The sequence below is a fragment of the Syntrophales bacterium genome (genome assembly GCA_030655775.1).
In the GTDB taxonomy this organism is placed as follows: domain Bacteria; phylum Desulfobacterota; class Syntrophia; order Syntrophales; family JADFWA01; genus JAUSPI01.
The window spans coordinates 1-41,685 of the sequence record JAUSPI010000101.1; the positions used below are offsets into that span (position 1 = coordinate 1).

Below are 41,685 nucleotides of genomic sequence, written 5' to 3' on the forward strand. Positions count from 1 at the left end.
CCCTTGACCCAATGCAAAAAGGAAAATTTCGGGGCTCAATACCTTCACTTGCGTTGTGGCTGACAAACTGCCTTTCCCATGGCTTCGCATGATTCGTTACCTCCTCATACGCATGGTTCAGTCCCGTGCCGGTGGTTAGCCATTACACGTGCTGGATTGTCCAGCTTGCCTATATTAGCTTTGCTTGGCGCACCCATATTATCCCCCTTTTCATTAAAATACCCCTTGTTTAAAGCCTTTATAGCCTCATTGGCCCAACCTATAACCTTGTTAGTTTCAAGATTGATATAGTTCTAAGTCAACACCGCAATATTGGTTGTCATCCGTAAAAACGAATCCTATGCCATCGAGATTTTCTTTTCCCTTTCATTAATTTTTCCGATTCTAAAGCTTTCACTCTCAATCGATACCTCTTTATATTTCGTTTCTATCCTCCTTTCATTTCCAATTACTCAGAGCGATCATAAAATCACTATCGCGTACATTACATATAACGGTTTTATCAGTTGGATAATTGATGAATCACTTCGCAACTAATGTTTCGATCGGACATCAACACGACATATTTTGAATATTGAATATTATAGTTGCCTATTTGCGAACTATTTTTTATATTAATGAAAAACGTGAATTCGGGTTCAATTACCGCACCGTTGTTATTTATAAACTGTCATAATGTAGCCCGATCCCTGTAACTTTTTTCAGGGCAGTAGATTAATGCTAATATTAATCTATAGATGTAAAAAACTATTACAGAGGTTAAAAAATGGACACTCGTAATGTTGGAAAAGCAATAGAAGGAATATTTAATGAAAAGTTTGGAGGAAAAGAAAAAGGACGTTACAGAATTTCAAGAGCTGATTTGTTGAAAATAGCAAATGAAAAAACTTTCAATGATGACAATATTAAAAAAATTCAAACAAATATACAAAAAAAAGGATTTGTTTTGGTTGATTTAGGCAGTGAATTTGCAATTATAGATGATAAATCAATGTATAATTATCGAAAAGTGACAAAAAAAATAGTAGCAGAATATGCAGAAAAAATGGGGGAAAAGGAACCCGAGACAGGCAAAAAACAGGCAAACAAGAAAAAAGGTAAGTTTAAAAGGGGGGAAAGTAAAAAGCAGGCGTGAAAAAGAATAGAATATTCACTTACGGTATTGTATTTCACCGATAACCATTAGAATAACGACTTATGGAAATGTGGATAACCTTAACTTTAGTCTCCATACTTCTTGCGATAATTATTGTCACTAAATGAACGCGCTAAAGAACTGACCCACGTTTCATATCGAATTAAATGTAGATCCCTGCCTAAACCTGCCACTTTGATATTGCTGTCAACAAGGGAATTGGATGAGGGTATGAGTGGTAAAGTTATTTCAGGATTAGGTGGCAGTTTTCGCAGGAATACACATTAAAGAACTGATCCACGTTTTGTAGCATTCATCTCGCTTTTCTTCAAATGTAAGTGGTACGTAATTAATGAATACATTCCATCTTGATTTCTTGTTTTTATCGTCGTTTTATAAAATAATCACTCATTAAATTTGTCAAAAAATTTTTTAATCTTGTCAGAAGTCATTTTTGTTGGTGTTATTCCTCTTTTTTCCCAATTTATAATTGAGCTCTCAGTCACGTTTAATAAAACTGCAAGCTCTTTGATTTTCAATCCTACATCTAGTCGATGCTTTTTAAGCTTTTCTCCAAAACTTTTCGGCATTGCTGGATAATCTTTGTTGAAAATATTCTTTCCCATTGGTAAGGTAAAAGTATACTTCTGATCAAGTAGGAGCGACAGAAATTGGTTGTTATTCTGTAACGCGTGCATGCCCGTGCGGCTACTATACCGATCCCCGCAAAGAGTGCAGGTGCACCCCCCAGCAGATACGTCAATATCAGGCCAGGATCTCCGGACCCCTCCTTGACAGAATTGATATACATATAGATGTCCCATCCATAACATACAGGGATTTAGCCGCAGAGTCCGGCGGAGAGGCGTCCACGTCAGTCCGTGAACGGGTTAACAGGGTAAGAGACTTGCAGAAAAAGAGATTTAATAATCAAACTACCATGTGTAATGCCCGGATGTCGAACAGGCAAATCAAGGAATTTTGCCAGATTGACGAGGATTCAGAACGTTTAATTGAAATGGCGGTGGACAGACTGGGACTCAGCGCCAGGGCTTACACGAGGATTCTGAAAGTCGCACGAACCATAGCAGACCTCGAAGAAGAAAAAAATGTCCATTCTTACCATATCTCAGAAGCCATCCAGTACAGAAGCCTTGATAGGAGAATGATTTAGCTCGGCACCAGGTCTGCCACAAACCCCGTTACATACAACCTCACCTAAATAGCACCTTGATTACAAAGTACCAGAACAACACACCCTGCAATCGCGACCAGCATGATACACATTGCCAAGACGAAGCGATACCGAGAGAGCTCTCTTTGCAGAACTGTAATTTTGGTCATTGCGAGGTACGAGGTGCCGCGGCAATCTCACAAATTATTAATACGGAGATTGCTTCGCTCGTAATGACATTATGGGTGTTATGCAAAGCTCTCACCGATATAAGGTGAGCTTTATCCGATTCTGTGCTCGTACCATTTAAATTTCCTCGCCAATTCGGGTGCAACTTTTCCTTAAATTTAATCCAAACATAAAAGATATGTTAGAAACAATTCTTTATAAAATACAATATGATAAAGGCCCAAGAATGTGAATCTCCCTGCCCACAGGGCGGGCTTCCCGGTAAGGAATCGAAGATAGTGAGCTGTTGCGAACAATATGTTTGTTTTATGTTGCGCCCCTTGCCCCGCCTACAAGGCGGGTCTTGCGGGTGCGCTCCCGGTCAAATAATCTGCCTCCCGCTCGCATGGGTTCAAAACGATGCCCTGCTCGAAATATGTATCAGAGTGAGCATCGACTGACATTCAACACTTTACATAAGTCTCCTGTTGTGTATATAGTTGCTCTCGCTCCGGCACATCAAAGAACTTTGCAGAACTCACCCAATGCACTTGGTGTGTCTTATTGGCCCGCACTACAATGAATAAAAAAGGACCACCGAGCAGTTACATTTTATCTTTATATTGCAAGGAGGAAAACAGGTGTGGAGATTAGTATTACACAAATTGCCACTGAAAAAATGAAGGCAAAGCCTGTCGATGAATCCAAATTGGGGTTTGGCAACATATTCGCCGATCATTTTTTCACCATGAAATTTAACCACGAAAAGGGATGGCATGATCCTGCCATAGAGCCCTACAGAATGCTCAGTCTCGATCCCTCGGCAATGTGTCTCCATTACGGACAGGAAATCTTTGAAGGCATGAAGGCGTACCGCGGAAAAGACGATTCAATCTACCTCTTCAGGCCGGAAGAGAATTTTAAACGTCTCAACACCTCTGCCGAGAGGCTATGCATGCCCGAAGTGGAAATTGACGTTGTCATGGAAGCACTGAAGAAACTGATTCTCTTAGATAAAGACTGGATACCTCATGGCAGCGGCACATCTTTATACATACGGCCGACGATGATCGCTACTGAGGCGGCTGTCGGTCTTCATACTTCCAGTGAATATCTCTTTTTTATTATTGTCGGACCCGTGGGGACATATTACCCGGAGGGCTTCAGTCCGACCAAGATATATGTCAGTGAGGAATATGTCCGATCGGTTCGCGGGGGAATAGGATACTGCAAAGCGGCCGGCAATTACGCCGCCAGTCTGTATGCAAGTAAGCTGGCAAGTAAAATGGGATACACACAGGTGTTGTGGCTCGATGCCGTTGAAAGAAAATATATTGAAGAGGTCGGGACAAGTAACATCTTCTTTATGATAGGCGAAGAGCTTATAACTCCTCCCCTTTCAGGGTCTATCCTTCCCGGTATTACAAGGGATTCCGTTATTCAGATAGCAAGGAGCTGGGAATTCAATGTATCTGAAAGACAATTGTCTATTGATGAAATCATAGCGGCATCTGCCAACGGAAGTCTGAAGGAGGCCTTCGCCTCAGGAACCGCTGCGATTATCTCCCCTGTGGGACAGATATATTACAAAGGAAAAGAACATATCATCAATGACGGAAAAACCGGTCACCTGACCGAAAGGCTGTACAATGAGATACTTCAGATTCAATACGGGGAAAAGGAGGACCCATTTGGCTGGAGGATAAAGATATCATAGCTACATCCACAGGCATGTGGATATGCTTGTTGATAACACTGTCAATAAGGGGCGTAAGTGCTACATTCTTGCCATCTTATACCAGATTGCATGTGGTTTAAGCACAGTATAAGTTCAATTATTACAACAAGATACGTTATTTTGCCCCTAACCACTACGTATTGTTCCGGTTTTTAACCATACTTATTAACTGCTTGAAAAAAGTGTACCATTTTCAGGGTTTTTACGATGATTTTTCCAAAAAAATTTGTGACAGCGGGGTGGTTGCTCCTATTTTTCCTTGTTTTACCGGCACATGCAGAATCCGTATCACTGAATGATCTGATAGCAAAACTACAGGAGAGTTATGAAAGGGCAGAGAGTATCGAGGCAAGGTTCATTCAGAAAGCAACCATTAAATCTATCAACAAGACTGAAACGGAAGAAGGAACAGTATATTTAAAAAAACCGAAAAGAATGCGCTGGGTTTACACTAAGCCAGACTTAAAAGAACTGGTAATAAATCCCCAAATAGCATGGTTCTATATTCCAGAGGACAATCTTGTTTATATCCAGGACGCCAAAAAAATTTTCAATTCAAAGCTGACAATAAGATTCCTTTCCGGCATAGGAAAACTCAAGGACGACTTTCAAATCAACTTTTCCCAACCCACCGCAACTGATGAAGAAGGAAATTATCTTCTTGACTTAATACCCAGAGGTTTTGAGGCCGGTATTGAAAAGATACTGCTTGTCGTAAACAAAAACAATTTTCATATAATGGAGTTTTCTCTTACAGACATTTATGGGAATGTTACGCAAATCATATTCAAGAACATGAACACAAACACTAAGCTCCTGGATACTCTCTTTATATTCACGCCGCCGCCGGGAGTTGAAATCTATGACATGCGGAATGAATAAGCATTCAGTTGTCAGCAGTCAGCAAAAGATCAGATTGGACACCCCTCGAAACTGATGCTGGATGCTTGAAAACTGAACTCTTGCTCTTTGTTCTGCTGATGGCTGTTTGCTGATAGCTGGCTGCTTATAAGTATGGATCATCTCCAAAAGAGTTGGTAGGATCATAAGGATTCAAGGGGTCAAGGGTTCGAGTGAAATGCTTAAGAATTATAAAGAGTTAAAAGTTTGGCAAAGGTCATATCATCTATGTTTAGAAATTTACAAAGCACTCGACCCCTTGAATCCTTGAATCCTCGAACCCTTTGCATCAACTAATCGGGAGATGAACCATAAGTATACAGCCTGTCCATGTTATCCTATCGGGGTAGAATTTATTGTCTAAACCAAACTTATCCAGCAAGTCAAGGACATCAATCGCAATCGATTCCAATGACATCCTTGCCTTGTCGGGATACAAACACGGTCTGCCAAATCTGACCTGACATTCATCACAGAGATAACAACTTCCCCCAATCATCCCCCAGACATCTTTTATCCCTTTATCCCTTAAAAAGTCCTCCAGTTGAAGGATCTTACGGTGAAAGTCCACTTTAGCTTTTTCCGCACCTTCACGATCTTTATTTACATTCAGAAGCTTAGAATACTGGAGCAATATGCCATGCGTATATTTTTTCAGTCGCTCTTTATGCTCTTTCAATGAACCGACAAACGGCGGACACATATAATGTTTGCCGAAGTTTTCGCACTTATCTTCAGAACAAAGCTCTCGTATCCTCTGTTCCGGAATGAGGATATCCGGGTTGAATTCCAAACAGGTCCCGAGTTCCAGTTGTTCTGCAAATTTCACTATGCTTTTCAAAAGTGAACTGTCTTCCCTGTTTTTCATAAAGTGTCACTTCTTACTGTCTGAACTCTCATAAGATCATCTTACATTTTCTCCACAATATGCCTGATTTTTTTACTTTCCACCAGTTCCAAGAAATGTTCGCCCAGCGGGGCAGAAAGATCAACTACACGCCACCAGTTCTTTATTCTGGTTTCCGGATCGTCGACAAATATTTCAAAGTCATCACGGTCGGGTATTTTCCCCCCCGGTAATTTCCCGACGAAACCCTCGGAGGGATAAACCATCACAACATTTTCCAGCATGCTCTCCGATGGCCTGCGATATTTCAGCTTTTTGTCAAGCCATCCGGGTATGATACGTTCCTGATGATGAAAAAAAAGCGTAATGTCCTCTTCTTTCGCCGCATACTTCTGGTTAAGATGATAATCGACCAACCCCCCATCCCGGTAAACACCGGTCGGTGCACCGTAAATATTTTTAATCCCGGCCATCACCATGGGAATAGCCCCCGATGCGAGAACGACATACTTGAAATTAGCCTCATTGAGTAAAATGGCCTGTCCCTCAAAGTGATCCTGGAGACAAAAATGTGGGGGTCGCGGACCGTTATAAAAGATCACTCGCTGGACAAGACCGCGCAACCAGGAACGATTCATGGCATTGAGCAAAAAAGCAGCTCCAAAACCTGCTCTTTGCAGCCATCCTTCGCAGGCAAAGAGGTACTTAGCTCGTGCCGTCGCAATCGCCAGACGATATCTTTTATCGGCCAGTGCAAACGGGATTGCATCGTCTTCAAGATACGTATTTACAACATTGCGTATCGTCTTTTGAATAGTTACCGGGGTATCTGTCCTGTCATATTTAATGGAAATGTATGCATCGATGAGTCTGCGGTAACTTTCAACAGGTTCCGGTTGCACCCAGGCGGAAAAACGCCATGCACCAGCAGACGAACCGGCCAAAAGCACCGGCTTCAATCCCCCGAGCACCTCATTTTCCAGAAGGGCTAAGTCAAAACCGCTGACAACAAGCCACCTCGGACCTACGGCAGGTCCAACACAGGTGGTAACATGGCTAAAATCAAAACCGCCATCCTTAATTATCTGATACGCAGATTTTCCTGCTTTGATATAAATAGCATTCATAATAGTTCAAAAGTTTCTGGAAGGTAGCAAAAAAAAGGTATATTATCAAGAAATAAGAAACCATTGAATCGTCTTGACATAATCCCTCACCTTCGGTACATTGAATCTCCCCGCAACAAATTGCGGGGAACGAAGTAATTCGAAGAATAATCTCCGACTGTTAAGGAAAATGTTTATTTTTTATTCGCTCGCTAACCCGGCCGCAAGCAGCGGGGAATGCGCTCGCTGTCCAGTTCAACCTCCTAATCTCACTTGAAGAAAGGAAGGTCTATGAGCGTCAAGGAAAAGATTACCGAAATAGCAAGAAATGCCAGACGTGCCGGTAATACACTGGCCAACATGTCATCCGATGTGAAAAACAGAGCACTTTTACAAATGGCGGAAGAACTTGTCAGGCAGACCGATTATCTCGTTTCCGAAAATGCAAAGGATCTTGACTATGCTAATAAAAAGGGTCTTTCAGCAGCAATGATAGACAGGCTCACCCTTAACGAAATGACGATAAAGGGGATTGCAGATGGTCTTATGGAAGTTGCGGCTCTGCCTGATCCCGTGGGAAAAATAACTTCGATGTGGCGCAGGCCCAATAATTTACTCGTGGGAAAGAAGAGAATTCCCCTTGGCGTTATAGGGATTATCTATGAATCTCGCCCGAACATTACAGCGGACGCTGCCGCGCTGTGCCTCAAGTCGGGAAACGCCGTCATCCTGAGAGGGGGCTCCGAAGCGATAAATTCCAATGTCGCCATTACCGGATTACTGCAGAAGGTCTTGCGCAACGTCGGAATTCCGGAGGCAGCCATACAGGTCATATCGATTACCGACAGGGAGGCGGTAAATGTAATGCTCCAACTTGAGGAATATATAGATCTCATTATACCGAGAGGCGGGGAAGAGCTGATCAGGGCCGTCGTGGATCAATCAAAAATACCGGTCATTAAGCATTACAAAGGCGTCTGCCACATTTTTGTTGACGCCAGTGCGGATTTCGATATGGCCGAAAAGATATGCATGAACGCCAAGACCCAGAGACCCGGCGTCTGCAATGCCATGGAGACCCTTCTTATCCACAAGGATATCGCGGAGACTTTCCTGCCGGGGATGGCGGAAAAATTCCGTGAGGCGGGAGTCGTCCTGAGGGGCTGCGATAAGACCAGGTCAATTCTGCCTGACATTGAAAAGGCTTCCGAGGATGACTGGTATGAGGAATATTTAGACCTTATTCTGGCGGTACGTGTTGTTGAAGACATTGATGAAGCAACAGCACATATAGAAAAATACGGCTCTCTCCACACCGAATCAATCATAACCGGAGACTACAATAATTCTCAGCGCTTTTTGAACGAGGTCAATTCCTCGACCGTTCTGGTCAATGCCTCTACAAGATTCAGCGACGGTTTCGAACTCGGTCTCGGGGCAGAAATAGGAATAAGCACGACAAAGCTTCACGCCTTCGGACCGATGGGTCTTGAAGAGCTGACAACAACCAAGTTTATCATCTATGGTGACGGACAGGTAAGGACATGAAGTGGGGATTACTGGGAGGAACGTTCGATCCGATTCATCTCGGCCACCTGAGATGTGCCGAGGAGATCCTCGAAATCTTCGAGCTTGAGAAGATAATATTTATCCCGGCCTCCAAACCACCCCTTAAAACACGCAGCAATATCGCCCCCTTTCATCACCGCATGGAGATGATCAGGCTGGCTACCTCTGAAAACCGATCATTTTCAGTCTCCGACATAGAAGACAGGAAAAAAGGCACCTCTTATTCTATCGAGACGGTAAAATACTTTCTTGAAGAACACGGCAAAGATCTGACACTCTTTTTCATCCTGGGGCAGGACGCCTTTCAGGGTATAAAGCTTTGGAAAGACTGGGAAGAGTTATTGCTGTTGTGTAATTTTATAGTCATGACAAGACCGGGCTACACGATCAAAAGGCTCGAAGGGCTTTTCCCTCACGATTTTGCTTCTCGATTTAAATACAACAAGGTCACAGATGGATTCGAAGGTCCCACTGGTTCTTCTATCTTTTTCAGAGAGGTCTCCTTCCTGGATATATCATCCACTGACATAAGAAACAGGATTACAAAGGGAACGTCGATACGGTATATTGTACCGGAGCCGGCATGTGGCTACATTTCAGACCATTCACTTTACAGGGGGCCATAATGACTGGACTTTTTATCAGGTGGTTGATTTTGACGGCAGCAATAATCTTCGCTTCCTATATTATGGATGGAATTCATGTGAGCGACTTCCTTTCCGCTTTCTTCGCGGCAGCCATACTGGGTATACTGAATGCTTTTTTCCGTCCGATACTTATTATTCTCACGCTTCCCATCAATATATTAAGCCTCGGCCTTTTCACATTCGTGATAAATGCACTCCTTCTGAAAATGGCCTCCGGTGTGATCTCCGGCTTTGATGTTCACGGATTCTGGTCGGCAGTATTTGGTTCTCTCATAATAAGTCTGGTAAGCTGGCTTCTCAGTTCATTCATCAATGAGCAGGGTCGTGTGGAATACATCGACTTGAAGAAAAGAGATGAAGACAGGTGGGAGCTATGAATCTTACCCCGGCCATGAAACAGTATGTGGAAATCAAGGAAAAACATAATGATTGTATCCTCTTTTTCAGGATGGGTGACTTTTATGAAATGTTTTTTGATGATGCCGTTACCGCTTCCAGAGTCCTGGAGATTACCCTGACTTCGAGAAACAAGGGGAAGAAGGACAGTATCCCCCTGTGCGGTATTCCCTATCATGCGGCCTCATCTTACATATCAAAGCTTATTGAAAAGGGATTTAAAGTAGCAATCTGTGAACAGGTTGAAGACCCTAAAAAAGCAAAAGGAATAGTCAAAAGAGAGGTGGTACGCGTAGTAACGCCTGGTCTGGTCGTTGATCCTGAAAACCTCCAGGCCAAGGAAAATAATTTCCTGGCCGGGTTTTCAATAAGAGACGGCACCCTTGGACTCGCCTTTATTGATATATCTACCGGCGAGTTCCGTGTCACTGAATCAAGTGACAGGGAGTTCTTTCTGAACGAGATCGCCGGCCTGGATTTCAGGGAGATCGTTGCGGAAGAGAATTTAAAAGGAAGCAGTCTTCTCAAGGCATTTTCGGGGTCCGTGGTAAATTATCTTCCTTCCGATTATTTTGTTTATGATGCGGCAGTTGCCGTTCTCAGAGAATATTTTCCTGAGGATGTTCTATCTGAAATTGATGTCGAAGCACATCCGACAATGGCAGAAGCGGCCGGTGCAGTTCTTCGATATGTAACGGAAACACAAAGAGACCGCCTCGTCCATATTAATGACATTACGTGGTATGACACGGCCAGCTACCTGGTGCTGGATGATATTGTTAGAAAAAACCTGGAACTGTTCACCACAATTTCCGATAACAGAAAAACTGGCTCCCTCTTCAATGTCCTTGATGAGACGGTTACCGCTATGGGCGGCAGGAGGCTACGCTGGTGGTTCAGCTATCCACTCGTTGATCCGGAGAAAATTAAAGAAAGGCTGGTTGCTGTATCTGAGATAAAGGACCGTCACCTGTTGCGGGACGATCTGCGGAAAGCTTTTTCAGATGTTTACGATCTGGAGAGGCTGGGAAGCAGGATATCGATGAAGGTTGCCAATGGCCGGGATCTGGTTGCGCTTATGACCTCCCTTAAGGCACTGCCCGGTATCAGAAAATTAATTTCTGATGCGGATTCTCCTCTGGTCTCTTCGATTTGCGAGGGTCTTGATGAGATGCAAGACATCGCTTCCCTGATAGAAAACTCGATCGTTTCTGCTCCCCCTCCCGCCATTCGTGATGGCGGCATCATAAAAGAGGGTTACGACAGTGAACTGGATGAGCTGATTTCGCTTACGAGGGACGGAAAAAGATGGATAGCCGCCCTTGAGGAAAAGGAGCGTAAACGTACGGGGATCAATTCTCTCAAGGTGGGGTACAATAGTGTATTTGGGTATTATATAGAGGTGACAAAGACCAAGACCAGTCTCGTTCCCGATGATTACATCAGAAAACAGACGCTGGTGAATGCCGAGAGATATATAAATCAGGAACTCAAAGGGTATGAATACACAGTTCTGAATGCCGAGGATAAGAAGAAGGAGAGAGAATACGATCTCTTTGTGAAGATAAGAGATCAGGCGGCTCAAGAGATCAAGAGGATTCAGAAGACCGCCTCATTGCTTGCCGATCTTGATGCCATTGTATCTCTCGCCGAGGTGGCTGAAAAGTACAATTACTGCTGTCCCCGTGTGGATGATGAAGACGCCATCGAAATACATGATGGCAGGCATCCGGTGGTGGAACGGATGATTGTGTCTGAGGGATTTGTGCCGAATGACACCTGCCTTGATTGCGATAAGAACCGGTTTCTCATTATCACCGGTCCTAATATGGCAGGAAAATCGACCTATATCAGGCAGGTAGCGCTTATAACGCTGATGGCACAGATGGGCAGCTTCGTGCCGGCATCCGAGGCAAGGATCGGCGTTGTCGACAGAATATTTACCCGTGTTGGAGCAACGGATAGTCTGGCCAGGGGACAGAGTACTTTTATGGTGGAGATGAACGAAGTGGCTCATATCCTGAAGAATGCCACAAAGAAAAGTTTAATTCTTCTCGATGAAGTAGGAAGGGGAACAAGTACCTTTGACGGCCTCAGCATAGCATGGGCGGTGGCGGAACACATCCACGATTCCGATCACATTGGTGCTCGTACCCTCTTTGCCACCCACTATCACCAGCTGACGGATATAGCCCTAACCGGGGAAGGGGTGAAGAATTTTCATGTTGCCGTGAAGGAGTGGGGTGAAAGGATAATATTCTTAAGGAAGATTGTAGCGGGGGGTACAAGCAGGAGTTATGGCATCCAGGTTGCCCGCCTTGCGGGGGTCCCTGAAGAGGTTATCTTGAGGGCAAGGGAAGTCCTGGAAAATCTGGAAAAGGGGGAGCTGGATGAGGTAGGAATGCCTAAAATAGCCCCCGGGAAAGACAAAGAAAAAAAAGGGCAGTTAAGCCTCTTTATGGATGATGAGGATCATGTCTTAAATGAACTCAAGGGGCTTGATATTGTCAATATGACTCCAATGGAAGCATTGCATATGATAAATGAATGGCAAACCAAAATGAAAGGTAATAAGTGAATAAATACTCAGGTATCAGCATTTACGAGTCACAAAGCGCCATTCGTTACCCAAATTAAATGTGATGTATTCGTAAAAAGTCTTTTCATAGCGAATCTAAGCATTTTGGGAAAAAGATGCTGGCAGTGACTGGCGTTAAGAAAATCTAACTGTTTGAGTGCGTTAGCACGAGTTTTAGATTTTTAGCCGGGCAATAACAGCATCCCCAAAATGGTTCTGAGCGAAGAAAACGGACTTTTTACGAGAACATCAAATGTGGAGGCAGTATTATGAAAAAGCACCTTATGATGATATCATATTTTGTTATCCTGGCAATTGTTTGCGGATGCACTACTGTTTATAAGGCAGCCGTGGATGAACGCAACGTGAGTACTATTGCCAGCGATAATAAAATTGCAGTAACTGTTTCAAAAAGGTTTTTTGATGATGCAACTATTAAAATTCTTGACATCTCCGCAGACTGCTATAACGGTCATGTGTATCTAATTGGCGAGTACGAAAACGAAAAGCAGAAGAGTAGAGCCGTAAAAATTGCCAGGGGCGTAAAGGGCGTCAAATCTGTAACCACTTATCTGCTTCCGAAGAAAAAGGGAGATCGCTGCGGAACATCTGACAATGTTGCAATAATCGCAAAAGTTAAGGCAAGGCTGATCAAAGACAAGGAAATCTGGTCGACAAACATCAAAGTAAAATCGGTTCAATGTAACGTAGTGCTTCTGGGTATCATCGGTTCCAAGGCGGAAATCCATAAAATTATCGACTACACTAAAAGTGTAGAAGGTGTCCGGAGTGTCAAGTCTTTCCTGAAATCCATTAAGTAATCACTTCATACACACTCTGTATACCTGTTTAAAGTCTGTAAACCCATTAATGGCTTTAAGTATTCCATCCTGCAGGAGGGTAGTCATATCTTCGGAGAGGGCTGTGTCACGTATTTCTTCAACCATTGCGTGTTTCTGAATCAATCTTTTGATGCTGTCTGTTGCAACAAGAACTTCATGAATGGCTATTCTGCCTTTGTATCCTGAATTATTGCATTGGCTGCAACCCTTTGCACGGTATAATTTAAAATCATCATTGTAAGGAATGTTGAGCTTTAAAAATGCTTCTTCTCCATAACTGCGCGCCATTCCATCATAGTCTTCCTTTGAGGGATGATATTCCTCCTTACATTTATCACAAAGCGTTCTTACCAGTCTCTGCGCAAGTATGCAAAGGAGAGAATCGGCAAAATTGAGAGGGTCTATCCCCATATCAAGAAGCCGGACAATCGTCTCCGGGGCACTGTTGGTATGAAGGGTGGAAAAAACAAGATGTCCTGTGAGTGAGGCCTCAACACCAATCTTGGCAGTTTCAAAATCCCTCATCTCTCCAACCATGATGACATCCGGATCAGCCCTCAGAAAAGCGCGCATGGCATTGCTGAAGTTAAGCCCGATCTTGGGGTTGACCTGTACCTGACGGAGACCGTATTGTGTAATTTCGACGGGATCTTCTGCCGTCCAGATCTTCTTTTCCGGAGTGTTGATATGATGTAGTGCGGCATGAAGGGTTGTGGTCTTCCCTGACCCGGTAGGACCGACAACAAGAATCATCCCGTATGGGCTTTTAATTGTTTCCAGAAAGTTTTTATAATTGCGCGGTGACATCCCCATTTTTTCAAGCGGCATGGTTTCGCCTTTTGGGAGAATTCGCATTACCATATCCTCTTGACTGCCCTGTGTAGGCACGGTTGCAACACGCAACTCGATTTCTTTACCCCTTCTCTGCTTGAATTTTATCTTGCCATCCTGGGGGAGTCTACGCTCTGTTATATCAAGATTAGACATTATCTTGAGCCTCGAAACAACTGCTGCCCTGTAACTGTATGGAAGGGTTTGATAAACCGCACAATCACCATCAATCCTGAATCTTACTTCAACATTCTTTTTTTCTACATTGGCTTCAATATGAATATCGGATGTATTACGCACGTACGCGTCGTTTATAATCTTGTTGACGAGCTGCATGATTACGCTATCCGATTCTGTAACTACATCCCCTTCCTCCTCCAGGAATTCATCTTCCTCGTCGAGCATTCCGAGAATATCGCTTATAGATGTAACATCCTCGTGTGCCTGGAAGAAGTGGTTGATAAATCTCAATATGTCTTCCCTTGTGGCCACATTGTATTCAACCGATTTTGTCTTCAGAAGGTTTTCGATTGTGTCCCTCTTCAGGATATTGTCAGGGTCGTCCACAATTACCATGACCTTTCCGTCTACCCTTTCTAAAGGAACCCATAACTCGCGACTGAGATATTCTCTCCTTAAATTTTTCAGCAGGTCTCCGGGTATCGGGTATTTGTCGTTGAATTGTATGAACTTGCAGAAATAAAAATCTTCCAGGGATTTGCCGATGTCCTCTCTTGATATCTTGTATTTTGACATCAGCAGATCTTCAATGTTTACCCTGTTTTTCCTGGCTTCAATCCAGGCACTTTCCAGATCCCTCTCCTGTATTAACTCACAGTTTATAAGATAATTAAATTTGTTTCTTCTTCTTATTTCTATTTTTTTCTGATTGAAGAAGGCAATCCCCAGAACATCTGCCATCTTTTCCAGAAAGACCTGTTCCTCAGTAGAAAATCTTCCACCCCCTTTTTTATTGAGTATCTGAATAACACCCATCATGGTATTGGCGTAAAAAATAGGGGCTGCCATTATCTGCACGGTTCTGTAATTTGTTTTTTTGTCCCAGCTGTCATCAAATGTCAGTTGTTCATCAATCTTTTTTAATTCTTCTGTGTCGTACGCATCGGCGATATTAACAACGTTCCCCGTGTTTGCCACATAGCCGGCAATGCTTTTATTATTGACGGACAGCCTAATTTCTTTTAACTTGGTTCCTGTCAGGAACATCGAATAGATTTCATTTTTCACCTGATCCATTACATATATGGTGATTGAATATGCATTGAGAATATTTAAAATGCCGTCTTTAAGGTCTACCAGTATCTGTTTTATATTTTCAGCAGCATGGATACGATTGGCAATATCCTGTAATCCCTTATGAAGAGAAAGCTTCTCCCGCAGTTCTTTTATTTCCTGATACTTCATATTTTTATCTTCTTTGACTTCCATAATGCCTGCTATATTAAAGCAGATTTCAGATATTATCAATAGAAATTTGTACAAATTGAAGCTCCCCCGCAACAATTTGCGGGGAATCTCCGACTGTTAAGGAAAATTGTTGATTTTATTCGCTCGCTAACCCCGCCGCAAGCAGCGGGGAACGAAGTAATTCGAAGAATAATGCGCTCGCTGTTCAGTTCAAAACTCTTATTATGCTATTGTAATAATATTACTCCTATCTTTGCAGTTCTTGTGGGTCAGGAAAAGCTATCCCCATTTTCAAAACTCTCAGAACATCTATCTTCCAGGGTGAAGAAATATAAAAACTTGAATATAATTATCAATTTGCTAAAATCAATCGTTACGGAAGCGTTAGAATATAAAGGAAAGCATCTCAAGCCATGTGAGGTAAATCCAAACACGTCTAAAATGATCAAGTGATTGATAGCAATGAAAATACTATTTGTCTGTACCGGTAATATCTGTCGAAGCTTCATGGCAGAGCGAATTTTGAAGAAAAAACTTACAGAAAATAATTGCAGCAATATAGAGGTTTCCTCAGCGGGCGTCTATAGTATTGAGGGAGTACCTGGCGATCCAAGAGCAGTAAAAATATTAACTGAAAATGGATTCAATGGCTATGGACATAAATCAAAGCTGTTAACGGATGAAATGGTTGCAGATGCAGACAAGATAATTGTAATGGAAAATACCCATAAAAAGATGATCATTGACAAATATCCCGATGCAGAAGGTAAAATCTTTCTTCTTAAATCATTTTCAGAAGATGACCACGAATTATATAAAGACATCAAGGATCCTTATGGACTTTCGGATTACTTCTACAGGCTCTGCTTCGCGGAAATTTATATGACCATAGAAGGTCTGGTGAAAAAATGTATTAAGAATATCGGTGTAACATAAGTTTTTTGATGGGATTCAGCGGGAAGGGAAAATTTACAAAATCCAGGATTTTTAAAAACTATAGAGAATTTGTCTTAGATGTAATTTCCTCTTTGGGAACACTATCAACAATATAAATGAGTTGGTTTTCATCCAACTTCACTATATTGTTTTCGGTCACCGCATTTCCGTTAACGTCAAAGAGAAGTTCGACGACCGGTCTCATAGGATTCTTTTCATTGGTGTCAATGACGACGCCTGTGGCTTTAGTGTTGAGTCTTACATAACTTCCTACCGGGTAGATGGATATCTCCTTAATAAAAACTTTTATTATCTTTGAAGAAAAGAAAAGGTTTTTTGACCCTATCAATTCCCTGACCGACATATGCTGCATCATTGCTTTTCTATGAGGGCGGTTGTGGATCATAGCATCGTAGACATCAATTATACCTACTATCTTTGCATATTCGCAGATTTCATCTCCTTTAAGCCCGCGTGGATAACCCTGGCCGTTTTCCCTTTCATGGTGTTCGTACGCCACGCGATGGAGCCAGGGATGGTCATTTCTAAGCGGGAACAAGATGTCTCTCCCCATCTCTACGTGTTTTCTTACAAGAGATACCTCGTAATCGTTTAATTTCCCCTCCTTTTTAATTATATTCTCCGGAACCACAAACATCCCCACATCATAAAGTAATGCAGAAAGCCCAAGTTCCAGAAGCTCTGTCTTGGAATATCCCATACTTTGACCAATCTTGAGGACACATACAAGTATGTTAGGCAGGCGAGAAATGAGGTATTCTTCCTCATAATCTAAATGAACAGAGGATTGGTAAATTTCCTTAATCAGATCGGGTATATTAATGATTTCGTTAATGATGTTGAGGGCCGGTTCAATCTCGAAAGATTTATTGTCCACAACCCTTATCTTGACCTCTTTAATATAATTAAGGACGGCCAAAGAAAATTTTTTTATTTGTTCAATGTCGCGCTTGGTTTTAGGAGCAACAATCCCTTCATCAATCGATAATCTGCGATCTTCTAAGTCGCTGAAGCGAACGGCCCTGGATCGCCTTTCGGGTCTTTCTGGCTTTTCAGACTTTTTCGACCCGTCAGGTTCTTCTTCTTTAGCTCCACCGCTCTTTATGACGTCAAAATATCTAACCATGACAAGACAGACCTTTAAGTACTACTGCTTAGAATTTGCTGCAAAATCTACTTATTTTAATATGTTGAATATCAAAAATCAAGGATAATATTAATCCCAAAAATAGACATTGACTCTTCCAACACAGTAGGACAGGCGTCCCGCCTGTCCATAATGGTGAATCGCTTAGACAGCCGAGACGGCTGTCCTACGGGATGGGGAAGACAGACTTTATTTTCAATGTCTATTTTGGGGTTAATCCCAAATGAAGTTTCCCGCAGTAAACTAAGAGGGTTGCGATCGCTATATATTTTCAGGCTTAACCCGTAATTGAAGCTCCCCGTAACAAGTTGCGGGGAATCTCCGACTTCCAAGTAACTTAAAGTTGCAGATGTGTTGTAAGTAGTTAACATTTCTCAATATCTGCCAGAAATAACGCATTTGTTAAAAACATAAGTTGCTTCCAATTATAATGCCGCAAAGTGGCATAGTGGTGCTGTTAAGGAAAATATTTTGTGTGTTCGCTCGCTGTTCAGTTCACAGCAGTCACCTGCCGAAACTCAAAAATCCTTGCTGCACCGCTTGTTTAGTCCTCAACTGATTTTAATGTCTCGAGAGATTCTGAAAGCTCTGCTGAAACTGAAAGGCAGGACTGACATGCGAAGGGGTTTCGATTTTTACGTAATATTATGCACTATGCAAATGCAAAGGAATGTCACTGAAGCATTCAAAAAACGGTTTATTATTCAGGACATACAGATGATGGAAAGTATGGACATGGATTGTAAGTTGAGAAGTGAAAGGGAACTTTAAAAGAAAAGTATCTCTACCGGACAGAAAATGCGAACAAATATACCTTTGACTCTAAATACAAACCTGCAAAGATCTTTCCTATGATGATAGAAATTAGTTCAGAGATTACAGATTTTTTATCCTCAATGTCTTTACTTCCCCTTTTTCAACCATGCTTCTTGATAAAACCTTCCTACGCAAAGAAAAATAGCAAGCATGAACAATCCTAACATGAAGGAAGGTGCCGTATTTAGCTTACCATCCAACCAATACCCTACGTAGAGAAAGAGAAATGAGGAAATAACAATGACAAACCCCCATGCACTTAAAACCAGTATCTGGGAATATGCCGATGTCTTATTTTTTGTGCTTTTTATTATCAACATTTCTTAACTCCTCTCCCCAAAAATAAGGTTGAAAGCAAGTCCCACATCTTGCAGGATAAAGAATCTTCCTTTTAGCCTACAACAGTTCTGAGGACATTTATTACTGGTGAGGTAAAGAGAACAACAAGAACAGTATAGAGCGCAAAGGAACCGATAGCCTCACTGAGATACATCTTCTCATATTTGTGTTTAAGCGAGATGATTATCAGACCGCCAATAACCAAACATCCCAGATGGAAGTAGGGAAAATTGCTAGCCCCCGTTGCCGCATATTCGGCATATCCGAATGTAGCTGTAGTCAACACCACAAAACCCGTAATTAACATCGTAGAAAGTGTCTTTTTCATGATTTATATCCTCCTTTTTATTTTCTAATCTTTGTCTTTGCCCATCTATAATGAAATTATCGTGCCAGTTTGAACATTTTTTGTTAAATGGTCTATAACTCTATAATGTTTAAGTAATTTCTCCTAATCGCAACAACCTGTTTATAGGAAAATTTATAGTAAAAAGTCAGGGAATTTAAAGAAATGTTAAACGGATTTTAAAGGTATGTTAAACTTATGTTTTGCAATATAGGCCATAAGAAAACTAAAAAACCGCTGCCAACTGCGCAGTTTGAGCAATACTGAAACAAGTTCAGCAGAACTTTCAGAATCTCTCGAGACATTAAAATCAGTTGAGGACTAAACAAGCGGTGCAGCAAGGATTTTTGAGTTTCAGCAGGCAGGTAGCTGCTGTAAATCCTGGGTTAAAGACAAGCAATTATAACAAATCATTAATTTGAGCATACTTCATTGACAAGATACTATTATCCCGTTATTCTGATTTTATTAAGGAATCTCTTGGAGATAATATTGACAAGTTCGTAAAAAGGCGAATTTCCCCTCTCCCGGCGGGAGGGGATAAAGGGGAGGGGGACGTAAGTACTTAAAATGGCGTTGTATCCACCCTCACCCCAGCCCTCTCCCATCAAGGGAGAGGGAGCGTTTTTGACTTTTTACGAGTGCATCAATGTGAACACGACATCATAATGCGTAAAATACGAAAAAGAATGCCAGTTGGAATATCTATACGATGCGTAAAACCGGAATTTCCACGAAAAAAAAGGTAAAAAAAAAGACTGACGTAAAGCGCGGCCTTTGTCTATTCTTGTTGGTTTTCTGGATACTTATCCTGTCAATACCTTTCATGTCGTCTTCAGCGAGCGGGGAACTTGCAGAACCTTCAAATAAAAGTCTCGACACGCAAATAGGCCAGATGTTAATGGTAGGATTCCGGGGACTTGCAGCAGACAATCAAAGTCCAATAATTCAGGACATCAGAAAGAGAAATATCGGCGGTGTCATCCTCTTTGATTACGACGTCCCATCAAAATCACCTATCAGAAATATAAAGTCCCCAGAACAGGTCAAAGCCTTAACTGCTGCCCTGCAAAAAGCTTCTTCAATTCCCCTTTTTATCGCGATTGATCAAGAAGGCGGAAAGGTTAACAGGTTAAAAGAAAAGTCCGGATTCCCTCCCTCCGTATCGGAACAATGTCTTGGATCAATTGATAACTCCAGCACAACAGAAAGGTTCGCAAAAATAACAGCAAAAACTCTTGCCAATCTTGGGATTAACCTGAATTTCGCACCAGTAGTTGATCTCAACATAAATTCAGATAACCCCGTAATCGGAAAGTTAGAACGGAGTTTTTCTGCTGATCCGGACATTGTGGTTAAGCATTCGCTTATAGTCATTAATACCTTACACGATTTTGGAGTGCTCTCAGCAATAAAACATTTCCCTGGACATGGCAGTTCATTGAACGATTCCCATAAAGGCTTAGTAGATGTAACGAACAGCTGGTCTCCAAATGAACTTAAACCTTTTGAGGCTATTATAAAATCCGGGAAATGCAATATGATAATGACAGCCCACATTTTTAATGGAAAAATCGATCCAGAGTGGCCGGCTACCCTTTCATCCAGAACTGTCAAGGGGATACTCCGTAAGGATCTTAAATATAGAGGTGTTGTCATCTCTGACGATATGCAGATGAAGGCAATCAGATCATTTTACGGTCTTGAAACTGCTATAAAAATGGCAATCTCTTCCGGTGTCGACATCCTGCTTTTTGCTAATAATTCGGTCTTTGAAGAGGATATCGCAACACGCGCCCTTGCAATAATAAAAAAATTGTTAACTCGTGGTGAAATCAGTCCAAGACGGATCAATGAATCATACATGAGAATCATGAAGCTGAAGGAGAAAATCAACTACCCCGCGGCAAGCCACGGGGTATCAAAATAAGTGTTTTATCTTTTCTGTCGCAGCAAGCTGCGGGGAATTAAACCCTGCAGATTCCACATCGCCCTTCAAATCATTAGAGTAATCCGTGCCTGCCCTGTAGCTCCGGCAGATGGTACTGGGGTAATCTGCGAAATCTGTGGATTAAAGGAAGCTTCAATTACAGATCAACCTTGATAAAGTTCCGTCTCCGACGTATCTGAGTCCGACCCATAACCAGACCTAAAATCCACCCCAGAAGCAAAACGCCGGCTCCACTAACAAACCAGAGCTTATTTGTCTGTTTCTTGAGCTGCCTGTTTTCTTTCAGAAGGTTGTCCGCCTGACTTTCGAGGTTTTTATTTCTGCTCTCCAAATTGTCTTTCAGCTCCTTTACCTCAATATACCCGGCTGCCCCCGATTTCAATTCCTCATAATCCCTCTTTACCTTTGTCAACTCCTTTTCTCTGGAAAACAGACTTGATTCCAGTTCTAAATTTGATTTTTCCAGCCGTTCCTTACTTTTTCCAAGACTGCTAACTTCATTTTTTAATTTTTCAACCTTCTCCTGAAGTCCAATAATTACAGAAAATTTAGGTATCTCTGAGGTCAAAAAACGTCTCAAGACATAACCCTCTTTCCCATTTTTTAGCCGGACATTAACCCAATCCTCCCCTTTCTCGAGTACTTCAAGTTCCTCATTCGACTTTAGCATGGCAATAACTTTATTTTCGTTAGACGGACCTGTACGTAAGGTAATCTTAAATGAGTCGGTAACAAACATGGTTTCAGCAAAAGCAGAAGCAGTAACCAGTATACTAAAAAATACGATTGAAAATAAGGATTTGGAAAACATTTTCTGCACCTCCTTACATATTTTGACAAGTTCGCAAAAAGTCTTTTCGGAGCGAATCTAAGCATTTTGGGGAAAAGATGATGGTAGTGACCGGCGTTAAGAAAATCTAACTGTTTGAGTGCGTTAGCACGAGTTTTAGATTGTAGGGTCGGGTTTTATACCCGACCGCAAGCGGTGGCATATAAAATACCACCCTACAAAGTTGTCGAAACCTGTACTGACTTTCCCCAAAATGGTCCTGAGCAAAGAAAACTGACTTTTTACGAGTGCGTCGAATTTAGTAACATAAAAACTGGTACTTGTCAAAAGTTCTACTAAAAGCTCATCCTCCAACACAGCCATGAGTATAAGGAAAAACTTCATATTTCGCAAATTATATGCATTTTGACTTGACAAGACACAGATATTATTGTCCTATTTGAAAAATATCAAAATATAATTAATTTTTCGTTTAGTAAGGCCGAATTAATAGAACAGAAGGACGACTCATGAGAAAGATTGCTGTAAAGACCGGTTCAAGGTTTGAAATGATAGATATTACTAACCAGGTCAGAAAAATAGTAAATGAAAGAGAGATTAAAAGCGGTATCTGTCATATCTTTACACCCCACACTACCGCCGCCATTACAATAAACGAAAATGCCGATCCCAACGTGCCAAGGGATATCATAATGGAACTGGACAAGGTTATACCTCTCAATGATAACTACAGGCATATTGAGGGAAACTCTGCCGCCCACATCAAGTCTTCCCTGATTGGGGCCTCAGAAATGGTGCTCATAGAAGATGGCAAGCTTATACTCGGCACCTGGCAATCTATATTCTTCTGTGAGTTTGATGGTCCCAGGACAAGGAAGGTGCTGATAAAGCTGTTTTCAACAGAATGAGGAAATAATGGACACTGTAAAAGTAACCATACTCGGGTCAGGAACATGCGTACCTTCTTTAAAGAGGAGTTCATGTTCTCTTCTTATGGATATAAATGATACAAAGCTTTTGTTTGACCTGGGGGCTGGTACCATGAGACGACTACTCGAGGCCGGCACAACGATATCACAGATATCATACCTGTTCTTTAGCCACCTTCATCCCGATCACACTGGTGAATTTGTCCCCTTTCTCTTTGCTACCAAATATCCCGAAACATACCGCAGACGAACACCTTTCACTGTAGCCGGTGCCGTAGGTCTTAAGAGCTTTTATGACGGGTTGAAGAAAGTATATGGACACTGGATTGAGTTAGAAGGCAACCTGTTGAACTTAATAGAATTTGACAATACTGCACCTGATAGTCTTTCACTCAAACTTTTCGATGTCGAAACAATGCCGATGGAGCATATAGAGAGCAGCATCGGCTTTCGAATCACAACACAGGAAGGAACGTCTATCGTCTACACCGGGGATATCGATCTTTGTGACAATGCCGTTTCACTTGCCAGAAATGCGGATCTTCTCATCTGCGAATCAGCTCTTCCTGATGGGATGAAGGTTCCGGGACACCTGACGCCCTCGCTGGCAGGTGAAATTGCTACTCAGGCTAACGCTAAGCGGCTTGTTCTCACACATTTTTACCCTGAATGTGACATGGTTGACATCGAAGCCGAATGTCGTAAAACCTATCAAGGACATCTCATTCTGGCAGAAGATCTATTACAGATTGAAGTAGACATCTGAAATTGAAGTTCCTGCTTTAAAGGCCGGGCTTGCGGAAGGCTCTCACGGGCGACATCAATAACTTCAATTTGTGAAATCCCCCGCACAGCAAGTCGCGGGAAACACGCTCGCAATTTATTTTCAGGAGGTATAGATGATTACATTCACCGCAATTAAAAACATAGGATTTGTTCTAACAAGGTTTAAGGGCACAGATGGAGTAACTCTCGAAACTAAGAAGTGGATGCATGTATTAACGACAATGGGTTATAATTGTTATTTCTTTGTGGGAATATCCGATTCTCAACCGGAAAGGACCATGATAGTACCAGAGGCTTTTTTTGACCATCCTGATATACGAAGAATTCAGGAAAAATGCTTCGGCGAGTCCACAAGGACATCACAGATCACCGGCCGAATACACCGCTTGAGACAAAAACTAAAAAGTGACTTATACAGCTTCATGGAAAAATTTTCAATTGACATGCTTATTGCTGAAAACGCTCTTACTATTCCTATGAATATTCCTCTGGGTTTGGCTGTTACCGAATTAATAGCTGAAACGGGTATTCCTACTATAGCTCATCACCACGATTTCTACTGGGAAAGGGACCGGTTCATAGTCAATTGCGTTCAAGACTTTCTTTCGATGGCCTTCCCTCCCAATCTTCCATCAATACATCACGCGGTGATCAATTCACAGGCCGACAGTAACTTGAGCTACCGCACCGGAATATCTCCTTACATTATTCCTAATGTCTTTCAATACTCGGCAAGCACACCATTTATTGATGACTTCAATAAAGACGTAAGAAAAGACTTAGGGCTGGAAGAAGACGATCTCTTTTTCTTGCAACCCACACGAATAGTCGCAAGAAAAGGGATCGAACATTCCATTGAGGTCGTCAACAGGATGAATGACCCAAAAGTCAAACTTGTGATCACCCATTCTGCAGGCGACGAAGGCGATGAATACCACGAAAGAATAATCAGTTATGCAAAGCTTCTGAATGTACCCCTGATTATCAAACCTGAGATTATCGAAAGCAAGAGAAGGATAACTGCGGATGGCAAGAAAATATATACTATATGGGATATGTATCCCCATGCAGATTTTGTCACCTACCCTTCACTGTACGAAGGGTTCGGGAATGCATTCCTTGAAGCGATTTTCTTTAAAAAACCGATTCTCGTTAACAGATACTCGATTTTCCATCAGGATATTGAACCGATAGGGTTTAATGTTGTCAGTATGGACGGATATGTAACCGATGAGGTTGTCAAAAAAATAAAGCATATATTAAAACACCCGGAAGAAAGGAGAAAGATGGTAAATAATAATTATAAGCTTGCATCCCGCTTTTTCTCCTATGAAGTACTGGAACAAAAACTGAGAACAATAATATCGAATATTGAAGGCATTTCAAATGAGAGGCGGGATCCCGCAAAATGGCAGCACCTCTCCCTGCTTTCTGATGATTAATTTTGATAATTTCGTAAAAGATAAATTTACAGGTATTTGAACAATCGTTGGCGAAGTGACTCGAACTGAGCTTTTTCTTCGGTGAGATAATATGTTGTCCCATCTTTTAGCAATGTTTCTGCATCTATGAGAAACTCTATGGCATTTTGATAGTTTGATTTAGAAAGGGCTTCCGTTCTTAGCACTTCCCCTTTCTTATACATTTTTGTTCCCAATCTCTGAATCTTTTTGAGTAAGTCCTTATCCGATTTACTCCCCTTTTTTAGATAGGAACAACCCCTGATTACAACCCAGTAAGATTCAATATAATTGTGTATAAGGCCGGCAAAAGGCCTCAAGTTTGTTCTTCCCTTCCCTTTTACTTCAATCCATGCCTCATTACCACGTTCCTCACCAGCAATCATGCCCCTGTCATGGATGTATGATAAAATGCTGTTGACCTCATCAACATCATCCTTCCTGTAATCAAAAATAAATTCATGATGGAAAAGTCCTTTAAAAAACTTGTAATCTTCCATGATTTGATAAAGAGATATTGTGTCCTCACTGCTTGACAGAATGGAGGTGGCAACAAAGGAGAGGGAAAGGAAAAAATGAAGTATATTGTTTTTGTAATACTCCAGGTTCAATCTCTTGTCATCCACAAGTGAATAGACAATTTCTCTAAATTCTTCTTCCTCGTCCGCTTCTGCTCCCATCTTTGATATGAGTCCGGATGATTCGAATAAGTTGAGGGCATCCTCCACAGCCTTCTTCCTGTTGGCAAAAGAAGAAGAAAAGCTTACGTTTCTAAAGACAAGATAGTCATAAAGTTCGTTTACAATACCCATCAAGTCATCGCGGGATATGCCCCTTTTGTAATGACTGAGAAGTCCAAGGGCAATAAGAGAAAAAGGCGTTACCACAGACACTTCACTTATTTCACTGACAATATCATATCCTATCTTTCTGTATAAACTCTGTCTCTCGTAAACAGACATGTCATCAAAAGATTTTTCCTGGGAAGCAAGATAAGACTTCAGCAATATCGGCTCGGCAATATTAATATAGACCCTGCCGTGGCGTTTTTTGAGAAATTTTCTGCTTTTGATGATTGTCGAAATTTTTTCTTTTTCTTTAGGGGCACCACCGAGTTCTGCCATATATGATTTCTCTTCCAGAACCCTGTCATATCCTATAAATACAGGAATTATGGCCAGATCATCACAGGCACCTTCTTTATATGCCTGGATTATCATAGAAAGCAAACCGTACTTTGGCATGACCATCTTGCCTGTCCGGCTTCTTCCACCCTCTATAAAAAACTCTATGGGAAGTCCCTCTTTCAACAGTACTTTCACATACTTCGCAAAGATCTCTCCATAAAAAGCATTTCCCTTGAAACTCCTCCGCACAAAAAAGGCACCGGATTTCCTGAAAATATGACCAAAAGGCCCAAATGACATATTAGTCCCGGCCGCAACAAATGGTAATTGAATATTATGTTTGTAGAAGACATAAGATAAAAGGAGATAATCCATATGACTCCGATGACAGGGAATTATAACAAAAGGCATCTTTTTCGAAACATCTCTTATTTTTGCAAGCCCCTTCCTGTCAACAACAACGCCATCAAATATATTGTTCCATAACCAGGTCAGTGCCTTATCCCAAATTTCTATATAAGGTTCACTATAATCCGCAGCTATTTCCCGCAGATATTTCTCCGCGGTTTTAACCACCCTGTAATAATCCTTCTTTTGGTCAGCCGCCATATCCTTCATAAAATCAACAAGGTCATTATCTCTCAGAACCATTCCTATAATTTCTTCCCTTGATCTTAAAACCGGCCCTACGGTCGCCCTCTTTTCCTCATCAATCCTGTCGATAAGCTCCCTTCTCAACCTATGGGAAACATCTTCTCTGGAAAGATTTCTGTTCTTCTCGATAAATTCAGTTAAATTGATCGCTGTTGCAGATATCACTGATGCTCTCTTAAAGTTCCTCAGGAAAGTTATCGATCTTCTCAATGCACCAGGGTTTTCCTTCTGACCAAACAATATATCTACCAGCGTTTTGTCCTTTTTCTCTCTTCTTCTACCGTATGCAATCAGCTGTGGCACAAGATATATAGGAATATCAAGATCCTTCTGTGCACTTACCAGCTGAACAATAGGATCCTTTACATATTTGCTCCCTATAAATTCCGAACCACGAAGATATATGATAGAGCTGTTTTTATCTGCTGTTACACGTTTTAAATATTCTGTTTTGTCTGGATTAAGGATAGTCCCTTTGAAGATGAAATGGAAAAAGTGGGAAAGAAAAACCCTGGCAACCAAAGATAAAGGCTGCCATATGATCATGTTAATTCCATGACAATAGACTGGTACTTGAATTCCTTTTCTGAATGAAAGCTCCCGGAGGATCAGGCAGTTTAACTGGCTCCTGTTCTTAAGGGCGTGAACAACAATTCCGCTCTCTGAAAGATTTTTTAGCTCCTCAACATACTCCTCAGCTAACTCTACCCTGTTTAGAATCCTCTTGAACAACCAGAATAATGAAAACCTATCTTGCTTGTCCAGAGATCCACTGTAATATTCCCCGATCTCGGTGGTCCATGATTTGACTTTCGATTTAATTGTCATTGATTTCGTTTGACCGGGAGCGCACCCGCAAGCCCCGCTGCCCTTATCTGACCAACCTGCTTCTTATTTCCTGCTTAATATCATTGCTCGTTTATCGGGAAATCTTCCGGAAACCGTTGAGTCATATAGTTTCTCACAAACTCCTCGGTCTCAGCCGCCGTGGAAAAAGTCATAACTTTTCTCAAAAGCTCTTTGGATTCCCACAGACTAGATTCGCGTATAATCTTCTTTACGCGCGGTATTGCCAGAGGATTCATACTCAACTCGTCCAGTTCAAACCCGAGAAGAATTATCGTATAAGCAGGTTCTCCTGCCATTTCCCCACACATGGCAACCTTTATCCCGGCTTTATGACCTGCATCAACAATACGCTTTATCAACCTTAACACGGCAGGATGAAGAGGTTCATATAAATAAGAAACCTGCTCATTAATTCTATCAATTGCCAGAGTATACTGAATGAGATCGTTTGTACCTATGCTAAAGAAATCCGCTTCTCTTGCCAATTCATCAGCAACCATAACAGCGGATGGAATCTCTACCATTATACCGACTTCAATGTCCTTAGCAACCGGTATCCCCTCTGCCAAAAGATTGTCCTTCACCTCATTAAAGATTTTTTTGACATCTCGAAACTCCCCTACACCTGAAATCATGGGAAACAGGACCTTTGTCTTACCATAGACACTTGCACGCAAAATAGCCCGCAACTGTACCTTAAACAATTCGATTTCCTTAAGACAAAACCTTATCGCCCTCAATCCCATCTGGGGGTTCATCTCCCGGGGCAATCTGGGATCGGAAAAGAATTTATCACCTCCAAGATCGAATGTCCTGATGGTTGACCCTTTAATACCCCTGCCCTCTATTACACTTTTGTAACTGAGAAAATGTTCCTCCTCAGTAGGAAGTTGTTCTCTGTTAATATAAAGGTATTCCGTCCTGAACAAACCGATCCCATCTGCTCCATGAGCAACAGCCGATGGAATCTCTTCAACAAACTCAATATTTGCTCCTATTTCTACCCTATAATTATCTTTCGTCAGAGCGGGAAGACCCGCATACTGAAGGAGATTTTCTTCAATAGCCTGGTAATGCTTCTTTTTATCTTTGTATCGTCTTAATATGTCCGGATCCGGATTGACGATTACAAAACCGGAGATACCATTAATAATAATCTCGTCATCGTTTTTGACCTCACGGACAACCTTTTCTAATCCGACCACTGCAGGAATTTCGATTGACTTCGCCATGATGGCCGTATGAGATGTCTTGCCCCCGATATCCGTGGCAAAGCCCAAAACCTTTTCAACCTTCATTTGAGCTGTATCGGCTGGAGAAAGGTCTCTCGCAACAATTACAACATCTTCGCCAATATTGGAAATCACTTCATGCTTTTTCCCTACGAGGCTTCTCAAAATCCTCTGTCCTACATACTCTACATCACTGATTCTCTCCCTGAGATAATCATCTTCCACCTTGTTGAATATTTCTCTATACCTATCAATGGTTATTCTGAGAGCCCACTCCGCATTGATACTCTTGTCTTTTATGTTCTGTATCGTATCATTAATCAACATCCGATCCTTGAGAATCATGACATGTACATCTATAATATATAATGCCTCTATCCCCTTATAATCACTGAGCTTTTTCTTGATTTCCAACAGCTGTCTTTCCGATTCCTTCAAGGCCTTCCTGAACCTTCTTATTTCTCTGGTCACCAGTTTACTGTCGTCTAATCTATAACGGGATACCTTCTTAGTATCCAGACGATCAAGAACATAGGCCTTTCCAATGGCTATGCCTGGAGATACGCCAATACCTTTAAGTATAGTTATTCTTTTTTCTTCGCTAACGCTGCTCATCAATTTTCTCCAAATTTATCTTCTATCAGCACTCCAAGACCTTCAACGGCATCACGAGCATCTTCTCCTTCCGCCCTGATCGTGATCCTGCTCCCCTTTGGGCAGGCAAGTGTCAAAATTTCCAGAAGACTTTTCCCATCAACTTCCATTCCGTCCCTTTCAAGAAAAATTCTCGATTTAAATCTGCCCGACTCACGAGCCAGCATGGCTGCAGCCCTCGCATGAATGCCCAATTCATTTTTTATTGTAAAGGTTTTTGTTTCCATTGTTTTACCCATAATATAACGGAAGCATTATGATATCACAAAAAAAAGGATTGTCATCCCGTAAAGTATGTTCACGGGAGATATTCCCTTTTTTATCATAAAAAAAACAAGGCCGACAACAATCAATATCAAGACCTTTTCCATTACTTCAAAATAAAACACACTGGAATATGAGTGAGCTGTAGAGGCAAGATATGTAAGGATTCCAAGTGAAATTACCGATAACCATCGTATTTTTCTATACATTCGAGGAAGATCTGTCATTCTGATAAAATCAACGCCTTCCCTTCCTTTCCTATACCCCTCAACAAATCCCTTCAATCTGACCCATATATGAAAAGGATTATAAATCAGAAGAAAAATCAGAGGAGCCAGAAGGAATCCTTTGATCGCCAGGGCAACCCCTACAACGGCTGAAAATGGCTTCAGAGAACCCCAGAAAAAAGAGTCCCCCACCGCCGCATAGGGTCCCATGAGAGCATTCTTTAATTTATCCGCTTCCGGACAATTACCATCTTCAAAAAAATCTTCCTCTAATCTCAACACAGACCCAATAACCGGCCCAGACATATAGGTATGAGTATTAAAAAACTGCAGATATCTGGTCAGCATGTTGGAAACCTGCTGTCTGTCTTTCCCTAATTTTTTGATAAGAGGAATTGCGGAAAATACAAATCCAAGATTTTGCATTCTCCAGAAATTTAACGAACATTGAATAAGAAGGGATCTCAAAAAAACTCTGGCCATAACTCTATTGAGTTTTTTTTGCCTAACCTGTTCATCAGCCTGTGCCATATCGCCATCCACTTTCGAAACCACTACTCCTGATACACCTCCCAATTTAGCCGCACTGACCTAACTCGATTAATATATCAAGTCAATCTCCCACTAAGCAAGATATATCGATTTTTTTCTTGACATAAAACAATTTTTTTTGTTAAGAAGCCGCACCGGTTTTGAAATGACGTGTAAGCCGGTATTTTTTTGCGTTCAAACATTAAGAGAAAGGTGGTGGTTAAAATGGTTTGTCAAAGTATAAAGATCGGGTCTGAGTGTGCTTTTATGAGTAAGAGGGGGTGTGGATTTAATGGAGGTAGTTGTCATCCAATCATTGATAAGTGTGAAGGTTGCTCGAAGATTATAGAGTGTCCTACTGGAAAATACTGCATGATTTATCCTGATCCTGTAAGTAAATGGGCTATCGGCGGATGTCCTATGGCATCACACCTTAATAAAGATACAACAGTAGCTACACAAAAAATTAATCCGTTAAAAGCCTCAAAGAGATCAAAAAGATAATTACAAGCATTCAGCGAAACAAAAAAGTGGGGGTAACCATGTGGTCACCCCTTTTTGCTGAAAGCCGGCAGTTGACAGCTGAATTAGGGCCTGTCACGAAATAACTGCTACATTTATGCATCTCATCTTCAGGCCATCTTCAGCCGATTCTCAATCGCAAAATCCTCAAAAGAACCCTGCTATTCCTGCGGTTTTGCTCAATCGTATCGACTAAACCTAACCTAAATCTGAGCGCCTAATTGCACCACTTATTTCGTGACAGGCCCTTAGCCTACCATCTCTCTTATTTTCAATAATTCTTTCTTGATACGTACCAACCGATCTCTGTAGCTGTCCTCGGACACATTGCTATCTTCCCTATTCAGCCTGGATAACTTCTTCTTTGCACCAGCTATAGTAAACTGTTCAGAGTATAAGAGATTCCTGATCGTCACTAATTCCTCTACATCCTTTTTCCTATACAGCCGCTGGTCAGATTTTGTCCGAACAGGCTTTATCGTCTTAAATTCAGACTCCCAGTACCTTACAACATAAGGCTCCACACCGAGTATTCTGCTGACCTCACCGATACGGAAATACGATTTGTCGGGAATCTCCACGTCCATTATTGTCTCCCTAATGGAGAATGAGAAAACCTTGCCTTCAGGTAAAGACTTTAGTTTGATCTTGCATGAATGATATAGGAACAGATTTATATCAAATATCAAAATTAAAAATTTAGAATTAAGACGATATTTTACTTTTTAGTTTTGCATTTTGATATTTTAATTTTTTTGTGCCTCAAACTATCAGCTTCAGCCGACAGCAGATTATTCATTCAGAGCTTCCCTAAGCACCTGACTCGACTTAAATGCTAAAACTTTTCTGGCGGAAATCTCTATTTCATCCCCTGTTTGGGGATTTCTCCCTTTCCGTGCCTTCTTTTCTTTAACAACAAAACTGCCAAATCCAGAAATCTTTATTTTTTCACCACGCGCAAGATTTTCTTTCATTATATCAAACACCGCTTCCACTATTTTAGCCGAATCCTTTTTTGAGAAACCCAATTTGCTACACACATCCTGAACTATATCTATCTTAGTCACATTTTCCTCCTCAATTCTATGCAGTTTCTTTAGTCGTAACTACTCATACCTGAGTGTAGTTACCTTCAGTCTTCCTTCCCTCTGATTTTAGCCTTGGTTAAATTGACAATTCTTTCTGCTATCCTGTTATGCACCTTATCTACTTCATCATCCGTCAGTGTTTTATCAGGAGAACGATATGTAAACCTCAGTGCAAGACTTTTCATGTCATCAGGAATGTTCTTTCCATAATATACATCGAAAACTACCACTTTTTCAAGCAAATCTTCGTTTTCCTCAAAAACCAGGTCCTGTATTCTTCCGCCCTCAACATCCTTGCCAACTAAAAAAGCAACATCCCGTGTGATTAATGGAAACCTGGGAATTTCCTTATAGACAGCGCTCTCAGTATTATTATAAAGTCTTGCAAGAAAGTCAAAGTCAAGTTCAAAAACTACAGCATTTCGCTTCAAATTCATCTTTTCAAGAATTTCCGGATGAATCTCCCCTACAAACCCAATTTTTCTATTATCTACGAAAACTTCACTGGACTTCCCTGGGTGAAGGAACGGTACATTAGCATCCGTTTTAAATTTTACATTTTGTATCATAAGCCCATCAAAAAGATTCTCCACACATCCTTTTAGGTCGTAAAAATCAGAAAGTACTCCTTTGAAGTACCAGAGATTGTCATACCTTGAACCTGTAATAAGTCCTGCAATCCTCTCATTTTCGAGAGGAAGCTCCTCTTTCTCTTGTAATATAAATACCTTTCCTTTCTCAAATATCTTGAGATCAAAACAGCCGACATTTATATTTTTTCTCATCGTATCAAGAAGACCATATACCAGACCAGTTCTCATGACCGATTGATCTTCTGTAAGCGGATTTTTAATAATGACAAATTTTCTTCCTTCGTCATTTTTTTCCAGGCCAAGTATATTTGCCGACTCCGGGGTAATAAAACTATAATTTATTACCTCGGAATATCCCTGTCCGTTGAGGATATCCCTTATCTTATCTTCAAGAGTCTTCTCTTTGCTCCTTATATCGGATCTCATAGAAACTGCCGGAAGAGATGTGGGAATACTGTCATATCCGTATATTCTAACAATTTCTTCAATTAGGTCAATTTCCCTTGAAATATCTACCCTGAAGGTAGGTGGAGTTACATGATAATTCCCACTTTCCACCTTATTTACGGTCATCTCCAGGTTTTTCAGGATTTTCTTGATTTCACCGCCTTTTACCTTAATTCCAAGTATTTCATTTACTTTCTTTACTCCGAGAGGAATATTCTTTACGGGTTTTATCCTCTTGGGATATTTGTCAATATAATTCTTGCAAATCTTTCCACCCGAAAGGGCAGAAATCAACTGGGCCGCCCTGGCTGACGCCCTAACCACACCCTCGGGATCTACCCCACGCTCGAATCTAAAAGATGCATCAGTGCTCATCCCCAACCACTTGGAGGTCTTTCGAATCGAGGTTGGATCGAAATAAGCGCTTTCCAGAAGTACCGTTTCTGTATCGTCTATAACCTCCGAATTCAATCCCCCCATTATACCGGCAACCGCAACCGGTTTTACACCATCACATATCATCAAGGTATCGGCCTTCAGTATCCTTTCTTTTCCGTCCAGAGAAACAAATTCCTCTCCTTCTTGTGCACCACGGACAATAATCCTCCCCTCCTCGAGAAAACGAAAATCAAAAGCATGTAAGGGCTGACCAAACTCCATCATCACAAAGTTTGTTATGTCAACAATATTATTTATTGCACGCAGGCCAACGGCTTCAAGCCTCAATCGCATCCAGCGTGGAGAAGGATTGACATTGACGTTTTTGATTAATCTGGCGGTATACCTTGGACAGAGGTCTGGATTAAGTATTTCTACAGAGGTAATGTCTTTTATATCCTCTTCCGATTCCGAAATTACTATTTCCGGATACCTGAGTTTTTTTCCTGTAATAACAGCAACTTCTCTTGCAATCCCTATAATACCAAGGCAATCAGAACGGTTCGGCGTGATTCCAATATCAAAAACAGTGTCTTTCAAGTCCAGTGCATCTGTTAAATCTTCACCCGGAGAAAGCCCTTCGGGAAGTATCATTATACCAGAAGCATCTTCCCCGAGCCCAAGTTCATCTTCAGAACAGAGCATCCCGTAAGATTTTTCTCCCCTTATTTTAGAGCTTTTAATTGTATAACCGCCCGGTATTGTCGCACCCACCAAAGCTAAGGGAACGATATCCCCAATGTTCATGTTCTTTGCACCGCACACAACGGAATAAGTTTTATCTCCCGTCGTAACTTCACACAAAGAAAGTTTATCGGCACCTGGATGAGGCCTTATGGAAAGAATTTTTGCCACAACAACATTGGTAAATTCAGGAACTACCTCTCTCACAGAATCCACCTCAAGCCCCGCCATGGTCAACCTGTCGGCAAGTTCTCCCGGCCCTAATTCAACATCAACATAATCTTTAAGCCATCTAAGACTGACTAACATCTTGTATTTCCTTTAATTGGAAGAAAAAATATAGTTTAAAGTTTAAAGTTCAAAGTCTAAAGTTTGACGCGTTCGTAAAAAGTCTTTTCATAGCGAATCCAAGCATTTTGGGGAAAAGATGCTGGCAGTGTCTGGCGTTAAAAAAATCTAATTGTTTGAGTGCATTAGCACGAGTTTTTAGATTTTTAGCCAGGCAATGTCAGCATCCCCAAAATGGTTCTGAGCGAAGAAAACTAGCTTTTTACGAGTGCGTCAAGTTTTAAGATAAAATGAATCCTGAAAACCAGCATCAATTTTGAGAAGTGTTTCGTTTAAATATTGTTTTTACTGAAAGCTTACGGCTGACAGCTGATTGCTTACTAAAACTGTTCCAAAAATCTCTGGTCATTTTCATAAAATAATCTGATATCCGATATGCTGTATTTGAGCATGGCAATCCTCTCGACACCGAGACCAAAGGCAAATCCTGTTATTTCTTCCAGATCATAGTCAACTGCCTTGAAAACTTCCGGATCAACCATGCCCGCCCCAAGGATCTCAAGCCATCCGCTCTGACCACATACACGGCATCCAGCACCGCCGCAAATTATACATTGAATATCAACCTCTGCACTCGGTTCCGTGAATGGGAAGAAACTGGGACGAAATCTAAGGAGAGTATTTTCACCAAAGATTTTCTGGAGAAAGTACGTCAGAACACCTTTAAGATCACTAAAAGTAATACCTTTATCAACACAAAGACCCTCAATCTGGTGAAACATCGGGGTATGAGATATGTCTGAATCGTGCCGGTAAACCTTACCTGGCGACACAATCCTGACAGGTGGCCGTTGCTTTTCCATAATCCTGATTTGAACGGGAGATGTATGTGTACGAAGAACGATATTGTCCTCTACATAAAATGTGTCCTGCATGTCTCTGGCGGGATGATCTTGGGGAATGTTAAGGGCTTCAAAATTATAGTAGTCCAGCTCGACCTCCGGACCTTTTGCCACAGAAAAACCGAGCCCAAAAAAAATTTCACATATTTCGTCAGATACCTTAGTTATAGGATGGATTCTTCCATATTTCACTCCTCTGCCTGGAAGAGTTATATCGATCTTCTCATGCAGAAGTGCTTCGTATTTTCCCTGTAAGGAAATTTTTTCCAGGGCATTTTCTATCTTTACGGAAAGAGCTTCTTTTATCTCGTTTGCGAGTTTTCCCAGAAGCGGCCTTTGTTGCGGTGAGACACTCCCTATTTTACGAAGAAGTGCGGTAAGATAACCATTTCTCCCAAGGTATTGTGTGCGTATTTCAAGGATTTCTTCTTTGCTTTTTACAGAATTGAGTTGAGTTTCTGCTTCCCTCTGAAGCCCCACAAGATCTTCTCTCATGTCACCCGTTCACCCGTTGCAATGCTGACAATTTCTGAAAATCCCATGGGATCGTGAACAGCAAGGTCTGCAAGAATTTTTCTGTCTATCTCCACTCCGACCTTGTTCATGCCATCAATCAATCTGCTGTATGAAACATTGTTCATACGGGCGGCTGCGTTTATCCTGACTATCCATAGTTTCCTAAAGTCTCTTTTCCTCGCCTTTCTATCCCTATAGGCATACCTCATAGCCCGATCAACAGCTTCCGTAGCAGTCTTGAATAATCTGCTCCTCGCACCAAAATATCCTTTTGCCTGTTTAATGATCTTTTTTCTTCTCTTCCTGCTACTCACACTTTTTTTCACTCTCGGCATCTTTATCTCCTAATCCGGATCTGCTTAAAGCAGAGAATCCAGCACGGTATTTTTAAACAACAAATTCCAAATGAATCTCCAAGTAACTGGAGTGAACTAAAGTGATTAAAGTTGAAAATTCTTATCCATAACTTTAGGTCACTTTAGGCACTCTAAACTTTAGGCACTTATATCACGCATAAGGAATCAACTTCTTAATATTCTTCACATTTGTCTTATCCATAATGGCAGACTTTCTCAAGCCCCTTTTCTTTTTAGACGTTTTCTTAGTAAGGATATGGCTGGCAAAAGCCTTTTTTCTCTTTATCTTTCCTGTTCCAGTCAGGCTAAATCTCTTGGCCGCTCCTCTGTGTGTCTTAATCTTTGGCATCAAATCACCCCTGTATCATTATATGAACATTCAGTATTCAAATATCAGTCATTAAAAATATTAGTTGTCTTTATAATTTTTTATTTTTTAGGAGATATTATCATTACCATGTTTCTTCCCTCAAGCTTCGGATGCTTATCAATGACGCACGTATCTTCCAGCTCATTCTTTATCTCCTCCATGATCTTCTTACCCAGATCAGCATATACTATCTCTCTTCCCCGGAACATCATGGTTATCTTTACTTTGTTGTTTTGATCGAGAAATTTTCTTATATGACGAAGTTTAAACTGTAAATCATGATCCTCGATCTTTGGTCTCACCCTGACCTCTTTTATCTGAATCGTGGCCGCACCTTTTTTAGCTACCTGAAATTTTTTACTCTGCTGATACCTGAATTTTCCATAGTCCATGATCCGGCACACAGGTGGCGAAGAATTAGGGGCAACTTCCACCAGATCCAGACCCGCCTTATCAGCCTCTACCAAGGCATCCACCAAAGGTAATATTCCCAACTGTTTCCCTTCAGAATCAATAACTCTAACACTGTCAGCCTTGATCCCACGATTTATTCTTAAATTCTTATCTATAAGTCACCTCCCACATTTTAAGTGCCTAAATTTCAAAGTGCCTAAAGTGAACTAAAGTTATAGCTAAGTATTTTCAACTTTAGGCACTTTAGGCATTTTAGGCACTCTTTACTCATACTTACTACACTTTTCTCTAACCAGGGAAACAAAATCAGCCACGCTGATTGATCCAAGATTTTTTCCATCCCTCTGTCTGGGAGAAACACTCTCAGAATCGACCTCTTTGTCACCGATTACCAACATATAAGGGATTTTTTGCATTTGTGCTTCCCTTATCTTGTATCCTAATTTTTCGTTCCTGAAACCCCTTTCCAGCCGGATACCAGCATCGAAAAGTTGCCTGTAAACTTTTTCACCGTAAGGTATCTGTTTCTCAGTAACTGTAAGCAAAATCGCCTGTACCGGTGACAACCATACAGGAAAGGCACCAACATAATGCTCAATTAACACCCCCATAAACCTTTCTATGGCGCCCAGAATAACCCTGTGCAGCATAACCGGTCTATGCCTTTCACCATCAGACCCGATATAGTTGAGATCAAACCTGTCAGGCAGGGTAAAATCGCATTGTATTGTCGCACATTGCCAGCTTCTTTTCAAGGCATCCTTCAGCTTAAAGTCTATCTTTGGACCATAAAAAGCCCCGTCTCCTTCATTAATATCATAAGACATATTTTTGTCTTTAAGCGCATGTTCCAACGCTGAAGTAGCCAGCTCCCAATCCTCATCGGAACCTATCGAGTCCCCCGGTCTTGTGCTGAGTTCAACTTCATATTCAAAATTGAAAACATTCATCGCAAAATCGACAAAATCGACAACGTCCTTGATCTCAGAATTCAACTGCTCGGGTGTACATAATATATGTGCATCATCCTGCGTAAATTGACGAGCCCTCATCAAGCCGTGGAGAACCCCTGTTTTTTCATGGCGGTGAACGGTACCAAGTTCAAAATATCTGACCGGTAAATCCCTGTAACTCCTTATCTTGGACTTATATATCAACATGTGAGAAAGGCAGTTCATAGGCTTTATGCCATAAACTTGACCCTCAACCTCGGTAAAATACATGTTTTCCCGGTAATGGTCAAAATGTCCCGATTTCTTCCAGAGCTCTTCCTTTAACATCTGAGGCCCTACAACAATTTCATACCCCCGCTTCAGGTGTTCCTTTCTTTCCCAATCCTCAATAATTGTCCTTAACGTAGTCCCCTTCGGATGAAATATAATCATACCCGGCCCAACTTCTTCATTCATCTGAAAGAGGTCTAACTCTCTTCCCAATTTCCTGTGATCTCTCCTCTTCGCCTCTTCAAGCATCAAAAGATAATTCTCAAGTTCCTCCTCAGTCGCAAAACCTGTACCATAGATGCGTTGCAACATTTTATTTTTCTCATCCCCGCGCCAGTAAGCACCTGCAACGCCTGTAAGCTTGAATGCCTTAATCATACCTGTGGATGGTATATGCGGTCCACGACACAAATCCGTAAATCCGTCCTGTCTGTAAAGACTCACTTCCACCACATCCTCCGGCATATCGTTCAACAGCTCAACCTTGTATAATTCCCCTTTCTCCTTAAATAGTGAGATAGCCTCTTCTTTCGAGACTTCTTCATGCGTAAAGGGATAATCGGCAGATATAATTTCTCTCATTCTTTTTTCAATCTTCACCAGGTCCTCAGGAGTAAAGGATTCGGAGTACTCAAAATCATAGTAAAAACCATCATCAATAGCAGGACCTATGCTAACTTTAACACCTTCGAAGATATCCTGTACAGCCTGAGCCATCACATGGGATATGCTGTGTCTGAGTATGCTTAAACCCTCTTCCGAGTTAACATCGATAACTATTATAGAAGAATCTTCCTTCACAGAATAACTTAAATCCACCATTTCATCATTAACTTTTGCCGCTACTGCAGAAGGCAACAACTCTTCCTTCCATGACGCAATTATCTCTTTAGCGGTCAACCCTTCAGAGTGAGATACTACCGAACCATCAGGTAAGGTAAATTTGATTTTCTTCATGAAAAATATCCCAATTCAGAAAAATGTACACACATTTTAAACCTGATTACACAAAAAACGTAAATATCACAGACAAAAACCCTTCTTCATCAGACAGGCGCCTGATTAGACCTTTGAAAAACTGAAAAATATGGTTTTGAGTAAGTAAGCATTCAGCTATCAGCAGTCAGCCTTCAGCAAAAACAAAGAATTATGAGAAAAACTATTTTTTATCTCGCCGATGACCAAACACTCATTATTAAATAAAGGGCATCGCTGGTTTGAAACTTGCTGATGCCCCTTTCAACTCACCACCTGTCAAGACTTCTAAAAAAGGTCTCACCTTGAGGAGATACACCTCTAAACATTTAGTTAGTTCAATGATTTGCGAGATTCATCACCGATGAATTCTGAGACATCTGAAGGTTCCTCAAACATTTCCTGCAACTGTTAACTATAAATGGTAGGCACGCAGGGATTTGAACCCTGGACCCCCACCGTGTCAAGGTGATGCTCTCCCCCTGAGCTACGTGCCTACAGACCTTCAAAAAAGATTCCACATTAAGTGGATATCCCTCAAATTCTATGGGATTCAAGGCATTTGCAGATTATGCAAATACCTTACATTAAAATCCGCCACTGATTAACAATAAAGCGTTTTTATGTCAAGACAAATATTATCTGAGCAGTCATCCTTCAGTAAAAAAACCGGGATGAAAACTGCGTTTCCCTGTCTTGCTAACGTCTAAATGCCAACTGCTGATTGTTCACAATCACTCAGTACCATTATTTATGAATCTTACCCCTTTCGCCACATAATGCAAGCCGGAAGCAACTGTAAGCAAAGCTGTGGCCCAATAGACCACTTCGACTAACTGCCAATAAAAACTTCCAGGTAAATACCTTAACACAAGGACAGAAAAAATAGACAGGAGCTGAAACACTGTTGTTAACTTACCTACAAAAGCAGGACGAACATCAAAAGAAATAGACATAAAAGACAGTACAGAAACACCAAATAATATAATAAAATCCCTGCTTACGACAATCACGGCAAGCCAGGAAGGAATCATTCCAAGGATTGCTAAAGTCACATAGGAGCTGGTAATCAGAGCCTTATCGGCCAGTGGATCCAGATATGAACCCAAAACTGTTTTCTGTTTCAATATCCTTGCAAGAAAACCGTCAACGGCATCAGTAATGCCCGCAACGACAAAAACAATAAGTGCATTAAAAAACAAACCCTGAATCAAGAATATAACAAGAACAGGAACAAGAAATATTCTTATCAGGGTTAAGAAATTTGGTATATTCATCTTTTAAATACTACAAGTCATCTCTTGACCTGTTCCAATCGACCCATTCATTCTTATCTTCTTCCAGAGTAAAATCCCGAGGTCTCTCGGCCGCACCATCTCCCTTTATGCTGACCTGCTGCATCGATTTAAGGAGGTATGTCCACTCTTCTAATGTAACTTTTTCAGGCCCGGGAACTACTACCGGTCCTGGTATCTTTTCAGGAGCTTCGATTCTTTTTGGTGGCTTAATAATCTTTCCACCTCCCGCAACGTACACCATACCATCGTAAACCCTTACCAGAACCGACTTATCCTCTTTTACATTCATTCTATATACAGTTCCCCTAACCCCTGCAACAGCATTTTCACAGGACAACTCAAAATTAGTTTTTACACCCAAGGTTTTGCTTACATTTGCCCAGGTCCTGCCCAGAAGTAAACGCACTTTAACATTTTCAGCCCTCGATTTCCCATTCCAGCCAATTTGAGAAATTTCAAAACAAGTATTGTCCGCAAAGCGGAGAACAGTATTATTTTTCAAAACAATTTCCAGTCTTGATTTCGGCCCGGTATTTACCCGGTCACCACCCTTCAGGATATCTCCAACTTTCAAAGAGTATCTTTCATTTCCATCCCCTGGAATAACAGAGGCCGTACCCTCGAGAAGGATTACCTTTGCTTCTTCTTTGCCGATTTTAACCACCATAAGCCTTCTGGCACAAACATCTTGCGAGGATACGATAAAGAGAAAAAAAGCTGTGCAAAACAAAAACACAATATTTCTAAATGTCATCTTAAACCCTCTCCACAAAAGAAGATATTGAAAGCTTTGAATAACCACCAAAAGCTGCATAGAGTTTTAAAAATATGATTCTGAGAGCGAATCAAGATTTTTTCGGTAACAATTCTTATCGAAGCAAAACGACCGCAAATCCAATGTCTGAGCTCGAAGAGCGAGTTTTGGATTTGCAGTGGAGCGAGATTTAGAATTGTCGAAAAAATGTTTTGAGCATCGAAGAATTATATTTTTAAAGGTTTCATATTATTCAACAAAACACAACGCTTATTTCATTATTCATACAGCATCAGGGCCATCAGGCAGTGTTTCTATAGCCTTATTTACCACTTCCTCAACAGCCTTTTCATAAACCTGATATGATTTCATTTCAAGTTCTTTCTGAGAAAATCCATA

38 protein-coding genes and 1 tRNA gene are annotated in these 41,685 nt (G+C 41.3%); 16 read left to right on the forward strand and 23 right to left on the reverse strand.

What is annotated here, in order from left to right; all coding sequences use genetic code 11:
* Window positions 1–766: 766 nt before the first annotated feature.
* Window positions 767–1,135 (forward strand): hypothetical protein, encoded by a 369-nt coding sequence (locus Q7J27_05265; GenBank protein MDO9528556.1) that lies wholly within the window; start codon window positions 767–769, stop codon window positions 1,133–1,135.
* Between the two features lie 404 nt (window positions 1,136–1,539).
* On the opposite strand, the gene Q7J27_05270 is transcribed toward Q7J27_05265, so the two are convergent.
* Entirely contained in the window at window positions 1,540–1,761 is a 222-nt protein-coding gene (locus Q7J27_05270; GenBank protein ID MDO9528557.1) for a helix-turn-helix transcriptional regulator, read from the reverse strand.
* A 44-nt stretch (window positions 1,762–1,805) separates the two neighbouring features.
* On the opposite strand from Q7J27_05270, the gene Q7J27_05275 reads away from it, so the two are divergent.
* The 3 genes from Q7J27_05275 to lolA all read left to right on the forward strand — a co-directional run bounded on the left by Q7J27_05275 (window position 1,806) and on the right by lolA (window position 5,097).
* Window positions 1,806–2,309 (forward strand): ATP-binding protein, encoded by a 504-nt coding sequence (locus Q7J27_05275; GenBank protein ID MDO9528558.1) that lies wholly within the window; start codon window positions 1,806–1,808, stop codon window positions 2,307–2,309.
* 811 nt (window positions 2,310–3,120) lie between these two features.
* Window positions 3,121–4,194: a branched-chain amino acid aminotransferase gene (locus Q7J27_05280; protein ID MDO9528559.1), complete on the forward strand. Its 1,074-nt coding sequence runs from the start codon at window positions 3,121–3,123 to the stop codon at window positions 4,192–4,194.
* Window positions 4,195–4,422: 228 nt separating this feature from the next.
* Entirely contained in the window at window positions 4,423–5,097 is a 675-nt protein-coding gene (gene lolA / locus Q7J27_05285) for an outer membrane lipoprotein chaperone LolA (protein MDO9528560.1), read from the forward strand.
* 307 nt (window positions 5,098–5,404) lie between these two features.
* Here lolA and Q7J27_05290 read toward each other — a convergent pair whose 3' ends face one another.
* Window positions 5,405–5,983: a DUF2284 domain-containing protein gene (locus Q7J27_05290; GenBank protein MDO9528561.1), complete on the reverse strand. Its 579-nt coding sequence runs from the start codon at window positions 5,981–5,983 to the stop codon at window positions 5,405–5,407.
* 41 nt (window positions 5,984–6,024) lie between these two features.
* The gene (locus Q7J27_05295; GenBank protein ID MDO9528562.1) at window positions 6,025–7,089 is read right to left on the reverse strand and encodes a hypothetical protein; all 1,065 of its coding nucleotides are present in this window, start codon (window positions 7,087–7,089) and stop codon (window positions 6,025–6,027) included.
* 270 nt (window positions 7,090–7,359) lie between these two features.
* On the opposite strand from Q7J27_05295, the gene Q7J27_05300 reads away from it, so the two are divergent.
* The 5 genes from Q7J27_05300 to Q7J27_05320 all read left to right on the forward strand — a co-directional run bounded on the left by Q7J27_05300 (window position 7,360) and on the right by Q7J27_05320 (window position 13,079).
* The gene (locus Q7J27_05300) at window positions 7,360–8,616 is read left to right on the forward strand and encodes a glutamate-5-semialdehyde dehydrogenase (protein ID MDO9528563.1); all 1,257 of its coding nucleotides are present in this window, start codon (window positions 7,360–7,362) and stop codon (window positions 8,614–8,616) included.
* A complete protein-coding gene (gene nadD / locus Q7J27_05305; GenBank protein ID MDO9528564.1) occupies window positions 8,613–9,263 on the forward strand; it encodes a nicotinate-nucleotide adenylyltransferase in 651 nt (216 codons plus the stop codon). The genes Q7J27_05300 and nadD overlap by 4 nt, the downstream gene beginning before the upstream one ends.
* The gene (locus Q7J27_05310) at window positions 9,263–9,661 is read left to right on the forward strand and encodes a phage holin family protein (GenBank protein ID MDO9528565.1); all 399 of its coding nucleotides are present in this window, start codon (window positions 9,263–9,265) and stop codon (window positions 9,659–9,661) included. Before nadD ends, Q7J27_05310 begins: the two co-directional genes overlap by 1 nt.
* The gene (gene mutS / locus Q7J27_05315; protein ID MDO9528566.1) at window positions 9,658–12,258 is read left to right on the forward strand and encodes a DNA mismatch repair protein MutS; all 2,601 of its coding nucleotides are present in this window, start codon (window positions 9,658–9,660) and stop codon (window positions 12,256–12,258) included. The genes Q7J27_05310 and mutS overlap by 4 nt, the downstream gene beginning before the upstream one ends.
* Before the next feature lie 269 nt (window positions 12,259–12,527).
* A complete protein-coding gene (locus Q7J27_05320) occupies window positions 12,528–13,079 on the forward strand; it encodes a BON domain-containing protein (GenBank protein ID MDO9528567.1) in 552 nt (183 codons plus the stop codon).
* Here Q7J27_05320 and Q7J27_05325 read toward each other — a convergent pair whose 3' ends face one another.
* Entirely contained in the window at window positions 13,080–15,380 is a 2,301-nt protein-coding gene (locus Q7J27_05325; protein MDO9528568.1) for a GspE/PulE family protein, read from the reverse strand.
* 441 nt (window positions 15,381–15,821) lie between these two features.
* On the opposite strand from Q7J27_05325, the gene Q7J27_05330 reads away from it, so the two are divergent.
* Window positions 15,822–16,295, forward strand: coding sequence for a low molecular weight protein arginine phosphatase (locus Q7J27_05330; protein ID MDO9528569.1), 474 nt, complete (start codon window positions 15,822–15,824; stop codon window positions 16,293–16,295).
* Between the two features lie 58 nt (window positions 16,296–16,353).
* Here the strand turns inward: Q7J27_05330 and Q7J27_05335 are convergent, their stop codons facing one another.
* Window positions 16,354–17,442, reverse strand: a complete 1,089-nt coding sequence (locus Q7J27_05335) for an HD domain-containing phosphohydrolase (GenBank protein ID MDO9528570.1) — start codon at window positions 17,440–17,442, stop codon at window positions 16,354–16,356.
* Window positions 17,443–18,027: 585 nt separating this feature from the next.
* Here Q7J27_05335 and Q7J27_05340 point away from each other — a divergent pair.
* A complete protein-coding gene (locus tag Q7J27_05340; protein ID MDO9528571.1) occupies window positions 18,028–18,234 on the forward strand; it encodes a hypothetical protein in 207 nt (68 codons plus the stop codon).
* 131 nt (window positions 18,235–18,365) lie between these two features.
* Here the strand turns inward: Q7J27_05340 and Q7J27_05345 are convergent, their stop codons facing one another.
* Together Q7J27_05345 and Q7J27_05350 are read right to left on the reverse strand one after the other, a co-directional pair.
* Window positions 18,366–18,599 (reverse strand): AtpZ/AtpI family protein, encoded by a 234-nt coding sequence (locus tag Q7J27_05345; GenBank protein ID MDO9528572.1) that lies wholly within the window; start codon window positions 18,597–18,599, stop codon window positions 18,366–18,368.
* A 71-nt stretch (window positions 18,600–18,670) separates the two neighbouring features.
* Window positions 18,671–18,946 carry a hypothetical protein gene (locus tag Q7J27_05350; GenBank protein ID MDO9528573.1) on the reverse strand — a complete coding sequence of 92 codons (276 nt, stop codon included), beginning with the start codon at window positions 18,944–18,946 and terminating at the stop codon, window positions 18,671–18,673.
* A 730-nt stretch (window positions 18,947–19,676) separates the two neighbouring features.
* On the opposite strand from Q7J27_05350, the gene Q7J27_05355 reads away from it, so the two are divergent.
* On the forward strand, window positions 19,677–20,894 hold the full coding sequence (locus Q7J27_05355; GenBank protein ID MDO9528574.1) for a glycoside hydrolase family 3 protein: 1,218 nt from the start codon (window positions 19,677–19,679) through the stop codon (window positions 20,892–20,894).
* Window positions 20,895–21,051: 157 nt separating this feature from the next.
* Here the strand turns inward: Q7J27_05355 and Q7J27_05360 are convergent, their stop codons facing one another.
* Entirely contained in the window at window positions 21,052–21,726 is a 675-nt protein-coding gene (locus Q7J27_05360) for a TIGR04211 family SH3 domain-containing protein (GenBank protein ID MDO9528575.1), read from the reverse strand.
* 488 nt (window positions 21,727–22,214) lie between these two features.
* Here Q7J27_05360 and Q7J27_05365 point away from each other — a divergent pair, with 488 nt between their 5' ends.
* The 3 genes from Q7J27_05365 to Q7J27_05375 all read left to right on the forward strand — a co-directional run bounded on the left by Q7J27_05365 (window position 22,215) and on the right by Q7J27_05375 (window position 24,862).
* Complete coding sequence (locus tag Q7J27_05365; protein ID MDO9528576.1) at window positions 22,215–22,613, forward strand: secondary thiamine-phosphate synthase enzyme YjbQ; 399 nt, start codon at window positions 22,215–22,217, stop codon at window positions 22,611–22,613.
* Window positions 22,614–22,620: 7 nt separating this feature from the next.
* Window positions 22,621–23,400, forward strand: a complete 780-nt coding sequence (locus Q7J27_05370) for an MBL fold metallo-hydrolase (GenBank protein MDO9528577.1) — start codon at window positions 22,621–22,623, stop codon at window positions 23,398–23,400.
* 133 nt (window positions 23,401–23,533) lie between these two features.
* Window positions 23,534–24,862: a glycosyltransferase family 4 protein gene (locus Q7J27_05375; protein ID MDO9528578.1), complete on the forward strand. Its 1,329-nt coding sequence runs from the start codon at window positions 23,534–23,536 to the stop codon at window positions 24,860–24,862.
* A 26-nt stretch (window positions 24,863–24,888) separates the two neighbouring features.
* Here the strand turns inward: Q7J27_05375 and Q7J27_05380 are convergent, their stop codons facing one another.
* The 4 genes from Q7J27_05380 to Q7J27_05395 form a co-directional block, all read right to left on the reverse strand.
* Window positions 24,889–27,489, reverse strand: coding sequence for a 1-acyl-sn-glycerol-3-phosphate acyltransferase (locus Q7J27_05380; protein MDO9528579.1), 2,601 nt, complete (start codon window positions 27,487–27,489; stop codon window positions 24,889–24,891).
* A gap of 80 nt (window positions 27,490–27,569) precedes the next feature.
* Window positions 27,570–29,357 carry a phosphoenolpyruvate--protein phosphotransferase gene (gene ptsP / locus Q7J27_05385; GenBank protein ID MDO9528580.1) on the reverse strand — a complete coding sequence of 596 codons (1,788 nt, stop codon included), beginning with the start codon at window positions 29,355–29,357 and terminating at the stop codon, window positions 27,570–27,572.
* Window positions 29,357–29,623, reverse strand: a complete 267-nt coding sequence (locus tag Q7J27_05390; protein ID MDO9528581.1) for an HPr family phosphocarrier protein — start codon at window positions 29,621–29,623, stop codon at window positions 29,357–29,359. Before Q7J27_05390 ends, ptsP begins: the two co-directional genes overlap by 1 nt.
* A 27-nt stretch (window positions 29,624–29,650) precedes the next feature.
* On the reverse strand, window positions 29,651–30,442 hold the full coding sequence (locus Q7J27_05395) for a PTS system mannose/fructose/sorbose family transporter subunit IID (GenBank protein MDO9528582.1): 792 nt from the start codon (window positions 30,440–30,442) through the stop codon (window positions 29,651–29,653).
* Between the two features lie 201 nt (window positions 30,443–30,643).
* Here Q7J27_05395 and Q7J27_05400 point away from each other — a divergent pair, with 201 nt between their 5' ends.
* Entirely contained in the window at window positions 30,644–30,922 is a 279-nt protein-coding gene (locus Q7J27_05400) for a PxxKW family cysteine-rich protein (protein ID MDO9528583.1), read from the forward strand.
* Window positions 30,923–31,188: 266 nt separating this feature from the next.
* On the opposite strand, the gene Q7J27_05405 is transcribed toward Q7J27_05400, so the two are convergent.
* The 11 genes from Q7J27_05405 to Q7J27_05455 form a co-directional block, all read right to left on the reverse strand.
* Window positions 31,189–31,527, reverse strand: a complete 339-nt coding sequence (locus Q7J27_05405; GenBank protein ID MDO9528584.1) for a MerR family transcriptional regulator — start codon at window positions 31,525–31,527, stop codon at window positions 31,189–31,191.
* 204 nt (window positions 31,528–31,731) lie between these two features.
* Window positions 31,732–32,007, reverse strand: a complete 276-nt coding sequence (locus Q7J27_05410) for an integration host factor subunit alpha (protein ID MDO9528585.1) — start codon at window positions 32,005–32,007, stop codon at window positions 31,732–31,734.
* 65 nt (window positions 32,008–32,072) lie between these two features.
* Window positions 32,073–34,499: a phenylalanine--tRNA ligase subunit beta gene (gene pheT / locus Q7J27_05415; GenBank protein MDO9528586.1), complete on the reverse strand. Its 2,427-nt coding sequence runs from the start codon at window positions 34,497–34,499 to the stop codon at window positions 32,073–32,075.
* A 359-nt stretch (window positions 34,500–34,858) separates the two neighbouring features.
* A complete protein-coding gene (gene pheS / locus Q7J27_05420; protein ID MDO9528587.1) occupies window positions 34,859–35,875 on the reverse strand; it encodes a phenylalanine--tRNA ligase subunit alpha in 1,017 nt (338 codons plus the stop codon).
* Window positions 35,872–36,231, reverse strand: a complete 360-nt coding sequence (gene rplT / locus Q7J27_05425; protein MDO9528588.1) for a 50S ribosomal protein L20 — start codon at window positions 36,229–36,231, stop codon at window positions 35,872–35,874. Before rplT ends, pheS begins: the two co-directional genes overlap by 4 nt.
* A gap of 172 nt (window positions 36,232–36,403) precedes the next feature.
* Complete coding sequence (rpmI, locus tag Q7J27_05430) at window positions 36,404–36,601, reverse strand: 50S ribosomal protein L35 (GenBank protein ID MDO9528589.1); 198 nt, start codon at window positions 36,599–36,601, stop codon at window positions 36,404–36,406.
* 80 nt (window positions 36,602–36,681) lie between these two features.
* Entirely contained in the window at window positions 36,682–37,191 is a 510-nt protein-coding gene (infC, locus tag Q7J27_05435) for a translation initiation factor IF-3 (GenBank protein MDO9528590.1), read from the reverse strand.
* A gap of 108 nt (window positions 37,192–37,299) precedes the next feature.
* Window positions 37,300–39,216, reverse strand: coding sequence for a threonine--tRNA ligase (thrS, locus tag Q7J27_05440; protein MDO9528591.1), 1,917 nt, complete (start codon window positions 39,214–39,216; stop codon window positions 37,300–37,302).
* 440 nt (window positions 39,217–39,656) lie between these two features.
* Window positions 39,657–39,731 (reverse strand) — tRNA-Val (locus Q7J27_05445).
* A 237-nt stretch (window positions 39,732–39,968) separates the two neighbouring features.
* Entirely contained in the window at window positions 39,969–40,511 is a 543-nt protein-coding gene (gene pgsA / locus Q7J27_05450; GenBank protein MDO9528592.1) for a CDP-diacylglycerol--glycerol-3-phosphate 3-phosphatidyltransferase, read from the reverse strand.
* 10 nt (window positions 40,512–40,521) lie between these two features.
* Window positions 40,522–41,286 carry a FecR family protein gene (locus Q7J27_05455; protein ID MDO9528593.1) on the reverse strand — a complete coding sequence of 255 codons (765 nt, stop codon included), beginning with the start codon at window positions 41,284–41,286 and terminating at the stop codon, window positions 40,522–40,524.
* Window positions 41,287–41,685 lie beyond the last annotated feature (399 nt).

Bases quoted from the DNA above. Each gene is read 5' to 3' on its own strand.
- Q7J27_05265 (MDO9528556.1), top strand. From the start codon at position 767: ATGGACACTCGTAATGTTGGAAAAGCAATAGAAGGAATATTTAATGAA.
- Q7J27_05270 (MDO9528557.1), bottom strand. From the start codon at position 1,761: ATGGGAAAGAATATTTTCAACAAAGATTATCCAGCAATGCCGAAAAGT.
- lolA (MDO9528560.1), top strand. From the start codon at position 4,423: ATGATTTTTCCAAAAAAATTTGTGACAGCGGGGTGGTTGCTCCTATTT.
- Q7J27_05290 (MDO9528561.1), bottom strand. From the start codon at position 5,983: ATGAAAAACAGGGAAGACAGTTCACTTTTGAAAAGCATAGTGAAATTT.
- Q7J27_05295 (MDO9528562.1), bottom strand. From the start codon at position 7,089: ATGAATGCTATTTATATCAAAGCAGGAAAATCTGCGTATCAGATAATT.
- Q7J27_05300 (MDO9528563.1), top strand. From the start codon at position 7,360: ATGAGCGTCAAGGAAAAGATTACCGAAATAGCAAGAAATGCCAGACGT.
- nadD (MDO9528564.1), top strand. From the start codon at position 8,613: ATGAAGTGGGGATTACTGGGAGGAACGTTCGATCCGATTCATCTCGGC.
- Q7J27_05310 (MDO9528565.1), top strand. From the start codon at position 9,263: ATGACTGGACTTTTTATCAGGTGGTTGATTTTGACGGCAGCAATAATC.
- mutS (MDO9528566.1), top strand. From the start codon at position 9,658: ATGAATCTTACCCCGGCCATGAAACAGTATGTGGAAATCAAGGAAAAA.
- Q7J27_05320 (MDO9528567.1), top strand. From the start codon at position 12,528: ATGAAAAAGCACCTTATGATGATATCATATTTTGTTATCCTGGCAATT.
- Q7J27_05325 (MDO9528568.1), bottom strand. From the start codon at position 15,380: ATGGAAGTCAAAGAAGATAAAAATATGAAGTATCAGGAAATAAAAGAA.
- Q7J27_05330 (MDO9528569.1), top strand. From the start codon at position 15,822: ATGAAAATACTATTTGTCTGTACCGGTAATATCTGTCGAAGCTTCATG.
- Q7J27_05335 (MDO9528570.1), bottom strand. From the start codon at position 17,442: ATGGTTAGATATTTTGACGTCATAAAGAGCGGTGGAGCTAAAGAAGAA.
- Q7J27_05340 (MDO9528571.1), top strand. From the start codon at position 18,028: ATGTCTCGAGAGATTCTGAAAGCTCTGCTGAAACTGAAAGGCAGGACT.
- Q7J27_05345 (MDO9528572.1), bottom strand. From the start codon at position 18,599: ATGTTGATAATAAAAAGCACAAAAAATAAGACATCGGCATATTCCCAG.
- Q7J27_05350 (MDO9528573.1), bottom strand. From the start codon at position 18,946: ATGAAAAAGACACTTTCTACGATGTTAATTACGGGTTTTGTGGTGTTG.
- Q7J27_05355 (MDO9528574.1), top strand. From the start codon at position 19,677: ATGCGTAAAACCGGAATTTCCACGAAAAAAAAGGTAAAAAAAAAGACT.
- Q7J27_05360 (MDO9528575.1), bottom strand. From the start codon at position 21,726: ATGTTTTCCAAATCCTTATTTTCAATCGTATTTTTTAGTATACTGGTT.
- Q7J27_05365 (MDO9528576.1), top strand. From the start codon at position 22,215: ATGAGAAAGATTGCTGTAAAGACCGGTTCAAGGTTTGAAATGATAGAT.
- Q7J27_05370 (MDO9528577.1), top strand. From the start codon at position 22,621: ATGGACACTGTAAAAGTAACCATACTCGGGTCAGGAACATGCGTACCT.
- Q7J27_05375 (MDO9528578.1), top strand. From the start codon at position 23,534: ATGATTACATTCACCGCAATTAAAAACATAGGATTTGTTCTAACAAGG.
- Q7J27_05380 (MDO9528579.1), bottom strand. From the start codon at position 27,489: ATGACAATTAAATCGAAAGTCAAATCATGGACCACCGAGATCGGGGAA.
- ptsP (MDO9528580.1), bottom strand. From the start codon at position 29,357: ATGAGCAGCGTTAGCGAAGAAAAAAGAATAACTATACTTAAAGGTATT.
- Q7J27_05390 (MDO9528581.1), bottom strand. From the start codon at position 29,623: ATGGAAACAAAAACCTTTACAATAAAAAATGAATTGGGCATTCATGCG.
- Q7J27_05400 (MDO9528583.1), top strand. From the start codon at position 30,644: ATGGTTTGTCAAAGTATAAAGATCGGGTCTGAGTGTGCTTTTATGAGT.
- Q7J27_05405 (MDO9528584.1), bottom strand. From the start codon at position 31,527: ATGGACGTGGAGATTCCCGACAAATCGTATTTCCGTATCGGTGAGGTC.
- pheT (MDO9528586.1), bottom strand. From the start codon at position 34,499: ATGTTAGTCAGTCTTAGATGGCTTAAAGATTATGTTGATGTTGAATTA.
- pheS (MDO9528587.1), bottom strand. From the start codon at position 35,875: ATGAGAGAAGATCTTGTGGGGCTTCAGAGGGAAGCAGAAACTCAACTC.
- rplT (MDO9528588.1), bottom strand. From the start codon at position 36,231: ATGCCGAGAGTGAAAAAAAGTGTGAGTAGCAGGAAGAGAAGAAAAAAG.
- rpmI (MDO9528589.1), bottom strand. From the start codon at position 36,601: ATGCCAAAGATTAAGACACACAGAGGAGCGGCCAAGAGATTTAGCCTG.
- thrS (MDO9528591.1), bottom strand. From the start codon at position 39,216: ATGAAGAAAATCAAATTTACCTTACCTGATGGTTCGGTAGTATCTCAC.
- pgsA (MDO9528592.1), bottom strand. From the start codon at position 40,511: ATGAATATACCAAATTTCTTAACCCTGATAAGAATATTTCTTGTTCCT.
- Q7J27_05455 (MDO9528593.1), bottom strand. From the start codon at position 41,286: ATGACATTTAGAAATATTGTGTTTTTGTTTTGCACAGCTTTTTTTCTC.